Genomic DNA, 57,671 nt, shown 5'->3' on the forward strand with positions numbered 1-57,671 from the left:
TGGTGAATGAAATTGATACCGTGACACCACCATCAGATCTACCGAACTTGCCAGTGGCACACGCGCTTTGGGAACCTCAGCCTAACCTGGAAGTATCTGCGGCTTCATGGATTCATGCGGGTGGCGCGCACCACAGCGTATACACGCAAAACGTCACTTTGGATATGCTAGAAGACTTCGCTGAGTTTGCTGGTATCGAGCTGGTTGTGATTGACAAGAACACCACCATCCGTGACTTCAAAACAGAGCTGAAACACAACAGTCTGTTCTACCGTTTTAGCAGCGGTATCTAAAAACACGCATTCACCTATTCGGCTGAGGGGGTCAGTCGAGTAGGTGTTTCGCTATATTTTGAACATCCAACTTCCCGCACATCATGCCACCCTCCCTATTAGCTTGAACAATTCCCTACCTCTCGTTTTCGTTACCTATTTTTTTACTGCGCAAAGTAATCGAGTAGAATTTGTGGGTTATGCGTATGCCAAACGAACAAGGATAGCAGTGCGGTCTGTGACAACTATACTGATAAATCCATGCTTAGCATGACAGGTTGTGGCGTAGCGATGTGGCATGCCGAATTAGGTGTCTACCATCGCAACAACATAATGGCTGCAACCGATAATTATGGTGAAGCGTTAAAACAACGACTTAAACAACGCTTCCCACTCTGGTTTACTTTTTTGCCGCGCGATTTTGCGGCAAGTTTTAATGCTGTTATACGGAAAATAGAATGCAAAACGATCCCTTGAAACCTGGATATGACTTCAATGCTCATTTAGTTGCGGGTTTAACGCCAATCTCAAAAGGCAACGATCTAGACTTTGTTATTGACCGTCCTCATGGGATGAAGGGCTTTATCATCAATTTGACGGTAAAAGGTCAAGGTACCGTGTTCCACGGTGACGAATCCTTTACGGTTAATGAAGGCGATTTACTACTCTTTCCAACGGGTGTACCGCACTACTACCACCGCTCAGAAGAGGCAGAAGACTGGCATCATCGCTGGATCTATTTTCGCCCGCGCGCCTACTGGATAAACCGTCTTAAGTGGGAAAGCTGCATCAACGGTGTGTTTATCACTAAAGGTGTGCACATTGACGCTCAGGAAAAGCTCGAGCAGCTGTTTAAGCAGATTGAAGACCTGAGTAAGAAGGACGAGCCCTACAGCGATGAGTTGACGCTCAATTTGCTAGAGCAGCTATTGATACGCTGTAAAATGAACCAGCCGAACCTGATCAAGAAACTCGTTGATCCAAGAATCACCAACGTGTTGAATTACATGGCCAAACACCTCAATGAAGATTTCAGCAACGAAAAATTAGCCGATCTTGTGTGTTTGTCGCCCTCCAGATTGGGGCATTTATTCCGCGACGAAGTTGGGATGACGATTATCCAGTGGCGTGATGACCAACGAATTAGCCGAGCGAAACAGTTACTGGTGACATCGAACTATTCCATCAACCAAATTTCTCGCTTAATTGGCTATTCGGACCCACTCTATTTTTCGCGCGTATTTAAGAACAAAGCCGGGCTAAGCCCGAAACTCTATCGTGAGAAAGTGATGTAAGTAACCTTAAGACGCTGAGTATACATGTCGGGCAGGAATCTCTCCTGCCCGAATCATTTCTAATTATTGAAAGTTGAACTGGTAACTGGTTTGGTGCTGATAGAACGACTTTTGGGTAATAAAGCGTTTGTTCGCCTCTGGCCATTCTGGGTGGTTTGGGCAATCCGGTAAGAACTGAGTTTCAAGCGCTAGGCCTTGATAATCGCGATACTCCCCATTGCGAGAAGGCGTACCTGCCAAGAAGTTACCGCTGTAAAACTGAATCGCAGGTTTATCGGTAAACACTGACATCTCCACCAGCTTGTCTGAGCTAGTCAGGCGAGCGATAGTGCTAACGCCATCCGTTAACTCTTCAGGTAAGGTAAAAGCGTGGTCATAGCCTTTGGCTAGCTTCTGGTCTTCATCCTCTAACAATCGATCTCTGATTACCTGAGAGCGACCAAAGTCAAAACTGCTCCCTTGTACTGCTTTCAGCTCACCAGTCGGGATGAGCTGGTCATCTGTAGGTAGATAATCGTTCGCCAGTAGTTGCAGATCATGACCAAGAATGGTTTTGCCAGATTCCGCGCCGTCTAAATTAAAGTAGGCGTGGTTGGTCAGGTTTATTGGACAGTCTTGGTCACAAATCGCCGAGTATTCGATGCACAGCTGATTGTTTTCCGTCAGCGTATAAGCCACTTCAGCGGTCAGGTTACCCGGAAATCCTTGATCACCATCAGGAGACATCAAACAGTAAGTAATGTGTGAATCACTTTTGTCTTTCACTAGCCAGCGGCGTTTATCAAAACCTTCAATACCGCCATGTAGGCTATTACCATTATTGTTGCGAGTAATGGAATAGGTTTGTCCGTTTAAGTTGAACTGCCCCTTAGCAATGCGGTTGGCGAACCGGCCAATGGTCGCACCTAAAAAAGCAGAATGAGACTGATAATCGTGCAGCGAGGTCATGCCGAGCAGAACTTCTCTTGGCCCAGAAGAAGTCGGAAGCTGACAACTTAGCCATGTGGCACCAATATCCATAAAGGTGGCTGTCATGCCGTGATGATTACGTAATATATGAACCGTCGCAGGCTTACCATCGGTGAAAAGATCGTGCTCAATCGCAGCCTTGATCGAGTCGGGTGGGATAATGCTGTTGGGCATAGAGGCTCCTTTCAAAAACACAGTACCTGCAAATCGCAGGTACTGATATAACAGGATTAAATCGCTTCGCCAAAGAGTGGGAAACCATCTTTCCAAATGAGGCGTTTGATACGCGTATGGCGGTTAGGGTCCCAGAGTGGGTCGCCTTCAATTTCGGTGTAATCACGCGCATGATAAACCAATAGGTCGTGGCCTTCTTCATCAACGGTAAAGCTGTTGTGACCTGGCCCGTAAATCTTTTTCTCCCAGTTGGTTTTAAACACTGGTTGTTTGGCTTTCACCCAGCTTTTCGGGTCTAGCAGGTCACTATTTTCATCTGCATAGAGCAATCCCATGCAATAGTTTTCGTCGGTCGCACTGGCGGAGTAAGTCATCCAGAATTTACCATGGCGGTGAATTACCGATGGCCCTTCGTTAACCCAAAAGCCGATTTGCTCCCACTCAAACTCTGGAATTGTCAGGCACTGTGGCGCGGTACGCAGCTTAGTTGGCGTTTCCAACTCAGCAATGTACAAGTTTGAGTTACCACCGATGTTGTTGTCTTTTTGCGCCCACACGTAGTAGTTAACGCCATTGTGGCTGAACGAGGTCGCGTCTAAGCAGAAGGTATCCATACCAGTGTCGATTTGCCCTTCGAACGTCCATTCCGGTGTGATCGGATTCGGGTTCGAATTCGATATCGCGTACATACGGTGCTGGAACAAGCCATCGATGATTTCTCTAGACGGTGCGGCAGCAAAGTAGACATACCAAGCGTTATCGATAAAGTGCAGCTCTGGCGCCCAGATTAAATCACTGTATGGGCCTGTATCAGGCTTGTACCATGCGTTGATCAGTTCGCTGGTCGTGTCGAGCTCCGCGATGGTCTTTGCTCGACGAATCTCAATGCGATCGTATTCCGGTACCGAAGCGGTGAAATAGTAGTAGCCATCCGTGTGTTTGTAGATGTGCGGATCGGCACGTTGCTCGATAATAGGGTTTACGAAATCAGTCATACTGCTTACCTTAATTTGCGTAATTTGATTGTGGTTTTGAAGATTGAACATCGCTTAGGTTTTTCTCTTCTTCCAGGATGTTCGTTGCTGTCATCGACTGGTAATACTTATCGGTCACTTTGTATTTGAACATCAGCGAACCCATTAAGAAGTGGAAGAAACCAGGGATAACCGTCAGCATCAGTGCGATACCAGTCAGTGCGTAATCCGATTGCGCTTCATTTGGTACGTAGTTAAAGAATGTCAGTAGCCAACCAACCACTGCGCCGCCGATACCCATACCTAGCTTCTGGCTAAATGAGATGCCGCCAAACGCAAGGCCAGACACACGTTGACCGGTTTTGTAAGCGCCGTAGTCGACCGCTTCTGCAATGGCTGACCAGAACACTGGCGCATGTAAATCCACCACGAACGAAACTAAGAAATACAACACGAATGCCAACGCCAGATCATCACGACCAACGAAAACGTACAGCATCGCACTCAGTAACAGTACCGCGACCTGGCTGTAACGGAACAGTTTAATTTTGCAGTACTTTTTAGTAATCCAAGTTGATGCCACCATCGCCAGAATCGCCGCACCGACACCCGTCGCAAGGAAGGCTGAAATTGTGCCTGCGTCACCACCAAGGTAGTACTTAGCGTAATACGCAGCCACTGAACCACGAATTACGTAGCCGATAGTGCCCGTGACACATACCGCGCAAAGCACCAGCCATTGGTCGTTTTGCATCAACAACTTAACTTGGTCTTTAAATGATTTTTTGTCGACCACGTGTTCAATACGTTCTTTGGTGGTCGCGAAACAGAACAAGAACAGCAGTGTGCCCATCAGTCCCATAAGCCCCATCGAGTATTGGTAACCCAATTGAATGTTGTCTTGACCCCAAGCCGCTGATAGCTGCGGTACGATAATGGTGACCAGAAACGCCGCGATTTTAGCGAAGAATAAGCGATAGCCGTTCGCAGACAATCGCTCTTTCGGGTCATCGGTCATCACACTGATGAGGGAAATGTAAGGAATGGTCACCGCGGTAAACATGACTGTGACAAAGATGTACGTCGCGTAAGCGTAAACCAGCTTGGTGTTGTAATCGCCATCTGGCGTGCTGAAAGCGAGGTAAACCGAGATTCCGAAAGGAATGGCTAGAAAGAGCAGATACTGGCGGTAACGTCCCCAACGAGAGGTAAACTTATCAGTAATCATACCCATCACCGGGTCGGTCACTGCGTCGATTAATCGAACCACGATAAATAGCATCGCTAAGTCTTCGGGTTTAATACCAAAAATATCCGTATAGAAGAAGGTAATGATTAACATCATTGATGAAATCACCACGTTGACCGCCATGTCACCGGCTCCGAAACCGATTTTCTCAAGGACAGGTAATTTATATTTATACATAGGGACGAATCCATTGTTTTCACGATGACAGGGATACTACTTAGGAATCAGAGGTCTGGCTGTTAGGAATCTCATAGATACATGGTGATAGCGGTTTTGTGCATGCCTTCAGCCAATCTGTTTATGTGACAGGATGCGAATCAAGACGTCAGGACGAATAAATTACGATAACTACGGCAGTACAAACTTATAAAAGACAATCAGTCACAGGTTGGAGTAAGGTTATCTTGAACACGACGCGGACACTGACTACAATGGCGCACTTTCTTTACGGAATCCAGGTCATAAAATGAACGACACTACTAAACCAGCTCTACCAGATCGCCTTGCAGGTAACCCTCGTAGCCCATTCTTCGTGAAAGAGTGCTTCGACCACCAAATCGGTATTCGTTTCAACGGCAAAGAACGTACTGACGTTGAAGAATACTGCGTGAGCGAAGGCTGGGTAAAAATCGCGTCTCCAAAAGCAAAAGACCGTTTCGGTAACCCAATGCTGATCAAACTGAAAGGCGAAGTTGAAGCGTACTACGTGTAAGCCTTCCTTTCTGCTCATAAAGCCTGGTTTATCCAGGCTTTATTGTTTCTAGAACCACGTATCTGTTTTTCTATGTTATTTGGGAAATAGAAAAGTTTAGGACATAAAAAAGGCCAGCTTTGATAGCTGACCTCTTCGATAAAACTCATCCACTAAGCGGCGCTTAATACCCCTTCCAAGGCACCAGCTTTTTCTCCAGATAACGCATAAACAAATCAAATGCGTAAGCAATCACACCGATAATAATAATGCCTGCGATCACAACGTCTGTGACAAGGAATTCTGCGGCATTGAGCACCATAAAGCCAATCCCCGCTTCTGCTGCCACCATTTCACTCGCCACCAGCGTGGTCCAGCCAAAGCCAATACCGATACGCAGACCCGTCAGAATTTCAGGCATCGCACTTTTGATGATGACGTGATAAAGCACCTGAGTTTTGGAAGCCCCCATGGAATACGCCGCCTGAATCTGTTCACTACGCGCTGAATTCACACCCGCTCGGGCACTCAATGCGATTGGCGCGAACATCGCCAAATAAATCAACGTCACTTTACTGGTTTCATCGATGCCAAGCCAGATGATCACCAAAGGCAGGTAAGCAAGTGGAGGTAAAGGGCGGTAAAACTCAATCAAGGGATCGAAGAAGCCACGAATCCACACATTAGAGCCGATAAGGATACCAATTGGCACAGCGGTAACAACGGCGAGGATAAACGCCCCAAATACGCGCCCTAAACTTGCCGCCAGATGATCCGTGAGTGACACGCCAGAAAAACCATTGACCACCAAGTCACCAAAACGCTCTATCACTGCACTCGGAGCGGGCAAAAATAGCGGTTTTACCCAGCCCATTTCGGTGACCAGTGCCCATAGTGCGATAAAGAAAATACTCGCAATCACCGACACTAATCGAGAGTCGCCCTGCCCCGGCTCGCCATAATAGTTGCCCGGCACTAAAGTCTTCTTCTTTATTGCTTTGATAAGCGCATAAAAAGGGGGCGTTTTGTGAATCACACTATCTTGCTTGCGTTCTTCAACCGTCACTTGTTTGGTTTTGTCCTGTACGCGATCTTGTTTCACTTCCGTTTCTGCGGATGTTTCTGTAACCGCACCTGTTCCTGTAACCATAGCTGCTTGAGTCATTACGCCACCTCCGGTACTTCATCTTGGTGAATGATGGAAAGGATCTTTTCTCGCATCTCGATAAAATCAGGCATCGATTTAACGGCTCGTGCATCCCGACATTCCAAAAAGCGTTTGTTGAAGTCCAGGTCAAAGCTATGGGTAATACGCCCCGGTCTTGGCGACATCACGATGAGGCGAGATGCCATAAACAGAGCTTCTTCGACACTATGAGTGATAAAGAACATCATTTTGTTGGTGGTCTGCCACGCATCGAGAAGCAGCTCTTGTAAGGTCTCGCGGGTAAGCGCATCAAGTGCACCTAACGGCTCATCCAGCAACAGAATGCTCGGGTCGTTCGTCAGAGCTCGGGCTATCCCAACACGCTGCTGCATACCGCCAGAAAGTTGATACACCTTGTGCTGATGAAAATCTTCCAAACCAACTAATTTCAGGTATTTGGCTGCGCGTTCCAGGCGTTCTTCTTTGCTCACACCTCTAAGCTTTAAACCAAATGCTGTGTTTTCGATGACGTTAAGCCAAGGAAATAACGCATGTTTTTGAAACACCACGCCTCGGTCAGCGCTCGGGCCCACAATTTGGTCGCCAATATCACGCCCTAAGGCCACACGAGGTAAGCCTTCCACCGATGAGTTGCCCAAGGTTAAATACCCTTCTGTTGGAGTGATAAAGCCTGCCATTAAGTTCAATAGCGTCGTTTTGCCACAACCCGAAGCTCCGAGTGCAACGACCAGATCCCCTTGTTCTATCTCTAAATTAACCCCCGATAGAGCAAGGACGGGTTCTCCTCCCTGACGATCTTCATACACGACCGACACGTCTTCTATTTTCAGTGTTTTCTCTGTAGACATACGATACTTCCTTGTATTTGTAGATGTGATTACTGAGCTTTTGCTGCTTCGGCGTAACTTGGGTTAACAAATACGCTGTAATCTGGCATCAGTGCCGATATCTTCTTCTCTTTCAACAGAAAAGCAGACGTTGCTTCGAGCGCTTTGGTTGCACCGCCCTCTTTGCCACAACCCAGCCATTGACATGACAATTGAGTATCCACATCCAGGAATTCATATAAGCTCATCGCGTCAACCGCGCCTTCTGGTTCACCACCAGCCAGTTTCGCGACTGAAACCGCCATTGGGTCTTTAGCGCTGAAGGTTTCTTTTCCAGCGCGGTATTGCTGATCAACACTCGCAACCACAGTGATAAATTTAGAAACGAACTCACCGTTTTCAGCTGCAAACTGCTTGTTCGCAATCATTCCATCGAATGTCGGCTTGCCCCACGCGCTAAGTTGTTTTGAGCTAATAAGCACGCTGCCATCTTGCTTGATCTTGCCCAAAGCAGGATCCCAGATAAACGCGCCGTCAATATCACCACGCTGCCAGGCCGCCATGATCGCATTCGGCTGCATGTTGATGAGCTTGACGTCTTTCTCGCTCAATCCAAATTGTTCTAGAGCAAATAGCATGTGAAAGTGGGTAGTAGAAACAAATGGAACCGCGATGCGTTTACCTTTGAGATCGGCTGGCGAGTTAATACCACTTCCGTTTTTGACGACCAAGGCTTCTGCGTCTGCGATGTTTTCCATCACCCATACCAGTTCCATCTCAACGCCATTACTTGCCGCGCTCGCAATTGGGCTGGATCCAGCAACGGTCATATCGACAGCACCTGCCGCCATAGCCGTAATTGCTTTTGCGCCAGAATCAAACTTACGCCACTTGATGTCGTAACCCGTTTCTTTTTCAACCAGCTTTTGATCAATGGCATACTTCATCGGGTTGAACATTCCCTGGTAGCCGATCGTCACTTCTTTCGCTGCCCAAGTATTCATTGAACAAAGCAAAGTCCCCAGTAATACCGTTTTGCTCGCCAACTTGTTTTTCAGTGATTTATTCATCAGTGTCTTCATATCCACGTCCTTATGTGCTGTATGACATCTTCACATTACGAGTTGCTGTTGTGGTTAGGTAGTACCAGAGCATTTCTTTATTGGTCCAGTTACGCACCAATTCAGTGCGCCATCTTAGTGCATTTATTATCGGGTTTAACAACGAGAAAAAGCGCCTTGGCAATCCACGAAGGAGCACCAAGGCGCTGTTGATTTTTATTGGTTTTAAATAGACGTTAAATCACTGGCTCTGCGACTTTTTCGGCAATGGCCACGTCAATAACATTCACGATTTCGTCGGCTTGCTCTAGAGTGAGAGTCAACGGTGGACTCAAACACAAGGTATTATTTAACCGTTCAAAGGATCGATTGGTACGCCCGATAAGCACACCTCGCTTCATGCACTTAGCCACAATATCGGCAGCAACGGCCTCTTTGACAGGTTCTTTGCTCGTTTTGTCTTCTACCAATTCGATACCAAGAAATAACCCTTTTCCTCGCACATCACCGACCATTTCATATTTCGATTTCAAGCGCTGAAGCTGCGCCATTAAATATTCACCAACGTGAGCGGCGTTATTGATCAGGTTTTCTTCTTCAATGATTTTTAAGTTCTCTAATGCGGCGGCGGGTCCAATCGTGCAGCCGCCGAAAGTACTGATGTCTCGGAAGTAGCTGTATTTATCCGAAGGATCGTCTTTGAACTGTTGGAAAACTTCCTCTGTTGTCACGGTACAAGAGATAGCAGCGTAAGCCGATGCAACCCCTTTCGCCATCGTCACGATGTCTGGCTTGATACCATAATGTTGGTATCCGAACCATTTGCCAGTGCGACCAACACCACACACCACTTCGTCAACGTGAATCAAAATATCGTACTTTTTACAGATACGTTGGATCTCTTCGTAGTAGCCTTTCGGCGGGGTGATCACGCCACCACCCGCCGTGATCGGCTCAACGACAATCGCACCTACGGTTTCTGGCCCTTCACGTAAAATCACCTCTTCTAATTGTTGTGCTGCTTTGATGCCGTAGTCATCGACACTGCCAAACTGAGAGCGATACTCACAGCAATGCGGAAATTCAACAAAGCCTGGGGTAAACGGGCCGTACTGTGCTCTGCGTTCTTCTTGCCCGGTGGAACTCAAGCATGTGATGGTTGTACCGTGATAGTCTCGCTCTCGGTAAAGGATCTTATGCTTTTTACCACCATACTTTTTGTGCGCAATCTGGCGTACTATTTTGTACGCTTTTTCATTCGCTTCAGAACCCGAGTTAGAAAAATAAACACGGCTCATACCCGGCATTTTTTCGATGAGTTTACTGGCAAACTCCGCCATCACTGGAGATCCAGCGGAACCTGCAAAGTAGTTCAATTGCAACGCTTGGTTTTTTATCACCTCGGCAATTCGCTCGCGTCCATAGCCGACATTGACACACCACACACCACCTGAGCTCGCGTCCAAATAGCGATTGCCTTTAATATCCCAAACATACTCGTCTTTACCATGGGACATGATAAGCGGTGACTGGCTTTCAAATGCGGCATGTTGTGTTAAGTGATGCCAAACATGCGCTTTATCCCACGCTTCGACCTGTTCAACATCGCGCTGGGCTGGCTGCTGTGCCAAATGTGTTTGTCCGTAATCCATAAACGCTCTCCTTCGGTTTTCTTTCACCTTAGACAAGCTCCCTGTCTGGCATATAGATCCAGTTGTAGCTTTTTATGGGGTCAACACACATTGCAGTAACTATTAAGTAAAAGGGAAGTTGGTACGGTTGATGCTTAGCGATTGTTAGTAGAATAAAACAGCACCGTTATAGGCGAGTTATGAAAAGTGAATATTTGATGCACATACAATTCTCTCCAGAGAGAAGCTTGCAAGAACAAATTAGGGAACACTTACTCGACGCAATGCGTAATGGCGTCTTTGAAGATAAAGCGTTACCTTCGTGCCGCAAGCTGGCATCAATGCTCAGAGTTTCTCGAAATACCGTTGTTCTCGTCTATGACAAACTGGTTGATGAAGGGTATTTGAAGTCGCAGGAGCGCAGTGGCTACTACCCAAATACAGAAGCATTACACGAAGATTTAAATATCGACGACACATCAACATCGCGTGATGAAGTCATTCTTGGTGCAAAACCTGCCCATTTTTGGACCAACCGAATTAAGAAAGATCTGCGTAATCAACGCAATATATCCAAGGCCAAAAACTGGCAAGATTACCCTTATCCGTTTTTGTTCGGACAACCTGACCACTCGATATTCCCTCTAAACCATTGGCGCGAATGCTGCCGCTTATCACAGCGTTCCGGTGTAGTAAAAGACTGGATATCAGACTCAATCGACAGTGATGACCCGGCACTTATCAAACAGCTACAAAATAACGTGCTCACCAAACGCGGTATAAAAGCCCATCAGGAAGAAATTCTTATCACGATAGGTACACAAAATTCGTTGTATCTATTGGCAGAGCTGTTGGCAAATCAAGGAACGGCCATTGGTATTGAAGAGCCGGGCTACCCAGACGTGCGTAATATTTTTGCTTCTCGTGGCGCGCATATCGTACCTATTGGCATAGATTGCCAAGGGATTGAAATCAGCGACGAGTTAAAGCAGTGTGACTATGTCTACGTCACCCCGAGCCATCAAGTGCCCACCAATGTCACCATGTCGATGCAAAGGCGACAAGCACTGCTGGATGCCGCTGAAAAATATGACTTTGTGATCATAGAAGATGATTATGAGAGTGAAGTCAATGTGCTAAGTCAGGCGAGCCCATCACTCAAAAGTTTGGATACACATGGCCGAGTCATTTACATCGGTAGCTTATCCAAATCACTATCCCCGGGGCTGAGATTAGGCTATATGGTCACTGAAAGACCTTTGATTCAAGCAACACGTTCACTTCGACGCTTGATGTTCCGCCATCCACCAGCGAACAACCAACGCACCTGTGCACTGTTTATTTCGCTAGGTCATTACGACACCTATCTACGTAAGCTGAAAAATTGCTACCAAGAACGCTGGACTGAAATGCGTACTTCAATAGAAAAGCACCTGCCGCAATGTGTGACCACAGAAACGATGGGGGGCAGCTCATTCTGGCTGAAATTACCTGAACCTATCGACTGTGAAGCTTTCGCCAAAAAAGCTCAGGATGCCGGAGTGTTGGTAGAGCCTGGAACCATTCACTTCGCCCGCTTTCATTTAGATAGCCGTCGATACATAAGACTCGGCTTCTCCGCGATAGACAAAGGCAAGATAGACGCCGGGATCCAAAAACTCGCCTCACTATTGTAAACCCGCCCGAAAGCAAGAGATTTACCGAACCAATAACCATACATTACGAACTTAACTCGTGATGGTTTTTTTATTATTTTTCATGGCTTTACCTGCACCCATAAATAACCTCAACTGGTACTAAGGAATCCTTCCTAATCCAAGTAAATTAACATTAAGCATTACGGTTGGTTGATTAGAAAGGAAGGTCGCCGTGTCAGAATTTATCATTATTTCTACATTGATTGTTGCAGGTTTCATCAGAGGCTATACCGGCTTCGGTTTCTCAGCCTTGGTTATCCTAGTCCTTTCTTCTATGTACCCTGTTGCCGAAATGGTGCCTGCGGTACTGCTATTAGACTTGCTAGTTTGCTTGCCTTTGGTCGCTTCCGCGTGGAACAAAACCGATTTCAAAACACTGACCCCACTGCTGTGGGCTACGGGTCTTGGTGTACCTTTTGGTTACCTACTCTTGCTCTACCTGCCAGATAGTCAGCTTAAAGTGATCGTTCCGGGCGCGATACTAGCCCTTGCTGCACTCAGTCACAGCAAGCATGCCCTGACATTACAGCTATCACGGTCACCGTTGTTGTGTGGGTTTATGTCAGGCTGGACAACCAGTGCTGTGTCCGCAGGGGGCGCACCCGTTGTGATTTACATGCGCTATAGCAAGATGCCCATTGACGTGCAGCGCAATAGCTTAATCAGCTACTTCTTTCTTACTAGCTGTTTTGTTGTCGGCAGTAGCTATGTGATGACCAAACAGTGGTACTTCATGCCCGATCACCCATTAGGTTATGCACTAATTGCAATGACGGCATTGATGGCAGGAAAACAGGCTTTTAAATACAAGAACTTAAACATCATTCATCAAGCGGCATTCTATCTGATGTTAATACTATCAGCTCTGGCGCTGCTCCGAGCAATTTGGATGCTCTAACGGAAAAAGGACATTGGCTATGAATCTACCTACTGTGTTTATCACTGGCGCAACATCGGGCTTTGGCCAAGCGGCAGCAAGGTGTTTTGGTCACGAAGGCTACCAATTGGTGTTAACTGGCAGGCGTAAAGAACGTTTGAATGCGCTCGCGGATGAATTATCTCAAGACTGTGACATCCATATTGCGACAATGGATGTACGAGACGCTGAAGATGTGAAAGCGGTGATTGAACAATTACCAGAACAATTCAAGAACATCGAAATTTTGATTAACAACGCTGGCCTGGCATTAGGAGCAAGCCCCGCAAATGAAGCGTCACTCGATGATTGGCACACCATGATCGATACCAATGTCACAGGCCTGGTTAACGTCACGCACGCACTGTTGCCAATCCTGCTAGAGCAACCAAAAGCGACCATTATCAATTTAGCCAGTATTGCCTCCAACTGGTGTTATCCGGGCGCACACGTCTACGGTGCCAGCAAAGCATTTGTGGCTCAGTTTTCACGGAATTTGCGTTCAGATTTCGCGGGCACGGGGCTCCGTATCACCAGTTTAGAGCCGGGCTTGTCTGAAAGTGAGTTCAGTTTAGTGCGCTTTAATGGGGATCAGGACAAGTACAACCAAATATACGATGGCACTAACCCACTGCAGCCAGAGGACATCGCTGACATCATGCTGTGGATAGCAGAGCAGCCAAGCCACATCAACATTAACAGCTTAGAAGTGATGCCAACTAGCCAAGCTTGGGACAACTTCAAAATTGTGAAGGCCCCTACTTTTAAAGCCGGCTGAAGAATGAGGAAGAACGAAACGCTCTAAATAACAACCGCCTACTCAAGTAGGTGGTTGAGATCGTAAACCCAAACTACCATCTCCCCGAACCACTCATCCATTCCCTTCTATTTTGAGTACAAGTTGTCTGGAAGTCGACGTTAATCGCTATCGTTTTCAGTTTGTTGTCTAAAATCTTATAGATATACAACCGCCGAAAGAAACGGCTCAAGTTGTTGGATTACAGGGAGAGAAAATGGGAAATCCGCTTGTCACACTTAAAAGTGCCAGCAAAAGCTTTGTTGATGGCAACGAGAACCACCGTGTGCTGGAAGATGTCGACTTCGCTCTGGCAAACGGCGCAAGCGTGGCACTAACAGGGGCAAGTGGTAGCGGTAAAAGTACCCTACTCAATATCATTGCGGGCTTCGAACCTCTATCAAGTGGCGAACTATGGTTAGATGGAGAAAACACCACGGCTTGGAAAGACCCGCAATGGAGCCTTTTTCGACACCAAAAGCTTGGCGTCATCTTTCAACAATTCAACCTGTTAACGCCACTAAACGTTAAACAAAACATTGCCTTTCCACTAAATTTGAACCAGCTAAATTGGAACGAATGGTGTGACTATTTAGTGGAGACTCTGGCTATTAGTGATTTACTAAACAGGCATGTCTCTACCCTTTCTGGTGGTCAGCAACAACGTGTCGCCATAGCCAGAGCCTTAGCCCACAAACCCAAACTCTTACTCGCTGACGAACCTACTGGTAACCTTGACCAAAAAGCCGGTTTAGAGGTCATGAAGCTGCTGAGTGACATTACCACGCAAGGTAAAACCGCAGTGATATTGGTGACGCATAGCACTGAATGTGCCGAATTCATGCAAGCTCAACTGCGCTTGAAAAACGGTCACCTTGTCCGTGAGCTGGACAACCTCCGAGCCGCGCTATGAAAAAAACCAGGTTTGCGCACACCAAACTCGCACTTTACCTGTTTACCACTCATTATCGGCAAGCACCGCTGCAAGCCGCAGCAATTCTAGTTGGCATCGTACTCGCCGTTACGTTGTTTGTCGCCGTGCAAGCCATCAATCTCAATGCCAAGCGCAGCTACGCAGAATCTACAGAGCAGCTGAGCGCTCAAGCACAAAACCTGATTATCCCACCAACTGGTCAACGCTATTTGCCCGAATCGCTCTACTTTTCACTTAGGCAAAAGGGGTTAAGCGCCTCACTGCCGGTGATCGAAGGTCGGGTCAGGGATGAACAAGGTCGTCGGTGGTCAGTGCAGGGAAGCGACCTTATTGAGGCAATCACCTCTGGAACACGTTATTCCTCGGACTCTAGTAACGAACAAGATGTTTCCCTATTTGACAGCGCACTCCCCCTGACTCAGCTATTGGCTGGAGAACCGATTGTGATGATGAGTCAATCCCAACATCACAATCTAGGTGGCGCAGATTTCATGATTCTGGATGAGGTCAAAACGAAAGTCGTTGTTCTGCCGGATGGCTGGCAACTGGGAAGCCGGATGTTGATGGATATTGGCTTCGCTCAGCAGTTACTCAATAAACCCGGACAACTGAGCTATATCGCGGTTTTCAATACTGAAGGCAATAACCTCGAGAAATGGCAAAGCTTAGTCGGAAAACAAGGACAATGGGTCGCCAACACCCAAAGCACCGATCTTGGCTCACTAACGGACAGCTTCCATCTTAATCTTACAGCGATGAGTTTGTTGGCGTTTTTAGTCGGCCTGTTTATCGCCTATAACGGCGTGAAGTACAGTTTACTCAAACGTAATCGCCTGTTGGTACAAATTCAGCAGGCTGGCATCGCACCGATAAATGTGTTCTCTGCGCTATTAGTTGAATTGATGATTTTGGTGGCGTTCGGCGCGTCACTTGGCTTTGTCCTCGGTATGCAATTAAGTCATTGGTTACATCCAACGGTTGCCCTTACGCTTGAACAACTGTACGGCGCTACTTTGCTTCCCGGCACGTGGCAATGGCAATGGTGGGCACAGGCGCTATTGCTGACGTTAGTGGCGGCTTTGCTCGCTTGTTGGCAGCACTTTAAACAGCGAGTCCATCAGCCGCTTTCTTCACATAGTGGTCTTTATCAAGCACCAGAAACATCCAACCAGAATCAACTGTTCCTTGTCGGCTTGGTGCTCACCACGCTATCTCTGACAGGTTTATGGTTGAGTGACCATCATCGCCTGACCATGGCATGGCTTGGTGTGTTAGTGGTTTCAATTCCTTTATATCTACCGAAAACGCTCAGCGTATTAGCGTATTGGAGCGAGCAGCAAAACACACCTGGCTTAGTGCAGTATCTGTTTGCTGAACTGCGTGAGTTGGTTTCTCCACTTTCTCTTGCGATGATGGCGCTGCTTCTTGCCGTGACCGCCAATATCGGTATGAACAATTTGGTCGGAAGCTTTGAATCCACCTTAAAGCAATGGCTCGAACAAAGGCTACATGCGGATATTTACGTCAGTCCATCGCAGGGTGAAATGGCGAATGTTGAGCATGCTCTGGAACACTTCGACAACGTAGAAAAAGTCTATAAACAGTATTATGTCGATGCAAACTTGCAGGGCTTACCTATCCGGCTTGGCACCAAAGGTAAAGACACTTTAGAACAAACCATGGTATTTAAGTCTCGTGTTGATGAGTTCTGGCCGCACTTTTATCAAGGAGAGGTCGTTGCGATTAGTGAACCTACCGCAGTGAAACTTGGCTTATCGCTTGGTAGTGAATTGAAGCTCGATGCGTTGAAAGGCGAGACTCTGACTGTAGGAGCCATTTTTCACGACTACGGTGCACCCAATGGCGAAGTATTACTTGCCCCTCAATTGTGGCAAGAGCGCGGTTTTACAGACTTGCCGATTAGCCTTGGGATCAAAATCTCTGGCGACAAAAAATCCATGTATGACCAATTACAACAACAGTTGGCTCTGAGTCCGAGTCAGCTCTACGATCAGGCTCACGTCAAATCAGTCGCGTTAGATATCTTTTCACAAACCTTTGCCATCACACGCACACTAAATGGCGTGACTTTAATGGTGGCTGTGATCGGTTTGTTCAGCGCTTGCTTTATGTTACTCGATGCGCGCAAAGCCGCCATTGCAAGGTTGTATGCGCTTGGCGTGAGTCGTCGAAAATTGATGGCGATGGTGGTTGGGCAAATCGTCGCTTTGGTTAGCTTTACGTTGGTTGTCGCCATACCACTTGGCGCAATGGTCGGCTATATACTGACTGACGTAGTAACCTTACGCGCTTTCGGCTGGAGCTTGAACTACCTATGGAGCTGGAGTGATGCACTCAGTATCTCCGTCATTACCATTTTAGTCGCGGTGATGGCTACCCTGATCCCAATGTGGCGCTTGGTGAGCAAACCTGTGGTATCCAGCTTACAAAGTGAGGTACTGTGATGAGTAAAATCGTAAAGCATGTTGCGCTAGTACTTGGTTGTTTAGCTCTTATCGGCTGTGAAGAATCCAAGCGACAAAATGTAGGGATGCTATTAGGAGGAAGTGAAGTACCAGCCGAGGCCGAGTCGTTCACTCCAGTGATGAAAGGTGTTGAGATCACCTTCCCTGCAGATCATCAAGCGCACCTCGATTTTCGTCATGAATGGTGGTACTTAACGGCAACCTTAACCGATGAAAAGGGCAACCCTCTCGGTGTGCAATGGACACAATTTCGCTTCGCTGCGGTACCACAGAAAGACAAACCAGAAGAAACAAAGGCCGTTTGGCAAAGCCATCAAATTTACATGGCGCATAGCGCGATTACCACCAAAGACAAACATTACGCCGATGAAAAATGGTCACGGGATCACAGCGAGCTTGCCGGAGTGGACACCTCACCATTTCGTGTTTATCTGGATGATTGGCAGTGGATCTCATCCACCGATGAGTTGTTTCCCGCTGCGCTCAATACCAACTCCAAGCAATTTGGTTACTCACTCAAACTAACCAGCAATGCGCCCTATCAAAAGCAAGGCGAGCAAGGATACAGCACCAAAAGTGCCGATGGTCAGGCCGCTTCGCATTACTACAGTCAGCCGTTTATTGATGTAGAGGGAGAAGTCACCATCGATGGCGAAACTCATCAGGTCTCAGGTAAAGGTTGGATCGACAGAGAGTGGAGCTCACAGTACTTACACGAGTCACAGCAAGGTTGGGATTGGTTTGCGCTAAGGCTGGGTGAGGAAACAAGCCTGATGGTGTTCCAACTTCGCGATGCAAAAACCGGAAAAGCCAGTTACTCGCATGCTAAGTTGATGAACCAAGATGGCAGCGGAACCGCGATTCAACAAAACGAGCTCCGCTTAAAAGCTTCCCGAAAAACGACTATTCAAGGTCGTGACTATCCAACTGAGTGGCAGCTTTCGATCCCCAATCAGCAAATTGAAATCACGATTACTGCACTCAATCCTAAGGCACAAATGCCCCTGTCGGTAACCTATTGGGAGGGTCCGGTGACCATCGACGGGTCTCATTCAGGCACTGGCTATATGGAGCTGACAGGGTATTGAGCACTTTATTGTGTGCTTCGCTTACCAGTGTGAGGTTTAACCTATTGTTGAACAACAATATCTTTATTTAAAACAACCGACCGCGACGCATTTATCCAATAGCAGCCTTGAAAGCTTGCCTTGTTACGATACGCTTTGAGCAAATCAAACAAGGATGAACCAATAATACGCGTCGATTATCAAAAACGACTCGTTCCTGTTATTCGCTATCTGGAACAGCACTTTAACGAACCACTCAATCTACTCGAAGTTGCGGCGTTAGCGAACTTATCCCCCTATCACTTTCATCGTACTTTCAAAGCCGTGCAGGGCGAGACCTTAGCCGATTTCATCCGACGTTTAAGACTAGAAGCCGCAGCGGATGACCTGTTCAAATCCAAACAACCGGTGCTCAACATTGCTTTAGAGTACAGTTTTTCTAGCTCACAAAGCTTAGCCAAAGCGTTCAAACAACATTATGGGGTGACGCCAACGGCCTTTCGCGATTGTGAAAACTACCAACAGTTTTCTGAATTAGCGCGAAACAGCAAGATTGGACACACATTGCGCAAGAACGGAAACGAAGAAAATCCCAGCGATTCATATACTGGCTCTGAACTCACAACATGGAGCATTATTATGGAAACGCAACACTTTGACGCAACCAAACTGGCGTACATTCGCGTGAATGGTCCTTACGGCGAAGGCTATGAAGAGCCAGCAGGTCATCTATACCAATGGGCTGGCATGAAAGGTCTGGCGGGCAACACCTGCATCTTTATTTACCACGACAACCCAGAAATCACGCCGAACGAGAAATGTCGAACTGACATCTGTTTGATGGTGCCTGAAGACACCGAAGTTCCAAGTGGCATTGAGCTGCAAGACTTTCCTGGTGGTCAATACGCAGTCATGCGTCAACGCATCACGGAAAACGGCCAATACTCAAAAGCATGGGATGATTTGATGAGTAAAGTGATTAAGTCTGGCATTGAAAGCGATGATCGTCCTTGCTTCGAGCTTTACCATAGCTTTGACCCACAAACTCACCATGCAGACGTCAGTTTCTGTACTGCCATCAAATAGCCGAAAAGCCTGCGATTATGCAGGCTTTTTTATCTGATTAAGCAATCCAACTCAATTAAATCGCTTCGCCATTTACGGTGACTGCAACATCGATATTACCGCGCACCGCATTTGAGTATGGGCAAACCTGATGTGAAGTACGAGTCAGTTCAAGCGCTTGCTCTTGTGGTAAATCCAGCTCAACCGCCAGACTGACGGTAAGAGCAAAACCGCCGTTGCCGTTCTGACCAATGCCCACTTCTGCGGTTACTGGCGCATGTTTGAGATTCACTTTAGCTTCACGCGCTACGTGTAAAATCGCGTTAGAAAAACACGCCGAGTATCCAGCAGCAAACAGTTGCTCTGGGTTTGTTGCTGCACCTGTGCCTCCCATTTCTTTCGGGTATGCTAAGTCGAGAGACAATAGACCATCGTCAGTTTTCACTTGGCCATTACGACCGGCAAGAGCAGTTGCTTGAGTTTTGTATAACGTCGTCATACGAAAATCCTCTTCCAATTTAAGTTGTGTACAATTTAATTGCTTGCAATCTTATATCGAAACAAACTTCACTTGCAACTATATTGTGCACAATTTATTTTTATAACCTCCATAGTGAACAGATAGGCCAAGCCCATGAGTCAGTGCTACACAGAAAACCCATTGAACGACGATGAGAAAATTTTGCTGGAAAATCAAGTGTGTTTCCCGCTCTATAGTGCAGCTAACGCCGTCATTCGCGCTTATCGTCCTCTACTGGATGAGCTGGAACTTACCTACTCTCAGTATCTGGTCATGATGGTTCTTTGGGAAAAAGACGGGGCAAGTGTCAAAGAATTAGGCTCACGTCTTCACTTGGACTCAGGCACACTGACGCCTCTGTTGAAACGACTAGAAGCAAAAGGGTTCGTTACTAGGGGGAGAAGCGAAAGCGATGAGCGTGTGAGAGTTTTGAACCTGACCAGCGAAGGAAAACAGTTAAAAACACGCGCTAAATCCGTTCCTAATGCCATAGCCTGCAAAATAACATTAGAACTGGATGAACTGATTACTTTAAAGAATTTGTGCAACAAGCTGTTGGATACACTTGCGTAATTTACATTTATTTAACACTATAATAACAATAAATAAACCTAAAACTATTGGCTTGTGAAGCTTCTATCCAGGCGCAACATGGTCATCGCAGAGTGAAAAACAAAAACCTATTAATAGTCAGTACAAATTAGGCGTAATAGGTTTTTTCTATTTAGGAAAATAGGAATCAGCTATCAATAAGATAGTTAAAAGCAATTTTATTTAACCTAACTCAGATGCGAATATACTTTCCGACAGCAAGATTTGCTAATCCAAAATAACCGAAAGGAAAGTAAAGTAATGATCAATACTAAAATCAAACCATTTACAGCTACAGCGTTTAAAGAAGGCGAATTCGTACAAGTAACAGAACAAGATGTTCTAGGTAAGTGGGCGGTATTCTTCTTCTACCCAGCTGACTTTACGTTCGTTTGTCCGACCGAGCTAGGTGACTTAGCAGACCACTACGCAGAGCTACAAAGCCGTGGCGTTGAAGTTTACTCAGTATCAACTGACACTCACTTCACTCACAAAGCATGGCACGACAGCTCTGAGACTATCGGCAAAATCAACTACTACATGCTTGGCGACCAAACTGGCAACATCACAAACAACTTCGGCGTGATGCGTGAAGGTCAAGGTCTTGCAGACCGTGCAACGTTCCTAATCGACCCAGAAGGTACTATCCAGGCAATGGAAATCACTGCAGAAGGCATCGGCCGTGACGCAGAAGACCTACTACGCAAAGTTAAAGCGGCTCAGTACGTAGCTGCACACCCAGGCGAAGTTTGCCCAGCTAAATGGAAAGAAGGCGAAGAAACGCTAGCACCTTCTCTAGACCTAGTAGGCAAAATCTAATTCTAGATTAGCCAACGCTGGTTCAATCTAAGAATCAAAACCTAATTAAAGAGAGCAATCCGGGTTAGATACCTTGACGACCTTCTTCCCGGTTTGCTCTCTCCTCATGTTTTTATCCAGAGTAACCACTCTTCTGTTTATTAAAAGGTAATAACAACTATGTTAGACCAAGCGATCCAACAACAACTCAAACAATATCTGGCTAATGTAAAAGAAGACGTACGTCTAGTGGTTAGCCTAGATGAAAGCAAAGCGGCAAATGATATTTTGTCTCTCGCTAATCAAATCGCAGAAATGAGCGAGCATATTTCTGTTGTTCGTGACGACGCAGCCAGTGACCGTAAACCAGTAATGGCGGTAACCAACCCGACTAAAGGAACAGCACTTAGCTTTGCTGGCCTGCCTATGGGCCATGAATTTACGTCACTAGTCCTTGCTCTGCTTCACTCTGGCGGTCACCCAATCAAGCTAGAGCCAGAAGTGATTGAACAAATCGCTGCGCTAGATAAAGAACTGGATGTAGAAATCTTTATTTCTCTGTCTTGTCAGAACTGTCCTGATGTTGTTCAGGCGTTTAACATGATGGCAGCGATTAACCCGAAAGTGAAAGCAACCATGATCGACGGTGCTTTGTTCCAAGACGAAGTGAAACAGCGCGATATCATGGCAGTACCAAGTGTATTCGTTAACGGTGAGCTGTTCGGCCAAGGCCGCATGTCACTTACAGAAATTCTGAACAAAGTCGACGACAGCGCAAGCGAGAAAGCAGCAAAAGCGCTGGATGAAAAAGAACCTTACGACGTTCTTGTTGTAGGTGGCGGCCCAGGTGGTAGTGCAGCAGCGCTTTACGCAGCACGTAAAGGCATCCGCACTGGTGTTGTGGCTAAACGTTTTGGTGGTCAGGTTATGGACACAATGGCGATCGAAAACTTTGTCTCAGTCAAACGCACTGAAGGCCCTAAGCTGGCTGCCGATCTTGGCGAGCATTTGAAAGAGTACGACGTTGACGTTGTGACAGAACAACAAGCTAAAAAGCTAATGGGCGCAGCACATACTGAAGATGGTCTAATCCACATTCAGTTAGAAAGTGGCGCAACGCTTAAGAGTCAGAGTGTCATTCTGAGCCCAGGTGCTCGCTGGCGTGAAATGAATGTTCCTGGTGAGCAAGAGTACCGTAATAAAGGCGTTGCATACTGCCCACACTGTGATGGACCGCTATTCAAAGGTAAGAAAACTGCCGTTATCGGTGGCGGTAACTCAGGTATCGAAGCGGCAATCGACCTTGCAGGTATTGTGGAGCATGTAACGGTTCTTGAATTTGCTGATGTTTTACGTGCTGACCAAGTACTGATCAACAAAGCGAACTCGCTACCAAACGTCGACATCATTACCATGGCACAAACAACGGAAGTTGTGGGTGACGGCAAGCGCGTGACTGGCCTGAAATACAAAGACCGCAACACAGATGAAATCAAAGAACTTGAGCTATCGGGTATCTTCGTTCAAATCGGTCTTGTTCCTAACACAGAGTGGCTGAAAGATTCAGATGTGAACTTGTCTCCTCGCGGTGAAATTGAAGTAGGCAGTCACGGTGAAACCAGCCTAGAAGGTGTATTTGCTGCGGGTGACGCAACAACGGTTCCTTACAAACAGATCATCATTGCGATGGGTGAAGGTGCAAAAGCAAGCTTAGGCGCGTTTGACTACCTGATTCGTAAGCAAGGTTAATCTCCAGAACTTCTGGAACAATAAAAAGAAAAGAAGCCCAAAGACTTTGCCAGCAGACCTCTATCTGCTGGCTTTTTTATGCCTAAAGAAATAGTAAGTACTTACATCATAAGATAATCAGATTCTTCAAAATATCTAAAATCGTCATGCTGCCTTCGCGTTCCCTCTGTCTTAAAAACACGACTCGTTGAAAATATTTGCGACTCTAACGTGCCTCGCCTGCAAAAATCCCAAAAAGATATTCAAACTGAAACCGAATAAAATCCTTGCACTATACTGACTTAGACAGTCAGTAGCATATGGAAATTTATCTATGAAAATCAAAACAGTTGCAGCAATGATAGGGGCTGCATTACCTGTGACGGCTCTAGCGGCAGACAAGCCAAACATTGTGGTCATTTTTGGTGATGATATTGGTTGGCAAAACGTCAGTGCGTATGGCATGGGTACGATGGGATACAAAACACCGAACATCGACAGTATCGCCAACGAAGGCATCATGTTTACCGATCACTACGCCCAACCGAGTTCTACCGCGGGTCGAGCGGCATTTATTACCGGTCAATACCCAATTCGTTCGGGGATGACTACCGTACAGTTTCCCGGTGGTGAATTAGGCCTCAAAAAAGAGTCCCCTTCTTTAGCCGAAGTTTTAAAACAAGCGGGTTACGCGACAGGACAGTTTGGTAAGAACCACCTTGGTGACCATAATTTTGCCTTGCCAACCGTCCACGGCTTTGATGAGTTCTTTGGCAATTTGTATCACTTAAATACTCAAGAAGAACACGAACAAAGGGACTACCAAAATTTTGCTAAAGAATACTCTGGCTCGGTTGAAGAGTATGCGAAAAAATTTGGAACTCGTGGCGTCCTTCATTGCTATGCAACGGAGAAAGAAGACAAAACCGTTGAACCTAGATTCGGAGAGATCGGCAAACAAAAATGCACCGATACTGGCCCTCTGGGTAATGAACGGATGAAGAATTTTGACCGCGAGGAAATGCTCCCGGCGGCGATCAAGTTTATCGACAAGTCCATGGAAGACGAAAAGCCATTCTTTACTTGGATCAACACCAGTCGTATGCACTTGTATACACGCTTAGATGACAAGTGGCGCTACGCAGCTGAGAAGTACACCAGTGAATATGACTATTATGGCAGCGGCATGTTGCAACACGATGCCGACATTGGATATTTACTGGCCGAGTTAGACAAAAGGGGCTTAACCGAGAACACCATTATTATCTACTCAACAGATAACGGCCCTGAACATTCATCGTGGCCACACGGCGGTACAACACCATTCCGCGGTGAAAAAATGACCACCTATGAAGGTGGGGTAAGAGTACCGACAATGGTTAAATGGCCTGCAGCGATTCCTGCGGGACAAGTTTTGAACGGTATTCAAGGACATCAGGATCTCTTTACCACGTTAGCGTCGGCCGCTGGGGTCAAGGATGTTAACGAAAAAATGATCAAAGAGAAGAAACAGTACATCGACGGTGTTGATAACTTAGCGTATTGGAAAGGAGAATCTGATCACTCTGCTCGTAAATCCATTTTTTACTACTTCGAAGGTCAGCTGTCAGCTGTGCGTGTCGGGCCTTGGAAGTTCCACTTCGCCGTTGCAGAACATTACTACGACAACCTAGTCACACTTAACAAACCTAAAGTGTACAACTTACGCGCCGATCCATTCGAAAGCTATGATTCAATCGATGCAAACGGTCACTTAGCTCAGAAAATCTCATGGCTGCTTGCGCCTGTGAGTGAGATGGTACAAGAGCATGTGAAGAGCCTCGTTGAATACCCTCCAACGCAAGGTGGCTCGACGTTTGATATGACGAAAACGATCGAGGATGCGATGAGTTCAACGCAGCAATAACATTCTCTGAATATCAATGCAAAGGGCGAACTATTTTCTGTTCGCCCTTTTTTATTACCAAATTAACCTGTACACCAAAGAATATGTGGCAGATAGAAACAGTTTCGCCAACCCTTCAAAAGGATTGGCGAAACGTTTAGAGATAAATTAGTTAGTAAGTACTTACAGCATAGCTTGACGGCTTGGCAAAAAGACTTCACCCAGCATACAGCGAACAGAACCACCACCGATAGATTCGATTGTCGTCACATCAAACGGTAGTAATTTACCGTGCGTCGCTAACTGGTTTCTTTGTGCTGGTGAAAACGCATCGTATGCCGATTGAGACATCGCAATCACCTTGTCACCATTCACGGTTTCCAGTTGAAGGATGTTGCCGCAGAACTGATTCATCTGCTCAATCGAAATCGAGATCACTTGCTTGTCTTTCGCCAGTGATTTCAGCACAAAGCGACGCTCGAACTCAGGGATTACTTCGTCACAGATAACACAGAACTGTTCACCTACCGCCATCATTACATTGGTATGGTAAATCGGTGAGCCAGAAGGCAAGCGTGTTTGGAAAGAAATCACGCGATCGTAGCCAATACGATTTGCATAATCTTCCAGAACCAAGCGATCACAGCGCTGAGAAAGTGCCGCATAAACTGTCTTGTTAAAATGATCAAAAATCATCACACCAGTACTTTCCAGATACGCCTGATCGTTAACGTATTCGGTTAAGCTAGCTTGCTGTGACACCTCTCGTCCCGCTTTCGCTAACGCGGCGACAAGAGCGTCTGGACGAACTTCTTTCTGACGGTTTTCACACGCCATCGGGAACGTATATAAGGTCCCATCACACGTTGTACTGAACCAGTTATTCGGGAATACCGCATCTGGCGTCGCAACATCTGACAGAGGATAATCAAACTCCACCACCTGAACACCTTCCTGACGCAAGGTTGCTACCATCGCAGCAAATTCAGCCATGGTTTTTTGAGAAACTTCTTTCTGGCTGAGTGACACCTGATTCTGAAACTCGTTGTCTCTCGCAGTTTCTTCGTTAAAGCGAAATTCTTTAGGTGGCACCATCACTACGCAGTTTGCGGTATGGCGCAGAGCACTTTGTGTGCTTTCTTCGTTCCCATTTGCAAATTGGGGTACTGATTCGTGTAATAGCATCCGATACATTCCTTCTCACTAGAATGAGGAGATTGTAAATACATTGTTACGTAAGGTTTTACTGTTTTCACGATTATTTCATCCTCCCAAAAGGAAAATTTACTGCTAAACCCCATAAACTCAGAAAAAATAATTACCACCTTACAGGCTTAATTTTTTGTGTTACACGGGTTACAAATCGAAAAAATCAGTGTTACGAACTCAAATTATAGCCAATTACACAGAGTTAGCTTAAAGATATGCAAGATTCATTATCAAAATTGCTTTAAACATCAGAAATCACAAACAGACAGCGCAAAATAAAAAACCTTAAAATGTGAATATAAATTCAGCAAATAAAATGGCGAAACAAGATATTTTCAAAGAAAAGACCGATCACCACAAATTGAAGATATGGAGACAGGACTGATGACAAAAGAGCCAAAGGCAGCTGTGCTTTTCGCATTATCTAGAGTAAGGATAACCATAGAGAGCATATAGATTCTCGGATATGAAACAACATGACACGATAAAAGCCGTACTATTCTGCTACTATCTTGGCTCATTGCGTATCCACAGCGATGAACACCTTACAGAGTGTCTGACTGGATCATTTATCAAGCTACGTTTTGATAACCAGCTATACTCAACAGACGGCTGGTTCTACCCAAACCACGATAAGTGGTCGCAGGTGATTAAACTGATAATAAGGTAATTGGCTTATGTGTAAATGTGGTTCAATGCAGATCGTACAACTTAAACCGAGTTGGACTGACAAGCTATTTGGCTACTCAGAAAGATGGAAATGCCAACTTTGTTGTAAGATCTACCGCATCTAAAAATACAAAAATGACACTTAGATTTTCGGCTCTTCTCCGCTTTCATGAGTCAAACAACATCAATGAACCTATCATAATCACATGATTTATAATGCTTATTTTTATTATAAGTTTGTAGTGTATTTTGTCGTCTTTGTATTCCTCGTTGTTTTGCTTTAAAGGTCAGTGTGTCGAATCTTGTTCAATAGAAGAAGTGTCCCAATCAGTTTTCGTTCGTTGCCGTCGAGACCGAAGATATAAGGTCAAAGATCCAATCACAGGTGCAACCTGCACCGTAGACCACTATGTCAAAAGACGACTTCAGGATCTGCCTGTTAGCGGACGGCCATGCACGATAGAAGTTGAACTGGCTAAAACCAGAGATAAAGACGGAAGACGGCTAATTGAAGATACTGACTATGTCTCTAAAGGAGGTCGCTATACCGCTCGCTTTTGCAAGTTTATCAGTGGATTATGCCGCCACATGAGCATACATGCCGTGTCTCAGCATTTAGGTATTCGGTGGGAAACAGTCAAAAACATCGATAGAGAATACTTGCGTTCAAGCCTGCCAGCTTTAGAACCCGAGAAACTAAAGAACTTACTCCACATTGGCGTTGATGAAGTAGCTAGAGCTAAACGACACGATTATATGACCGTCGTTTACGACCTTGTTTCTGGTCATTTAATTTGGGTAGAACATGGACGAAAAGCAGAAGTCCTTATCTCATTTTTCGAGCAACTATCAGAGGAAACAAAGGCTGGAATTAAAGCGGTATCAATGGATATGGGGCAAGCTTACCAATCAGCGGTAAGAAAAATGTTACCTCATGCAGACATCGTTTTTGACCGATTCCATGTGATGCAAAACTACTGCATTTTAATCAGAAAAGAGAGAGCGAAAGCTTTTAGGATTGGCTCGCACGATGAGAAAAGGATGCTTAAAGGCACACTCTTCCTCCTACTGAAAAATGCACAGAAATTGGATGACAAGCAGTCTGACAGACTCGACGATTTACTTGAGAGTAACAAGACGTTGTGCGTGATTTATATGCTAAAAGAGCAGCTACAAGCGATATGGGATGAGCCTTGTTACGAGACCATGACAGCCGCTCTTGAAGCTTGGTGCCGTCTAGCAAAGTCAACTCGGATAATGTCACTAAGCAGCTTTGCAGACTCAATATTAGAAAGAAAAGTAGGTATCTGTAACTACGCAAAATACAAGCTGACCAACGCTCGGGTTGAGGCTGGCAATGTATCTATAGGGTTACTCAGACGAAGAGCCAGAGGAGTAAGAGATACAGATTATTTTAAGTTGAAGATCAGACAAACATCGGTTCCTGATACCCACTCAACTTTTTACCCAAATATCAAGCTCACCTAAGCGGAGAAGAACCGATTTTCTAAGAAAAAGCAGTGACCCGACAATGATTGTCGGGTTTTATTTTTCTATCTCTCTAATAAATCTTCAAATCATTTCCACATCCTAGAACCAAGTCCTCCCCGCTGAATCTAGCATCTCGAGGTTATTTAGGTATAAAATCACGCCACTTAATTCACTGCTAATTTCTTACATAACTGGTCACTATGAACAAAAGTTTGTTAACGAATGTCCTCGCAATCATATTGATGGGTGCTGGCCATCAACTTCAAAACAACTATCTTTGGTATGCAGGTTTATTTGCCTTTTCTGGAGCTATCACCAACTGGTTAGCCATCCATATGCTGTTTGAAAAAGTACCCGGGTTATACGGTTCTGGTGTTATTCCGGCACGATTTGAAGAATTCAAACTCGCCATCAAGAACCTGATGATGGAGCAGTTCTTTACTGAAGCTAATATTGACCGATTCTTGAATAAAGAGATGGCGGGCGGTGCGAGCATCAACCTTCAACCTGTGATTAATAAGGTGGATTTCAATCCTGCTTTTGATTCTTTGGTGGAGGTGATCGAAGGCTCTCAGTTTGGTGGAATGCTGGCGATGTTTGGCGGTTCAGAAGCGCTTCAGCCAATGAAACAACCCTTTGTAGAGAAGATGCAAGAATCCTTAGTTGAGCTAAGCCAAAGCGACTCAGTAAAAGAGGCGCTGAAAGAACAGTTTGAATCACCTGCTATGATGGATGAGATCAAACAAAACATCGAAAGCATTATCGATCAGCGCCTCAGCGAACTGACACCAGCCTTAGTGAAAGAGATGGTGCAGAAAATGATTAAAGAGCACTTGGGCTGGCTTGTCGTTTGGGGTGGTGTTTTTGGCGGCGTAATTGGTGTGATTACAACCTTCATCAGCTTCTGATCAGCTAATATTCTGAGCACAATTGACAAAGGAGCCAAATGGCTCCTTTTTTGATTGCATCAGATTAAGCTTAACCCAACAGCTCAGGGTTCACACCAAATCCGGTTTTATGTTCTTCTATGACCACTTCACTGCGTGTCTGAATTACTCCCGGCAGGGTACCAAGTTTGCTCGACATAAATTCCTGATACGCTTTCATGCTTTTGACGCGAACTTTAATCATGGTATCGAAATCCCCGGAGAGCGAATAACACTCCTCGATTTCAGGCATCAACTCAACCGCCTTGGCAAATTTCTCAAATATCGAGAAGCTGGTTTGATCTAAACGAATGTGAATGAACACTTGCACGTCCAGACCCAATTTTTCTGCATTCAGCTCCGCATGATAGCCATTGATATAGCCTTCTTTTTCTAGTCTTTTAACCCGATCAGAACAAGGCGACGTCGTTAGATTTATCTGCTTTGCTAGTTCAACAACTGGAATTCGGCCTCGTGAATGAAGCACTCTCAAAATATGCAGGTCAATCCTGTCCAATTGATAACTCATCAACCACACCCTAGTCATATCATATGGAGGCTCACCATAATCGTTAGTAAGGCATTTGCAAACTGGCAAATGACTAACGTGTGAAACCAGCTTTGTTTTTGTATTGGATACGCATAAAAAGCAGACGCCAATGCCCACCAGCTCACCGTCATTGATACCAATCACGGTGAATCTCTCATTTTAGCTCAGGTTAACTAAAAAGTAGCGTAGGGGAAAAAGCCGAAGAAAAAGCCTGAAGATGGATGAGAGACATTGTGTTCATGCTTGGGAGAGCAACACGGATTGCGCACGATTTGTCGATGCATAAAACAAAGGAACATGACTTTGAAACACACGTATTGAGCCAGATTCAAAGAAACAACAGAGAGATAGAGGCTGCAACTTATTTAAACCGTTTGAGCGAGCCAAGAGCTCTACATCACCGTTTAACAAAGTCACAAAACTCTAGCACCTAAATGTACTCGCTATTACTGTTCGACTCGCATTTAGGGTCAGCGCACTTTAACGAAAAACCATCGACTCAACTACATGATTGCAGACGTTTGTCTTGTCGGATGTGACACCACTTCGCCAATCGCGCGGTGATTACAACGACGACAAAAATACTGAGGTTCCATCTCATAATAATGTTCACCCGAAACGAACTTCGCCATCAACTGTGTAAAGCTCAGAACTTTGCCAGTCAAGGTTTCAACTGGCTGCGACTCACAACGTCTCATGATGACCTTATGTTGAGTCGACTTTCTACAAGCTGAGCAATAAATATCCGGCATTTCTTTTTCTCCCAATTTTTTCTGTGCTACTGATAATTGACATATTTTGTTCAAAATAATTCCACATTAAAAAATACCCTTTTGAGTTTTGTGTCCTACCTCCAAAAAACAGGGTAATGTATTTATAAAATTGAGACATTGCTCAGATGTCAATTTTTGTTGTTATTTTGTGAAATTTAATGCCAATTACTGTCAGAACTTGATGAAACACACATAACCAATTGTTGAATATCACTATTTTTAAAACCATTCCTAAAGCTAACTGTTAGAAATCCCCCAATTAACGCTACTTTAAGTGGAAAATTCACGCGGTTAACTACATATTTAGTACTAACTTTCACTTTTTATTCAATGATATAGAGCCTTTATGCTGCGTCCTAAATTACTATCAAGATGTCAGCGAATGCCCTAGAAAAGGAAAAATACGGTTGCCGTTTGAGGAGGAGTTCTCAAAGCATAAAAGGAAGGAAGAGTAAAAGTACGGTGAGAATGTCTGGGTGTACATTTGCAAAATTCAGGCAAAAATAAAGCCCGCTTTGAAGCGAGCTTTATTGGTTTTATCTGTGACTAGAAATTAGTCCAAATCAATCAATTTCTGTTTGTATGACTTGTGTTGCTCCAATACGTCGTGCGCAGCACCACCAGTCATTTTACTTACTACAACGATAGCCAGTGTAGAGAAGATGATTCCCGGTACGATTTCGTAAACATCGAACCAACCGCCTGATAGCTGTTTCCATAGAACGATAGTCACACCACCAACCAGAATACCTGCAAGCGCGCCGTTACGGTTCATACCACTCCAGTAAAGGCTAAGTACTACTGCTGGGCCAAATGCGGCACCAAAGCCTGCCCAAGCGTAAGATACAAGTCCTAGTACTGAGCTGTCTGGTGTCATTGCCAAGAATAGAGCAAGCAAAGAAATCACGATCACGCCTACACGGCCAACCATTACGATTTCTTCTGAAGATGCGCCTGGTTTAAATACTTGCTTGTAGAAATCTTCTGCTAGTGCTGAAGAAGAAACAAGAAGCTGAGAGTCTGCTGTACTCATTACCGCTGCAAGAATCGCTGCAAGCAGGATACCTGCGATAACTGGGTGGAATACCGTGTTAACCAGTAGCATGAAGATTTTCTCTCCATCTTCTAGTTGAACACCAGAGTGATCGCCAACCCATACAAGGCCAACAAGACCTACAAGCATTGCACCCGCCATTGAAAGCGCTGTCCAACCAACTGCGATACGGCGTGCAGTCGTCAAATCTTTGTTTGAACGAGTCGCTTTAAAACGCGCCAGGATGTGAGGCTGACCGAAGTAACCCAGACCCCAAGCTGCCAGAGAGATGATCGCGATAGCCGATAGTGGCTCACCTTTCACATCACGCCAAAGCGTCAGTAGTTCAGGGTTGATGTTATGCATATCTGATGAAAGCTGGCCTAATCCACCGTCCATCACTGCAACAGGCACGATCATCAGTGCTGCAGCCATTAGCAGGCCTTGCACCAAGTCTGTCCAAGATACCGCCAGGAAGCCACCGAATAGTGTGTAAGAAACCACACACACCGTGCCAATAATAACCGCATAGGTGTAATCTAGACCAAATACTGTTTCAAACAGTTTGCCCCCTGCTACCAAGCCAGAGCTGGTGTAGAAAAGGAAAAATAGAAGAATGAAAAACGCAGAGATTGTCTGGATCAGTTTTGATTTGTCGTTGAAACGACGTGACAGGAACTCTGGCAATGTCAGCGCGTCAGTCTGGATACTGTAAGTACGTAGACGTTTTGCACTGATTAACCAGTTCGCCCATGTACCAACCAGCAGACCACCTGCTAGCCAAAATGCCTCGATACCCGCAGCATAAGCGTAACCTGGTAGACCAAGTAGCAGCCAGCCACTCATGTCTGAAGCACCTGCAGATAACGCAGCAGGCCACGGACCTAGGCTACGGCCACCTAGGAAGTAATCAGATGAGTTGGCAGTCCTCTTATACGCAATAACGCCAATGGCAACCATGATTAATAAATACGCCACAAAAGTGGACGTGATAGCAATGCTATTTTCTATCATTAGATAGTCCTCGTTATAATTATTTCCTTCCTTGTCTTCTTTGATATTTTGCCATCTCAGCAATACAGCAAAGCAAGAGACACCAACCTGAAACGGTTCTCAGGGGAGCTATTCCAAATTGGTGTCACAAGTCAGGTTAGTGAGTTTCGTTCCCCAGCTCGAGTAGAGTTGCGTTACCACCCACCGCGGTAATATTTATCGTTCGAGTACGCTCAGTAATAAAGCGTAACGACAGATGAGGATCATGAGCCAATTTCGGTGACTCTAAATCCGTTTCAGAAACTAAGCCGACGATGGCACCATCGCGCTTAGCCAGTTGAAGATTGAGCGCGTGCTCAACCTTAGAATGCCCAACATAACCCACACTACGTACATCACTCTCTAGCAACGGTGCTGAGGCGTCGTACGCAACTACCTGGACTAAGTTAGATGGGAGGTTCGTCGACGATACCGCTTTTGTCACCAGTTGGTTTAGCTCGATATTGTCGCTGCAAATCACAACACTGTTACCAGCAATTAAGGCACAGGTGATCATTGCAAATGCACTGTATAACGCGTTAGTCGTATTTTCGGTGTTGTTTTCACAAATCACCAAAGCTACGCCACGACCTGCAGCATACAGCTCGTTAGTTTCACCAGTAGGCCCTACTAACTGATGAGTTTCTGCAAGAAGTGCTGACGCCTGTTGCAAATGGTATGAAACCACTTTTGCTACTGTGGCATTGTGCCCTTCTAGTGCAGATTTAAATGCCAGCGCGTGCTCGCATTTGTAATCAAAATCGGTCAGATTCCACTGTTCCCACGCAGAAAATGCATCTTTAAAATATGTGATCTGATGAACCATAATGCGACTCCTTATGCGTTCTCTGCTTGAGCAACTATTTGTTGAGCAAGAACAGGTTGAGTAAAGCGGTACAAGTAGTGAGGACCACCAGCTTTAGGGCCAGTACCAGACAAGCCTTGACCACCAAAAGGTTGAACACCTACTACGGCACCAACTTGATCTCGGTTGATGTAGCAGTTACCAACACGAGCGTGTTTTTCAATCCAACGGTAAGTGGTTTCGTTACGACTATGGATACCCATGGTCAGACCAAAACCCGTTTGGTTGATTTGCTCAACAACGTTTGGTAATTCAGACGCTTTAAAGCGAACAATGTGTAGAATTGGGCCAAATTGCTCTTCTTTCAGCACATCAATGCCTGAGATTTCAAACGCACTTGGTGATACAAAATCACCGTACTGACACGCTTCGTTAAGGTTCAACTCAGCCACTTTCTTCTGAGTTTTGCTCATTTGCTCAATGTGAGCCTGAAGTTTCTGCTTCGCATTTTGGTCGATAACCGGACCAACATCGGTTTCATGCAGATACGGTAAGCCAACTTTTAGCTCATTCATCGCACCTTGGATAAGCGTGATGATTCGATCCGCAACGTCTTCCTGCACAAACAGTACACGTAGTGCAGAACAACGTTGACCAGCTGATGCAAACGCAGAACGAATAACATCACGTACAACCTGTTCTGGCAGCGCCGTACTGTCGACGATCATCGCGTTCTGACCGCCTGTTTCTGCGATAAACGGAACAGGTTTCGCTGTGCGCTCTGCCAATGTCACGTTGATACGCTGTGCAGTTGCTGTCGAACCGGTAAATGCCACACCAGCAATCGCATCGTGAGAAGTCAGTGCATGACCGATTTCACCACCGCGACCAGGAAGCAACTGAATAACACCTGCTGGGAAGCCTGCTTCCAGCATCAGTTCAATTGCACGCGCTGCAATCAAGCTGGTTTGTTCAGCCGGTTTCGCTACCACTGTGTTACCAGCAACAAGTGCTGCTGTGACCTGACCAAGGAAAATCGCCAGAGGGAAGTTCCATGGGCTGATACAAACAAACACACCCAAACCTTCACGGCTCGAAATACGTTTAACGCCGTCAAAGCCTTCTAGCTCGAATGGTTTTAGATTTTGAGCTTGCTTCGCGTAGTAACGACAGAAATCCACCGCTTCGCGAACTTCGTCGATGCTATCGTGAATCGTCTTACCTGCTTCCTTGTGACAAATCGCCACCAACTCAGCAAGATTCTCTTCCATCAAATCAGCAAGTGAGTCTAAGCACTGAGCTTTCTGCTCAATCGCCGTATCTTTCCACGCAGGGAAAGCACTTTGAGCCGCTTGAATTGCAGAGGACACATGATCAAGCGTAGCAAAAGCGACTTTACCTGCTTCGATACGACGATCGTATGGCGCAGTAACGATCTCTGCAGCGTTATCCTTGATCATGCTTTCAGCGAAAGACTCACCATTGATCACAGGACCAGCTGTCCATGTGTTGTTCAGGAAGCTTTCAACTTGGGTCTCAAATGGTTTAGCTTCACTTTCGATATCCACGTTTACGCCATAAGAGTTCTTGCGCTCTGGGAAAATACCCGATGGCAATGGAATCTTGTCGTTGTTCAACGTATCAAAACCAGTCAGCACATCCACAGGGTGATGCGTTAACTCGTAGATAGGGCAACGAGCGTCGACCAAACGGTGTACAAACGAGCTGTTTGCACCATTTTCTAACAGACGGCGAACCAGATAAGGAAGCAGGTCAGCATGGCTACCAACTGGCGCGTAGATACGCACTGGCTGGCCGTATTTAGCCATCACATGGTTGTAAAGTGAGTCACCCATGCCGTGCAGGCGCTGGAACTCATAATCTTTGTGCTGCGCCATGACTGCAATTGCCGTCACAGTGTGCGCGTTGTGACTCGCAAACTGCGGGAAGATATTGCCACGTACGCCGTCACTCAATAGGAATCGAGCACAAGCTAGGTAGGCAACGTCTGTCGCTTCTTTACGAGTGTAAACTGGGTAATTATCGTAGCCAGCTTGCTGTGACCATTTAATTTCGCTGTCCCAGTAAGCGCCTTTAACCAAACGTAGTGGGATAAGATCGCCCTGCTCTTTCGCTAGCGCATTTATCCATACCAATACAGGAAGAGCACGCTTCGAGTACGCCTGAATTACCAGACCAAACTTGCCCCAGCCTTTCACTAGGTCGCTGCGGTAGACTTTCTCAAATAGTTTTAAAGAAAGCTCAAGACGATCGGCTTCTTCTGCATCAATCGTAATCGCTACATCCACTTCAATCGCACGTTTTAGCAATTGCATTAACGAGTCGTACAACTCGGTCATGACACGCTCTTCATTTGCAACTTCATAGCGTGGGTGCAATGCAGAAAGCTTAATAGAAATAGAAGGTGCTGGGCTGGTATCGCTGCCGTAAGTCTCTCGACCAACCGCTTCGATAGCCATTAGGTAATCTTTGAAGTATTTATTCGCGTCAGCTGTAGTCAGCGCCGCTTCACCCAACATATCAAATGAGTAAGTGAAACCTTTGTCGCGCATCGGGCGACCATTTTTTTGCGCTTCTTCAATTGTGCGGCCACGAACAAACTGATGACCCATGATCTTCATCGCCTGATACATGGCTTTACGAATCACAGGTTCAGAGAATTTGTTCACCAGACGGTTTACAGCCTGACTTGGGCTCTGGCTGCCTTTTTCACCAAGACCAACCACTTTACCCGTCAGCATAAGACCCCATGTTGACGCGTTAACGAAAACAGAGTCTGAATTTTTCAGGTGAGATTTCCAGTCCGCAACACTTAGCTTGTCTTTGATCAACGCATCAGCAGTCGCAGAATCAGGGATACGCATTAATGCTTCTGCAAGACACATCAACAAGATACCTTCTTGTGTATCTAAGCTGTATTCCAGCAGCAGGGCATCAATCATCTGGATTGACTTCTTATCGGCACGAATCGCTTCGATAAGTTGGGTCGTTTGGATAGTGATCGCCGATTTTTCTTCCTCTGTCGGCGTCGCTAGCGGCAATAATTGCTCTAGCCATTGAGACTCGTCCACCATATACAATGGCGAGATCAGTGACCACAACTTATCAAGCGGCTGCTCGATAAACTCCGGTGTCAACACGTTTGTAGCTGTAAACATGTGTGTTCCTCAATCTCACTCCTCGAAAACCGCTTCGAGGATCATCAATGGCTGGCAGTGTATTTTGAGGCCGACAAGAATACTTGTCAAAAACTACGGTATTTTTGCTAAAAACTCGCTTTTATAACAAAACATCCACACAATCACGCTCAAATAGGTAATATTTTGTATCGGAAATTTTAATTTTTCTGGCTTATTAACAACAAAAAACCAACGATATCAATAATATTGTTCGTAAGCCCGCGGTCCTAGCGGAATAACTCAGGACAGAATGCTGCTTTAACGTACAACCTGATGAAAAATGAAGAGAAAAGAGATCTAAATCACACTAATAAAAAACAAAAAACCATGCTAAAAGCATGGTCTTGAGTAAAAAATCTTTGGAATTTATCCAATCTGTTTCTTATATTGTGAAGGCGATAATCCCTGAAGACGAGTGAAAGTATGGGTGAACGTACTTTGGTTAGAGAAACCTGTGAACTCTGCAATTTGCCCCAGCGATAGCTGTCCTTGATTGATTAACTCTCGCGCCATATCAATGCGTTTACCCAAAACATACTGATGCGGTGTAATTCCCATTTGCTCTTTGAATAAGCAGTGGAACTGACTTTCACCTAAAAACACTCGACCAGCGAGTTGAGCAACACTGATCTTATGGCTTAAATGCTGCTCGATGTAGCGGTCGATCGCTTCCAGATCAAAACGGGACTCTTTGCGGCTGGTTTCAAAAGCGGAGATATGGCGCTGCATCAGTGCGATGACCGTATCATTACAAGCACGGCTCAATAACAGATCTTCTGGGTGACTGCGCATCTCCTGAACCAGCATCTGTATCAGCTTCTGAATTTGACTATCTAGCTTGAAGTACAGGTGCGAACGCTCCAAATTGTTGAGTTTATCCAACATTTCCGGATCGTCATTGGTCGGTTTTGGCATATTGAGTACCAAAATATCTGACTGATTTATCACCCCTCCGAAAGCATGATCAGAGCAGGCGGTTACCACGCATCCCTGACCCGGCCCGACGAGATTTCCCTGCCCGCGCACTTCAAACTCAGCTTGTCCTTTCAACCCAATGACAATCTGAGTATAAGAATGATCATGGCATTCCATATAAGATGGAAGCGTGATCAGTTCTGCAGGGCGAGGCAGCATAATATCTTTATATAGCGGGGCTTTCGGGTTATCTGAATCAGTCATTTCACACAGTCATCTTAAGCGTGAGGCTTACAATCACGCATGATATACCTTCTAGGGAAGCTTGCAAATCTTCCACACATTAATCGGACAAGATCAAAACACGATGATCAACATGAATTACATGATCATCGTTCCGGAACGATGATCATGCTGGTTCAAACTACGGTTAACGACAAACCAATTTTGATAGTAAAAACGGATAGATAGCGAGCACTGTTGAATGTAACCACCATTATTAGTAAAGATCCTCACTTGCGATCGGACGCTTACGTAGACTCAATCTACTGAGCGAATAATCAATGATGAAGATTCTCTTAAATCATTGCTCATAGAGGGAATTCCCCCCTTACTTATATTCTACCGATTCAATACATTAGTCCGAGAACTTTAGGGAACATCCCCCTTAAGATCTAGGTATCTCGTTGATACCTCTAATTTACCTAGCAGGCCCTCGCTACGTAAATTAGAACCTCTTCTACAAGTCAATAAGATTAATATCTTGTGTTGCCAGCCCGTCTTCAGGCTGGCTTTTTTTATATGAATGAAAACAATAGCATAAGCTGATATCATATTGACCACCTAACTGTATCCTCGCGTTAACTATCATTTTGAGAAATCTTAATCACGCCCGTCCCAGCGCCAACCAGTTTTAGCGACACGACGAAAGCATGATCAAGGGACACTCTTTATGTAAATCGGTAAAAACCGAGACACGAGCTTATTAACCTGAAATTACTCAGTCAGAGAGTAGTGAGTCCTGTTGTGAATATCCCAGTCAATAGCATAGAACAGTCACTCCTTCGACAACTTCCCGGTTGTTGGGGGTGCAAAGATAAAGATTCCGTGTTCCGTTACGTTAATCAGGAGTATGCCGAGCTAATAGGCCATACCAGCCCAGAACATTGTATTGGTAAGACTGACTTCGACATGCTAAGCCCAACCACTGAGTGTGCAGAAGAGTTTCAACGTCAGGATAAATACGTTATGGAGACTGGTGAGTCGCTGAAAATTCTTGATATTCATCCCTACCCAGACGGACACTGGCGCGCCCACATTTTTACTAAAACGCCTTGGCGTGATGAACAGGGAAATACTCTGGGTACCATCTTTTATGGAAGAGAACTGACCGACACGGCAGTTATCGAAGTGGGCTATTGGGTTTGCCGAGCGGTCGAAACCGATCCGAATCAGCAATCCATATTCCGTTTCTCGAATCTAGACTCCAAGGCCGTGACGCTCACCAAGCGTGAGCAAGAAACGCTTTTCTTGTTACTTTACGGCAAGAAGCCGCAGTTCATTTCCCAAGTAATGGGGATTTCGACCAAAACGGTTGAAGGTCACGTCGCTCGCCTGCGCAACAAATTTGATGCGAACAGCAAAAATGAGTTGATTGATAAAGCGATGGAAGCTGGATACGGCTCTGTGGTACCGAAGACCTTACTGAAGCATCAACTTTCTGTTGTTCTCAATGGTGACAGATAAAAGTAACAGATAACAAAACACCGCCGAGGTGGCGGTGTCTTTCAGTCAAATGGCCTGATGTCGATGGACTATGGCGCTAAGCGATCGATGTCCCATTTACCGTCATGCTGCGAAAACAAGAAACGGTCATGCAGTCGATGCTCCCCACCTTGCCAAAACTCAATGCTTTGCGGTTTCACTCGGAAGCCACCCCAAAATGACGGCACTGGAATTTCTCCTTTAGCAAACTTTTGTTTTAGTTCAAGGAACTTACCTTCGAGTACGCCACGAGCCGAAATACGACTGCTCTGCTTACTGGCAATGGCAGCAAGTTGACTTTCTTTAGGGCGAGACGTGAAGTATTTCATGTTTTCCATCGCGGTGAGCTTTTCGGCAACACCAGTGATGTGAACTTGTCGTTCAAGAGGGTGCCAAGGAAAATGCAGACTGATGTTGCTGTTATGCTCTAGTTGTTGAGCCTTACGGCTACCCAGGTTGGTGTAAAACACAAAGCCATTTTGATCGACATTTTTCAGCAGCACAATACGCTGAAACGGCATGCCATTCTCATCAACCGTTGCCACCGTCATTGCGGTAGGATCAGTTAACCCCGCTTCAACCGCTTGCTGCAGCCACAGGTTAAATTGATCAATAGGATCCGCCGCCAAATCTTTACGACGCAGACCACCTTTCGTGTATTCACGACGAATATCAGCAAGTTCCATCTTTACTCCTTCACTATTTTTTGTCGATTGTGCTCTCGATAATAAGGAAATACAAGGACATCAATGGTTATGTCTCGTAATCGCTGCGCCTCACAGCATCATCAGATACCTTCTGATAAACTAGGCCTCAAGTGACTTATTTACCTTAATAACTTTAAGATGCAGGGAATATATCGAGACTATCAGAATCAATTCTGATTGATTCATTAATCCCGCGTCTGAACCCAAAAACTCTCGCCGCCCCAATTAGGGATAGCGTTATAACTGGTGAGCCAAACGTGAACTTACTTAATCCCAAAGCACTTCGCCACTTTTTATTACTCCTGTTTGCTGTTGGTCTCACAGGGCTTGCTCTTACTCATCATTACGCAACTCAGTATCAACATGATCAATGGCAGCATAAACTCGAAAACCAAGCCTCTCTGGTATCGCAAGAAGTCGACTACGAGCTGGCTAAATTTGAGCAAATTCCTAATCTGTTAAGCCACGACCCAAGATTGCTCAAAGCGGTACAGCAAGGCACCGCATCTGATGAGCTCAATGTCTTACTGGAAAACTGGTTAAAACAAAGCTTAGCGGACACGATTTATGTGCACGACAGCACAGGGTTGGTCATTGCATCAAGCAACTATCAGCAATCGGATTCGTTTGTCGGTTCCAGTTTCAGTTATCGCCCCTATTTTCAAAATGCGCGACGCGGACAAACGGCTCAATATGTCGGTTTGGGCGTTCGCTCGAATAAACGCGGTTACTTTTTCTCGTCACCACTTTGGGTCGATGACCACGTCGCTGGCGTAATTACCGTTAAAGTGAATCTGGAACAGTTGGAAAAGCGACTCGCTCAAAACGGCACCGATGTTTTGATTGCAGATAAACATAATGTTGTCTTCATGAGTAACTTGCCCGAGTGGCACTACAAAGCACTGTTCCCTTTGACCCGAGAAGCGATTGATGCGCTGACTCAAACCCGACAGTATGGTGATACCTTGCCGGAATACAACGGTTCACTTACTGCGCAAAGCAATGCCGACAACTTCTCAGGCAACCAGCTTTTGTTGTCACCAAATTATCTCGCTTATGCGACCGAGCTGTTAGACAAAGGTTTTCGAGTTATCGCACTGATAAATCAAGATACCGTTCTTGCTGCTGTTCTACAGGCGGATGCCGTTTATCTGATCCTTTACGCTCTCATCGCTTTGATTGCACTTGCCTGGTTTCAAATGCTGGTCAACAAAGCCCATCTGGCCAATCTCAATGTCAGTTTGGAAGAAAAAGTCGTTCAACGAACGGTTGTGTTAAGCGAAGCGAATCAAAAACTGCAACAAACTATCCGCCAATATGAACAGAGCCAGCAAGAGCTTAAACAAACACAGCAGGAGTTGACCCAAGCGGCGAAACTGGCGTTATTGGGAGAGCTTTCTGCCAGCATTAATCATGAAATAAACCAGCCTTTAGCCGCATTGAGAACTTACACTGAGAACTCGCAACGTCTGCTGGCAATGGAACGCTATCCGATGGTCGCAGACAACTTGGAGAAGATGCTGACTTTGAATGACACCATTTCCGAAGTCATTGCTCGCCTTAAAGTCTTTACCCGTAAAACCGATCAAAACTCTTTCAGTGAAGTATCGATACTGCATGATGCTGTACACAACGCCACCAGCATCTTAAGTAACAAACTGATTAAACAGGGCGTCACGCTGAAAGTACCCGAGATCGATAGCAGTTTGCGTTTAGCCATTCACAGTGTTGAATTGGAGCAAGTCTTGATCAATATCTTTCACAACGCAGCGCAGGCAATGGATGGCTATTGTATCGACCCGCAAATATCCATTGCCGTTCAATGCGATGACTCGAGCTGTGACATTCTGATTTCTGATAATGGTCCTGGTATGTCCGACGAGGCATTAGCGAAAGTCTTCGACCCATTTTTTACCACCAAACCTGAGGGGCTAGGACTAGGTTTGACCATTTCTAAACGTATTTTAGAGAGCTATCAGGGTTCGCTCAGCGCCTTTAATCATAACAGCGCTACATCAGAGCAGCGCGGCGGCATGACCTTTGTGGTCAACATTCCGATGACCAAGCCATACACAACCACTCAATTAATGGAAAACGATCATGCATAACCCTGTTTTCTTCGTAGACGATGAACCTCATATTCGAGATGCGGTTTCTCAGGCCCTACTTATCGAAGGTATAGACGTCACTTGTCTGCCAAATGCCGTCGAAGCGTTACGCGTGATCGATCCAAACTCCCCTGCCGTCATCATTACCGACATTCACATGCCAGTGATGGATGGTCTGGAGTTCATGCGAACCTTGCTGAGCAAAAACAAACACTTTCAGTTTATCGTGTTAACCGGTCACGGAGATGTCAAAACTGCAGTTGAAGCGATGAAAAGTGGCGCGTACGACTTTCTGGAAAAACCCTTTTCAACTGATCAGTTAATGAAATCGCTCAATAATGCCGACGATAAACTCAATCTATTGCAAGAAAACATCTGGCTGAAGAAAGAGCTCGACATGCAAACGCATGTGGGTCCTAAAATGATCGGACACAGTAAAGCCATGGTTAATATTCGCCGGTTACTGATTAGCGTACCGACGAACCAACCATTGATATTCATTGGTGAAGATGGCACAGGACGCAGGCTTGCCACACAGTTTGCTCATGATATACACGCTACCGCCGACAGCGAATTAATCGCCGTCTCCGGAGAAGATCTACCAGAGCTTTCTATCGATTCGTTAGATAAAACCATTCAACATTTAACCGAAGGGAAAAGCCATTGCAGCTTATATCTATATAATGCAGAAAACCTTTCTTTGGAGCAGTGGCAAAGCCTGTTTAACCATCCCAAACTCGAACGTGTCTTTGGTGCTGCGACACACGTAGAAAAAGACATCAAAAACATCGCAACACTGATTCACTTACCAACCCTGGATGAACGGAAAGAAGATATCGGCCCGCTGTACAAACACTTCGTACGCCATGCTGCCAGCCGTTATCAACTGCAACCACCACACATCAGCCTTGATGAAGTCAAATACATTACGGAATTGTCATGGCCTGAAAACATCAAACAACTGCGTCGATTTGCAGAACTGCGTGCACTCAAGCCTGATACCTTTCGTATCGAAGATTGGAATAGCGACAAAAGCATCGAAATTCAGAGTATGACCCAACGCACAGAACACTTTGAATATTGTCTATTAATTGATGCTTTACAGCGGCACAGAGGCAGACTTAAAGAGGTTCAACTAGAATTACAGGTATCACGCAAGACCTTGTACGACAAACTAAAAAAACATCAGTTGGACAAAACGAAGTTCAAGGCACTGTAAAGGCGGAAGCAGCGCCCGTGCCAAACGGAGAACGGTATAACGTTGGGTGATTAACGGGGGGGAGGCAATCCCTACACATTGATTCAGTCGAAGCAAAACGAGAACAAACGCATAAGACTGAACAGTAATTAGATCAAAAATATAATGAGCCATTGTGATCAGGGAATGTGATGGGCCAAAACAACTACAGCAAACTCAGCACTGATGAACTGGATTTTGTCGACGATAAAACCGCAGCTTTGCTTCTTAATACCCCCAGTAGCGCACGCTTGATGCTTTGGGTGATGATGTTTTTTTTCATTGCCGCTATTGGATGGGCCTCTTGGGCAAAAATAGATAAAGTGACCGTTGGCCAGGGCAAGGTCATCCCTTCTTCTCAAATTCAGGTCGTCCAAAACCTAGAGGGCGGCTTGGTCAAAGAAATTTTGGTGAAAGAAGGTCAGCTGGTCGAAAAAGGTCAACAACTCCTGTTAATTGACGACACCCGATTTCGCTCTGATTTTCGTGAACGAGAACAGCAGGTCGCGAACTTAACGGCTTCCGTTCTTCAGCTTTCAGCCTCGATCAGCAGTGTGGAAGTCAATCGAGATTTCGATACAGACAACTGGAAACAGAGTGTCGTGCTGGATTATGGTAAACTCACCTTTCCCCCCCTATTAGAAGAAAAACAACCACAATTGGCGCAGCGTCAAAAAGCGGAATACCGTGAAAACTTAGATAACCTGCGCAACCAACTGTCCGTTATCGATCAACAAGTCCAGCAAAAGCAGCAAGATCTCGTCGAGATAGAAGCCCGCGTGAGAAACTTACGTCAAAGCTATCAATATGTGCGTAAAGAACTGGACATCACCAAACCTTTAGCAGACGAAGGCGTGGTACCGCGTATTGAACTACTTAAACTACAGCGTCAGGTTAATGATACTCGCCGTGAAATGACGTCTAGCGAACTGAAAATTCCGGTACTCAAGTCCGCGTTGAGAGAAGCCATGCTCAAGCGTATTGATGTCGCATTGCAGTTCCGATCAGAACAACAAGAAAAACTCAATAATGCACAAGACCAACTTTCAGAGTTAGTTGAATCAGCCGTTGGCTTGGAAGACCGAGTCAATCGCACCGTCGTCAACTCGCCAGTGACTGGCAAAATAAAAACCCTTTACGTTAATACCGTTGGCGGTGTTATTCAGCCAGGAATGGATATCGTCGAGATTGTTCCAACTGAAGATACCCTTTTGGTTGAAGCCAAAATCGCCCCGAAAGACATCGCATTTCTGCGCCCGGACCTGCATGCCATTGTAAAATTTACCGCTTATGACTTTACCAAGTACGGTGGTTTGGAAGGCGAGCTCGAGCATATCAGCGCGGATACTACCCAGGATGACGAAGGCAACAGCTTTTATATTGTCCGGGTACGCACAGACAAAACTAACTTTGGCCAGGGTGCCGATTTACCGATTATTCCCGGCATGACCGCATCCGTCGATATCATTACCGGCAAGAGAACCGTTTTGGAATATTTGCTTGAGCCTATTTTGAAAGCCAAAACCAATGCGTTAAAGGAGTAGACGACACGTGGCACTCTGACTTCATACTGAATTTGCAACGATGAGTTTGTAAGTTGTTAAATAAAAAGTAATTATTTCTCACAGACGAACTCATTATAAGAGTACACTTGTGACGTAAATCTAATATGCAACCCATTTTTACACGTAAAGTCACATTACTATTTAGCTTAAGTTGTCTTTCGCTCCAAACAGGTGCGTTAAACAAAGAAGAGCAACAATGGGTCGATAGAGTCACGGCAGTGTACGGCCAACGAGCCGGAGTACGTGTCAGTACGTGGAGAAACACACTGACCGAACTGAGCCATGTGGATACCCGAGAGAAACTCGCAGGTGTTAACCGCTTTTTTAATCAATTGTATTTCGTTGATGACAAAAAGCTTTGGGGTACGTCGGATTACTGGGCAACGCCCCTCGAGTTCTTAGGAAGTAATGCTGGAGACTGTGAAGATTTTACCATTGCGAAGTATTTCTCATTACTTGAACTGGGTGTGCCTGACTCTAAGATGCGTTTGGTGTACGTTAAAGCCATAGAACTAAATCAGTTTCATATGGTGTTGGCCTATTACCCGACGGCCAGTGCAGAGCCGCTTATTCTCGACAACCTAAATGCAGAAATTGTCAGAGCCTCTAAGCGCCGCGACTTGCTACCGATTTACAGCTTTAATGGTACAAACCTGTGGTTAATAAAATCTTCTGCTGGAAACGGAGAACTGGCAGGGAAAGCCTCACGTTTGAGCCTTTGGAATGACTTACGCTCGCGCGAACGTAAGTTGCAGTTAAAAAAACCTAAAATTAAATATGACGAGTGAAAAACATGACCCTATATAAGAAGCTAGTAGTGGGAATGGTTACGGTCTTTGTGCTCTTGATGGCATCAGTACTCGTAATCGAATTCAATACTACTCGAACCAGCCTGGAGCAACAGCAGCGTTCGGAGGTCAACAACACCATCAATACTGTCGGTTTGGCGTTAGCTCCTTACTTAAAAGATAAAGATAAGGTTGCCGTTGAGTCGGTCATTAATGCGCTGTTTGATGGCAGCACCTATTCCGTTGTTCGTCTGACATCGCTTGACTCAGATTACCAGATCGTACGTTCTTACCCAATCAAACCAAGCTCAGTGCCACAATGGTTTATCAACTTAAATCTCTTTAAAGCGATTCATGATAAACGTGTGGTGACCAGCGGTTGGATGCAGCTTGCCGAAGTTGAGATTATCAGCCACCCTGGCGCTGCCTATGAACAGCTATGGAAAGGATTCATTGGTCTGTTATCTGCGTTCAGTCTTCTCTTTCTGGCAGGCTTGATTGCTATCTCCTACATTTTACGACGTTCACTCAGACCGTTGGCGGCAATCGTACAGAAAATGCATGACATCGCGAATAATCAGTTTGGAGAACCGCTTACCCGCCCTAAAACCAAAGACCTGATTGCTGTCGTCGATGGTATTAACACCATGTCGGCTCAAATTGAGTTGTCTTTTAAAGAACAGGCGAAAGAAGCACAGCGTTTGCGCGCTCAGGCTTACCTCGATCCAATATCCAAGCTGGGTAACCGCTCGTTTTATATGAACCAGGTTGATCAATGGCTAGCAGAAGAAACGCAAGGTGGTATCGCGCTACTCCATGCCGAATATATTGGCGATATTTACGAGACGAAAGATTACCAACGTGCTGATGCACACGTAAAAGAGCTTTCTCAACGCCTGAAAAATACCATCGATGTTTCGGGAGCGACGATTGCTCGCCTATCGAGTGACGAATTCGGTCTTCTCTTCCCTCATATGGATGAAAGTGAACTTCGTCTTATGGCCGACAGCATCGTTAACTGTGTGAATGGGTTAAACACCGACCCAACGGGTCTTGCTAAACCGAAAGCAGCACTTGGTGTTGCTCATAGTAAAGAGCATAAAACCCACTCTGAAATTCTATCAATGGTCGATAATGCCCTGTCCAAGGCAAAAGCTCAGCCAGATAAGCCTTACGGATTTATCGGCAGCGATTCCCCATCTAACCTGATGGGTAAACAGCAGTGGAAAGCTTTGGTTGAAGAAGCGATTCACAGTGACTGGATCCAATTCCGTTTTCAGGCTGCTAAAAATACCTGGGGTAAAGTATTCCACAGTGAAGTCTTTTCAAGCATTGAAAAAGATGGCGAAACGTTCCGTGCGAACCAATACTTATTCGCGCTTGAGCAGCTAGAAGCGACCAACATTTTCGATCAGTACGTGATCGAATCAATGATCAACATGCTAGAGCGTGGAGACATCACCGATCCTGTCGCGATCAACATTGCGCAAAGTAGTTTATCTCAGCCTTCGTTTATTCGCTGGACAACGAGCATGCTGGAAAAACACCCTGAAGTCGCGCCTAAGCTACACTTTGAGATTCCAGAAGAGTGCTTTATTGAGAATCCTCACCATACCGCCCTGTTGTGTAATGCTATTCGTCAGGCGGGGGCAATATTCGGTGTGGATAATTACGGTCGAAATTTCCAGTCGCTGGAGTACATTCAGGAGTTCCGTCCAAATTACGTGAAACTCGATTACTTGTTTACGCATAATCTGCACGATGAAAAACAGAAATTTACGCTGACTTCGATCTCTCGTACCGCGCACAACTTAGGCATCACGACCATTGCGTCGCGTATCGAGACTCAAATCCAGTTGGATTTCCTTGCTGAACATTTTGTTGAAGTATTCCAAGGATTTATTGTCGACAAAGAATAGAAGGTTCAACCACGATGAAAGACCCTTTGCTGAATTCGCTGATCTACGTTAGCCGTTACTATGGATTAGCTAACTCGCCGGAAGCACTTGTTAACGGATTGCCGCTCTCAGAAGGCAGGCTGACTCCGTTTCTGCTTCCCAGAGCAGCAGAGAGAGCCGGGTTGGTCGCCAAAGAAAACCGTGGAGAGCTGGAGAATATCTCCAGCTTGATACTGCCAGCAATATTAGTTCTGAAAGGTGGTGATTCTTGTGTTTTAAACAGTCTGAACCCAGAGACACAAGAAGCGGAAATCACCACCTTAGAAAGTGGAATGGTGCCTATCTCCATTTCATTACCAGACTTACTTCAACAATACGCCGGGCGCTACTTCCTGGTCAAAAAACAGTTCCGTTTTGATGAACGCTCGCCAGAGGTACTCAAAACCAATCAAGGACACTGGTTTTGGTCGACTTTATGGCAATCAAAACGCATTTACCGTGATGTATTTATTGCCTCGCTACTGATCAATATTTTTGCCATCGCTGCACCAATGTTTACGCGCTTGGTGTATGACAAAGTGATCCCTAACCTTGCCTTTGAAACCCTATGGGTACTGGCAAGTGGTGTATTTGTTGTCTTCTTATTTGATTTTATTCTCAAGACATTACGTAACTACTTCATCGATGTCGCGGGTAAAAAATCTGACATTCTGATTTCCTCGAAACTGTTTAGCAAAGTGATGGGGATTCGAATGGAATCCAAACCTCCTTCGGTTGGCGCTTTTGCTCGCCATCTACAGGAATTTGAATCTATTCGTGAATTCTTCACATCAGCAACCGTTAGCGCCCTCATCGACTTACCTTTCGCAATTCTGTTCTTAGTCATCATTTGGTTAATGACAGGTAACCTCGTATTCGTCCCTTTGGTCGGTGTCATTATTTTAGTTATTCACTCGCTGATAATTCAAAAGCCGTTGAGACGCTCGATAGAAGAAGGGTCGCGACTCGCTTCGCAAAAATACGCCAACTTAATTGAAAGCCTCTCCGGTATCGAAACCGTAAAAATGCTCAGTGCGCAAAGCCAATTCCAATATCGTTGGGAAGAAGCCGTAGCACACATGGCAAACTGGAATATTAAAAGCCGCCGTATCACGGACAGTATTCAAAACTCAGCAAGCTTTGTGCAGCAAAGTAGTAATGTCGGTATGGTCATTCTCGGCGTTTACCTGATTGCAGAAGGAGAGTTAACCATGGGGGGCTTAATCGCAGCGACGATGCTGAGTGGACGCGCCATCAGCCCGATGATTCAGCTTTCTTTGCTATCAACACGCTACAATCAAGCGAAGTCTTCAATGACCATCATTAATCAGGTCATGGAGATGCCGGATGAGCAAGAAGAAGGAAAGCGTTACATTCACCGCCCTATTGTTCAGGGTAAAATTGAACTTGAACGTGTCACCTTCTACTACCCTAACTCGCCTGTCGCATCGATTCGTGATTTGAGCCTGACCATCAACCCTGGTGAGAAAGTCGCGATTATCGGGCGTATAGGCTCAGGTAAAACAACATTAGAACGTCTTATCATGGGGCTATATCAGCCTACAGAGGGGCATGTGCGCATTGATGACACCGATATTGCTCAGCTTCATCACGTCGATATAAGGCGCAATATCGGCTGCGTACCACAAGATCCAACTCTATTCTTTGGTTCAATACGCGATAACATTACGCTAGGACGCCCTCTCACCGATGACCGTGATGTTATGGATGCCGCTAATCGTGCTGGAGTGACAGCATTTACTCAGTCGGATCCGGCCGGTCTGGAGCGTCAGGTAGGTGAAGGTGGTGCAATGCTATCAGGTGGGCAACGTCAGGCCGTTACCATCGCCAGAGCTCTGTTAGGGCATCCTCCGGTCTTACTGATGGATGAACCGACCAGCGCCATGGATAACCGCTCTGAAATGCACATAAAGCATCAGTTAGCCCAGTTGAAAGAGAATGAGACGTTGATTTTTATCACTCACAAGACCGCAATGCTTGATATCGTTGATAGGGTTATCGTTTTAGAAAAAGGCAGCATTATTGCGGATGGTCCAAAAGCTCAGGTACTGAGCGATTTGAAACAAGGTAAAGTGCGTGCAGTAAGTTAACGTGCCAATATCGCCCCTTAAACACCGACTGTTTACGGGGCTCGCTCTATCTGAACCCGAAATAGTTCACCTCTTCCAAGAATACCCAGATAAGCACGAAACCAACAATAACAGCCAACATCATAATCGCTTTTTCATCTTCTTCCATATGCCTCATCTTATTCCACCTCGCAGATCTAAGCACCCTCGCTTCGTTAATCAAGTGAGATAACTTGCTGTCATAACTAGGGTCTGTTGACCTTATTAGATTAGCAGTAGAAAAGCGCGAATTCCGGTTCTCAGTGTGCGCAATAGGCACATCAATTTGAGATATGCGAGATAAATCAAGTCATATTCAAGTACGAGACAAAGTTGACCAGCTAAGATAAAAATTGTGATTACTTACAGTAAAAAATCAGCTATAACAGCCGTTTGTTAGTACCATCGAGTTGAAGAAAGGCGAGTTGAAGAAATGAATGATTGGATCCAATTAGATCAAGTGAACCAGTATTTCAACGAAGGCTCTCTTGGATATAAAGTGTTAATGGGCATCATTGTCTTGATCACTTATCGGATCCTGAAAAGAGTTGCCAACCGAGCCATCATAAACCTAGCCTCATCGAAAGGGGTAAAGAAGGCACGCTTAAGCTTTATTCAGCGTTGCTTTAACGTGGCACTGTTGTTTCTGACCGCATCCACTTTTGCGATTGTCACTGGCATCGGATACGGTGATGTATCGCTGTTCTTATCCTCCATATTTGCAGTCCTGGGGGTCGCGTTTATTGCCCAATGGTCGATACTGAGTAATATCACCGCAAGCTTTTTGATCTTCTTCGTATTTCCATATCGCGTCGGGGATCGGATCAAAGTCGTCGATAAAGATGAAGACATCAGCGGTGAGATTCAAGAGATCAGCATGTTTCATGTGTTGATCAAGCACGAAAACGGCAACCTTATCACTTATCCAAACAACCAAATATTACAGAAAGCGGTGTTAAAACTGGCCAAAAACAAGCCTGTTGCGACTAAAGCCAAGTCCCGAATTTACACCCGAAGAAAGTAACCCGGAGCTCGAGTAAGTTGGTTTTAGACGTGGGAAGCAGATAGTCAGTCTGCGACAAAAATAGTGTGATAAAAATTAAAGCCCCGAGAGTTCGCTCTACGGGGCTTTATTTTTTACTTCTTAATGTACAGGTCTTTAGAGTAAATTCGACCTTCTACGTTGTTTTTAGCAAAGCCACCAACGTTAGGACGCACTAATCTCGCCTGCATGTAATAGTAAATTGGGGCGATAGGAACATCTGCCGCAATCAGTTTTTCGGCTTCGTCGTAGTACGCCTGACGTTTTTTATCGTCTGTGGTCGCGAGTGCGTTGTCCATCGCCTGGTCGTATTCGGTGCTTTGGTAACGCGCAAAGTTCCCTGAGGAATCCGATCTTAACAAACTCAGGAATGTCGACGCTTCATTGTAATCTCCACACCATGAGGCACGCATTACATCAAAATTACCTTGCTTACGCGCCACTAAATAAGATTTCCATTCTTGGTTTTCCAACTCTACCTTCGCGTCTAAGTTATCACTGAGCATAGAAGCAATAGCCACAGCAATGGCTTTATTCGACTCACTGGTATTGTAAAGAAGTTTAAAGTCGAGTGGCTTATCTTTTCCATAACCCGCTTCTTCTAATAACTGACGAGCCTTTTCGTCACGTTGTTGCTGTGTCCAGTTGCTGTAGTCCGGTTGAGTCGCATCAAAACCAGCCGTATATTGGTGAGCAAACGTGTATGCGGGTAAGTTACCAACCTGGGTAACGCCATTGGTAATGACGTCGCGCATGATTGAATAAGACACAGCCTGACGGACTCTTACATCATCAAACGGCGGACGGGTTGTATTGAACGCGTAATAATACGTACACAATAATGGCACTACTGTATACGCGTCCTGATATTCTTGTTCCAGCTTCTGTGCCATATGTGTTGGAACATCAGAAGTGATGTCTACGTCGCCAACCACATAGCGATTAATCGAGGCATTTTGATTCTCGAACGGGATGTAAGTTACGTTGGTGAGGTGCGTATTGTCTGCATCCCAATAATTAGGGTTTTTCTTCAGTTCAATGCGTTCATTGACTACCCATTTATCAAGGACAAATGCGCCATTACCGACAAACTGTTTCGGATCGCTCCATGGTTTCCCACCCTGCTCCACTGTCGATTTATGAACAGGCATCATTGATGTGTGACCTGTCATTGCCACAAAGTACGGAACTTTACTTTCTAGCTCGAAGCGAAGTGTGTATTTATCTAGAGCCTTAATACCTAACTCTTCAACTGGCAGTTTACCTTCAGCGACATCCACAATGTTCTTGATGCTTGTCATTTCAAGATACCAAACATTTGGTGACGCCAATTGAGGATCAACAGCCCTTCTTAACGCATACACAAAATCGTCTGCCGTTACTGGATCACCATTGGACCATTTTGCGTCTTTGCGTAAATGGAAGACAAACGTTTGGTTGTCTTTCGTTTCCCACGACTGGGCGACACCAGGAACAATATTGCCATCACGATCTTGAATCACCAACCCTTCAAATAAGTCTCGCAATATATGCATTTCTGGCATCCCTTCGGCCTTTGCCGGATCGAGAGTGGCCGCTTCAGCATCATTCGCTCGCACTAAAACTTGCTCAGCGGCAAGTTGAACATCTTCAGGTATGACATCTGCAAACGCAGAAATCGTTACGACAGGGGTAAAAAGAGAGGAAATAAGCAATGTCTTTGAGAATTTTTTAATATCCATATCGTTTTTAGTTCTCCTAACTCGTCTTTTGAAGCCAACGCCACAATTAACAATACAACCATTGACGAAATTTAACAGTTCGGTTTATCTAAGTAATTAAAATTAATATTACTTCATCTGGTTGGAGATTATGGTGAATCTAATTCCAAGAACGGAAAGAGCTGCATTTTTAATTAAGCCCAAAACCTACGGAAAGTCCGTTTTAGGTGCGCCTTTGCTTTACTTCCCTGCTCAGGTAGAAAGCACATCACGTGGTTTGATATTAGCTGGAACACACGGAGATGAGACAGCTTCTATAACAGGTTTATCATGCGCGCTAAGAAGTTTGCCAGTAAACGGCTTACATCATGATGTGGTGTTATCGATGAACCCGGATGGCAACCAACTCGGTACCAGAGCAAACGCCAATCAAGTTGATCTTAATCGTGCCTTTCCAACTCAAAACTGGACTGAGCATGGCACTGTGTATCGTTGGAGTTCTCATACTCCGGTACGCGATGTAAAAGTAAAAACGGGTAATGCAAATCAACTTGAGCCTGAGGTGGCCGCGCTAATCAATCTTATCGAAGAAAGACGACCAACATTTGTGGTCTCATTCCATGAACCGCTGGCCTTTGTGGATGACCCAAAATTTTCTGCCTTAGCAAAATGGCTCGGTGGCCAATTCGATCTCCCATTGGTCGAAGACGTGGATTACGAAACTCCCGGGTCATTTGGCACTTGGTGTAGTGAAAGAGAACTGCCGTGTGTCACTCTGGAATTACCAGCCGTGTCCTCTGATTTAACAATAGAGCAGTACCTACCCGCGATTATTGCACTGCTTCAGTATGAGCCTGTTAATTAAGGTTTTACGATAAAAAAGGCATTTCATATATGCTTTGAAAAAGAGAGACATAGGTATGCGATTTACAGTGTAAAACGCCGTTATGTAGGTCGAGTCAAAAAAGTCTCGTATTTCAAGAGGTCTATTTTTGTAGATAGAGAATCACCCTACCCAACGATTGAAGACTCAGTTTAGTACAAGCGTCGATAAAGCCTGATTGTGATTCCTATACGCTAAAGGATTTAGAAACAAAAATTAGCCGTCTACGCGATGATGGATTCTTGCTCGAGATTTGCCGACACATTGATTTCGTATTGATTAAATCGAAATGTGCAACCGCCGTGGGTGCGTTTGGTTGTCACTTGCTCGTTACCAAACTGAACGGTTACCCGAGAAAAAACGTGTTCTTTCGCTACCACCGTATTTTCTTTTAGCGCAAGTTCAAAGGCGATTTCGGTCTGATCAAGTTTCAGCTTTAACTCTTCCACTAGGCGGTTATTTTGGGATTTTAACGTTTCTATTTCCACACCTTCTGCTTGATTACGTTCTGCTTTGGGACGCTTTTTGAATTCTAACTCTTTGCGGATGATATCCATCGTTTCAGCTTGTGCGTTTTTATACTGTTCCTTTAAGTTGCCAATATGCTCCTTATACAAAGAATAGCCTGTGAACGCTTCTACCCTGGTTGCTGTATCTCCTTCTACGCCCAGTTGCAAACACAACACATTTTTGGCGACTTTAGCGTGGCCACCACTCAATGTGCCATTTTTACCACTCGCATCCAGAACTGTCAGGGTCTTACCGCAAGTGATTTCGTTATTCATGCTATGGACTGCGAGCTCAATGTCTTTACCTGCAGATAGTTCACTATACTGCGCGTAACTAGCCCGAATCGAACCTTTGGTTTTCACACGACAACTTCTAGGTTGGCCATCACTAACGGTATGACCAATAATTCCTTTACCGACCAGAATGTCATCGCGCGCTTGAACATCAGCGGACTCAATAAATCCACCTACCGTAATCGAGCCTGTCGCCTGAACAATCATGCCAGATTCAATGTTTCCGCCAATAATCACGTTTCCTTTAAATTTAACGTGGCCAGTATTAACGCCAACATTGTTGAGGCACAGTGCGTTGTCGACTTCAATCGTATTGTTCTTTATTAGTGGCGTACCTGAAATTGAAGCAATGAGAAGATTTGGATCACTTGGACAAACTTCACTACCTTTGCCCGCTTTGAGAGCGGTATCTTTGCCCGCATGCGCGGGTATAATTCGACCTTGGACAGTGAAACCGGAGATTTCTTTAGTAGCAGGAGTGCGGCGCATGACTTCATCACCAACATTGACAGAGATTGTTTCGCCAAGATTTCTCAAGTCTATTTTGTCGCAACTCGATTGCCCCTGTTTTGGCTTGAGTATACGTTTGGTGATGTCTTTTACCAGAGGCGTAAAAATAGAGTCTTTACCTTTGATTGGCGGTTTACCAACAGCAACAGGTTGTGTGAACGTTTCTCCAGGCCTAAGTTGACTGCTGACCAGCATTACTTTCTTTAAGGCGAGTTTGTTGATTCCCTTGGTAACCTTTGCTTGTGCAAGTGCCCTAACAATTTCTTCTCCACGTAATCCTCGTCCGCCATAAGCGCCGGTTACGGTGATACTTGCAAGCATATCGTTATTGGACAACTCCACAGTAATCTCTGCGTCTTTCTTCTGAGCGACCACGAGGCCTTTATAAGCTAGCGCGTCTCGAACTCTCACGCATTCAATAAATCGGCTGACCGCGTCATCTTCAACAAATAACGAATCGGCATTCATTAACGTAAGTTGCGCAAGTAACTCTTTTCTATCGAACTCACTTTCCAAATCCACATCTGGTGACAGACGAGCGATTATCCTTGTTCTGTCCTCAGACCACTCAAGACACAGCTTCCACATAGCGATACCACTTTGCTGAACATCAACACCATCAGTCTAACTAAAAATATTTTCTCGACAAACTGTGCAGTCTTAATAATCAAGCTTATATCACTAATAGTGAGATAAATGTCAATTCCGCCAAGTCAGTGAATAGTATCGTGAATATAATCTAAACCAGCTCAAATAGGACAAATAAAAAAAGAGGCGATTTACAGTGTAAATCTACTTGATGCCTGCTTTACAGTGTAAATTCTTTCAGAAGCAACTGCACTTCCCACCGAATTTCTTGTTCAACTTGCTTACGTCCAGTCAGTTTGAACTGTTTCGCACAGCTCTCCCAATCATGGTTAAGGAATAACTTGCAGATCATTAAATCGGAAACAGATACTAAGCCATTTTTCAATAGCCACTGTTTTAACCACACAAACACAGATTCATAACTACCTCCACCTAGAGCGTAATTGCGAATAAGCGTAAGTTGGCAAGGATGGAGAGCGATCTTCATTCTTGGCGCACTGAGTAAACTTCGATATAAACTAGGCTCTAACTTCGAGTAAACCAGATTGGCGCTCATCGACATAAACTCACATAAAAGTAGCTCAGCGTCATCAATCCATTTCTGCGGTTTATTAGCCAACTGTCTGACCATCAATAAAGAGTAACAACCACTTGCGGCATCGCGCATTGTTCCAAGTCGAATCGGTTGATAACCGACACTATTCCAAAAGCGAAACAGCTCATCTGTCAAACCAAAGCTGGTGGAAAGATAATTGACATGAGAAGGTAGAGACTGCTCAAGTTGAGTAAGCATCCGCTTCCCGAGCCCTCTGTTTTGTAACTCAGGATGCACCGCGATACGCATAATACGGAGCGTTGAAAGTCGACCGACATCAGGCATGCCGAGTTGATTGATAATAGTAACAGGGGCTAGATGACCAGGTGGACGACGTCTACCGAGTTGAATATCAGAAATAATCGAATCATCTAAACTGCCCTCTTCAACCGTCATGACAACGCCGACTATTTTCTTTTCACTCGTTGCTACATAAATAGAACTACATTCATCTTGAAGTAAGTGCAGCAAATCATTCGGAGAAGTTTGATAGTGCGCATTCACCAAAAGAGCAAAACAGTCACGTAATAAACTAGGATTAGAAACCAATTCATGCTTTGCAATTTTTTTAAGTAGGAATTCTTGCGCAGCCACGGATGGAGGGGCCGTCAATTCAGCATCCAATACAAATGCTTGATATAGCCAGGACTCGAGAATATCGCCTTCGCTCCAGCGGATTGGTTGTTTAAGATGACAGGTTTTCATTCCGGCTCTTTGCTTTCTCAGCCAGTCAACAAACTTAAGCGTAAACCCTCGTCCACAACCCTCGTAACCGTGAATGGTGCTAGAAAATACAAGGCGATGGAAATGAGCCGTCATCTGCTGCAACATAGGAACTGGAATTGCAGCGGCTTCGTCGACAAGTAGTAAGTCACATTCGGGTAGCGACGCGAGTAACTCGTCCGGCGCGATAAATTGTATGCTCCCCTGCCCGGCTTCAAATCTGTCTTTTCTGATACGCTGGCCGCTTGGCAATATTCGTTCTGCGTGTAAGAAAACCGGTTCTACCGCTTTAATAGATGGTGCTGTCACTAACACTCGCAGCGGCTTAGTTTGTAATAAGTTCGCACACGCGATCCCAAGGGCACTGCTTTTCCCACGGCCACGGTCTGCGGTTAACACTAAAGGGCGTTTTCGATGGCCTGTTACCACTTTTTCAATCGCAGCAACAGCCTGCTCTTGTTGCGTATATCTTTGAGCTTTACTAGAGGGTTCAAAACTTGGTAACTCAGGCACAGTTTGATATTGCTCTAAGACAAGTAACTTCTGCCACTGAAACGCCATCCACTGTTGAGCGCAGTTTGATGGCTCAACATTATCGGTAGCAACAATCAGAATTCCACCACCAACTAGTGAGCCCAATGCTGCAGAGAAGCTGTTCGCATCAAAGTTTTTACGCGCATCATAAACGAGCACATCACATTCTCTTCCTAGCAACATATGCCCTTGTTTGCTAGATACTGAAAAGGCGTCGCCTAACGACCATTCACCGACACAAAACCAACGTAATTCTTGATGAGCTTGATAGAACGAAGTGATAAGTTCATTTTGCCAGTCGCCATCACCCTGGATAGCCACGCCTACGCGTTGGAAAGACTGAAATGCCTTTTGTTGAAGTAAAGCGAGAGACTGTGTTTGTGTATGCATGCTCTATACCCAAGGTTTAATCAACGCCATATTACCACAACTTAAACAGGCAACTGATCGGCAAGCAAAAACAACAGGCATAAAAAAACCGCCCGAAGGCGGTTGAAGTTTTGATTAACGTTATTGCAATTTGCTGTGAACAAAAGCAAGAATTTCTTCCATCAAACTGTCATCTACTTTTTTAAGGTTCAGTGCCAGATTACTGCCTTTGCGGCTGTAACTCGCGCGACCTTTTATCAAATCGACTTTGTCTACCTTTGGCGATGGTTTG

Annotated in this window: 45 protein-coding genes and 1 pseudogene (1 of these 46 running past the window's edge); 26 read left to right on the forward strand and 20 right to left on the reverse strand. The window is 45.3% G+C overall.

Annotated elements, in window-relative coordinates; all coding sequences use genetic code 11:
* Both L9Q40_RS13730 and araC read left to right on the forward strand, forming a co-directional pair.
* A pseudogene (locus L9Q40_RS13730) lies at positions 1–293 on the forward strand (L-arabinose isomerase); the annotation flags it as partial.
* A 437-nt stretch (positions 294–730) separates the two neighbouring features.
* A complete protein-coding gene (gene araC / locus L9Q40_RS13735) occupies positions 731–1,567 on the forward strand; it encodes an arabinose operon transcriptional regulator AraC (protein ID WP_014235075.1) in 837 nt (278 codons plus the stop codon).
* Between the two features lie 63 nt (positions 1,568–1,630).
* Here araC and galM read toward each other — a convergent pair whose 3' ends face one another.
* From galM to L9Q40_RS13750, 3 genes are read right to left on the reverse strand one after another with little or no spacing between them, the layout of a single operon-like run.
* Positions 1,631–2,710: a galactose-1-epimerase gene (galM, locus tag L9Q40_RS13740; protein ID WP_498793614.1), complete on the reverse strand. Its 1,080-nt coding sequence runs from the start codon at positions 2,708–2,710 to the stop codon at positions 1,631–1,633.
* Positions 2,711–2,766: 56 nt separating this feature from the next.
* Complete coding sequence (locus L9Q40_RS13745) at positions 2,767–3,705, reverse strand: glycoside hydrolase family 43 protein (protein WP_014235077.1); 939 nt, start codon at positions 3,703–3,705, stop codon at positions 2,767–2,769.
* A 10-nt stretch (positions 3,706–3,715) separates the two neighbouring features.
* Positions 3,716–5,110, reverse strand: a complete 1,395-nt coding sequence (locus tag L9Q40_RS13750) for an MFS transporter (protein ID WP_020335004.1) — start codon at positions 5,108–5,110, stop codon at positions 3,716–3,718.
* Between the two features lie 289 nt (positions 5,111–5,399).
* Here L9Q40_RS13750 and L9Q40_RS13755 point away from each other — a divergent pair, with 289 nt between their 5' ends.
* Positions 5,400–5,645 carry a DUF3297 family protein gene (locus L9Q40_RS13755; RefSeq protein ID WP_014235079.1) on the forward strand — a complete coding sequence of 82 codons (246 nt, stop codon included), beginning with the start codon at positions 5,400–5,402 and terminating at the stop codon, positions 5,643–5,645.
* Between the two features lie 163 nt (positions 5,646–5,808).
* On the opposite strand, the gene L9Q40_RS13760 is transcribed toward L9Q40_RS13755, so the two are convergent.
* The 4 genes from L9Q40_RS13760 to L9Q40_RS13775 all read right to left on the reverse strand — a co-directional run bounded on the left by L9Q40_RS13760 (position 5,809) and on the right by L9Q40_RS13775 (position 10,332).
* Positions 5,809–6,789, reverse strand: coding sequence for an ABC transporter permease subunit (locus tag L9Q40_RS13760; RefSeq protein ID WP_498793617.1), 981 nt, complete (start codon positions 6,787–6,789; stop codon positions 5,809–5,811).
* A complete protein-coding gene (locus L9Q40_RS13765; RefSeq protein WP_014235081.1) occupies positions 6,789–7,640 on the reverse strand; it encodes a taurine ABC transporter ATP-binding protein in 852 nt (283 codons plus the stop codon). The genes L9Q40_RS13760 and L9Q40_RS13765 overlap by 1 nt, the downstream gene beginning before the upstream one ends.
* A gap of 29 nt (positions 7,641–7,669) precedes the next feature.
* On the reverse strand, positions 7,670–8,701 hold the full coding sequence (gene tauA / locus L9Q40_RS13770) for a taurine ABC transporter substrate-binding protein (RefSeq protein ID WP_065300592.1): 1,032 nt from the start codon (positions 8,699–8,701) through the stop codon (positions 7,670–7,672).
* Between the two features lie 215 nt (positions 8,702–8,916).
* Entirely contained in the window at positions 8,917–10,332 is a 1,416-nt protein-coding gene (locus L9Q40_RS13775; protein ID WP_498793620.1) for an aminotransferase family protein, read from the reverse strand.
* A 179-nt stretch (positions 10,333–10,511) separates the two neighbouring features.
* On the opposite strand from L9Q40_RS13775, the gene pdxR reads away from it, so the two are divergent.
* From pdxR to L9Q40_RS13810, 7 genes are all read left to right on the forward strand, one after another.
* Positions 10,512–11,987: a MocR-like pyridoxine biosynthesis transcription factor PdxR gene (pdxR, locus tag L9Q40_RS13780; protein ID WP_498793622.1), complete on the forward strand. Its 1,476-nt coding sequence runs from the start codon at positions 10,512–10,514 to the stop codon at positions 11,985–11,987.
* Between the two features lie 193 nt (positions 11,988–12,180).
* On the forward strand, positions 12,181–12,906 hold the full coding sequence (locus tag L9Q40_RS13785) for a TSUP family transporter (RefSeq protein WP_498793624.1): 726 nt from the start codon (positions 12,181–12,183) through the stop codon (positions 12,904–12,906).
* Positions 12,907–12,925: 19 nt separating this feature from the next.
* The gene (locus tag L9Q40_RS13790) at positions 12,926–13,702 is read left to right on the forward strand and encodes an SDR family NAD(P)-dependent oxidoreductase (protein ID WP_498793626.1); all 777 of its coding nucleotides are present in this window, start codon (positions 12,926–12,928) and stop codon (positions 13,700–13,702) included.
* A gap of 235 nt (positions 13,703–13,937) precedes the next feature.
* On the forward strand, positions 13,938–14,633 hold the full coding sequence (locus tag L9Q40_RS13795) for an ABC transporter ATP-binding protein (protein WP_498793627.1): 696 nt from the start codon (positions 13,938–13,940) through the stop codon (positions 14,631–14,633).
* A complete protein-coding gene (locus L9Q40_RS13800; protein ID WP_498793629.1) occupies positions 14,630–17,119 on the forward strand; it encodes an ABC transporter permease in 2,490 nt (829 codons plus the stop codon). Before L9Q40_RS13795 ends, L9Q40_RS13800 begins: the two co-directional genes overlap by 4 nt.
* The gene (locus tag L9Q40_RS13805) at positions 17,119–18,228 is read left to right on the forward strand and encodes a lipocalin-like domain-containing protein (RefSeq protein ID WP_498793630.1); all 1,110 of its coding nucleotides are present in this window, start codon (positions 17,119–17,121) and stop codon (positions 18,226–18,228) included. Before L9Q40_RS13800 ends, L9Q40_RS13805 begins: the two co-directional genes overlap by 1 nt.
* Before the next feature lie 165 nt (positions 18,229–18,393).
* Positions 18,394–19,293 carry an AraC family transcriptional regulator gene (locus tag L9Q40_RS13810; protein WP_498793658.1) on the forward strand — a complete coding sequence of 300 codons (900 nt, stop codon included), beginning with the start codon at positions 18,394–18,396 and terminating at the stop codon, positions 19,291–19,293.
* 55 nt (positions 19,294–19,348) lie between these two features.
* Here L9Q40_RS13810 and ohr read toward each other — a convergent pair whose 3' ends face one another.
* Entirely contained in the window at positions 19,349–19,771 is a 423-nt protein-coding gene (gene ohr, locus L9Q40_RS13815; protein WP_014235091.1) for an organic hydroperoxide reductase Ohr, read from the reverse strand.
* Positions 19,772–19,906: 135 nt separating this feature from the next.
* Here ohr and ohrR point away from each other — a divergent pair, with 135 nt between their 5' ends.
* The 4 genes from ohrR (at position 19,907) to L9Q40_RS13835 (ending at position 24,815) form a co-directional block, all read left to right on the forward strand.
* Positions 19,907–20,365 (forward strand): transcriptional regulator OhrR, encoded by a 459-nt coding sequence (gene ohrR, locus L9Q40_RS13820; protein ID WP_498793632.1) that lies wholly within the window; start codon positions 19,907–19,909, stop codon positions 20,363–20,365.
* A gap of 279 nt (positions 20,366–20,644) precedes the next feature.
* Entirely contained in the window at positions 20,645–21,202 is a 558-nt protein-coding gene (gene ahpC / locus L9Q40_RS13825) for an alkyl hydroperoxide reductase subunit C (protein ID WP_014235093.1), read from the forward strand.
* Between the two features lie 159 nt (positions 21,203–21,361).
* The gene (ahpF, locus tag L9Q40_RS13830) at positions 21,362–22,930 is read left to right on the forward strand and encodes an alkyl hydroperoxide reductase subunit F (protein WP_065300601.1); all 1,569 of its coding nucleotides are present in this window, start codon (positions 21,362–21,364) and stop codon (positions 22,928–22,930) included.
* 313 nt (positions 22,931–23,243) lie between these two features.
* On the forward strand, positions 23,244–24,815 hold the full coding sequence (locus L9Q40_RS13835; protein WP_498793634.1) for an arylsulfatase: 1,572 nt from the start codon (positions 23,244–23,246) through the stop codon (positions 24,813–24,815).
* A gap of 162 nt (positions 24,816–24,977) precedes the next feature.
* Here L9Q40_RS13835 and L9Q40_RS13840 read toward each other — a convergent pair whose 3' ends face one another.
* Positions 24,978–25,979, reverse strand: a complete 1,002-nt coding sequence (locus L9Q40_RS13840) for an arginine deiminase-related protein (protein WP_014235096.1) — start codon at positions 25,977–25,979, stop codon at positions 24,978–24,980.
* Between the two features lie 490 nt (positions 25,980–26,469).
* Between L9Q40_RS13840 and L9Q40_RS13845 the strand changes: the two genes are divergently transcribed.
* The 3 genes from L9Q40_RS13845 to L9Q40_RS13855 all read left to right on the forward strand — a co-directional run bounded on the left by L9Q40_RS13845 (position 26,470) and on the right by L9Q40_RS13855 (position 29,071).
* Positions 26,470–26,673 carry a hypothetical protein gene (locus L9Q40_RS13845; RefSeq protein WP_155760037.1) on the forward strand — a complete coding sequence of 68 codons (204 nt, stop codon included), beginning with the start codon at positions 26,470–26,472 and terminating at the stop codon, positions 26,671–26,673.
* A 248-nt stretch (positions 26,674–26,921) separates the two neighbouring features.
* On the forward strand, positions 26,922–28,160 hold the full coding sequence (locus L9Q40_RS13850) for an ISL3 family transposase (RefSeq protein WP_498791601.1): 1,239 nt from the start codon (positions 26,922–26,924) through the stop codon (positions 28,158–28,160).
* Between the two features lie 203 nt (positions 28,161–28,363).
* On the forward strand, positions 28,364–29,071 hold the full coding sequence (locus L9Q40_RS13855; protein ID WP_065300603.1) for a DUF445 domain-containing protein: 708 nt from the start codon (positions 28,364–28,366) through the stop codon (positions 29,069–29,071).
* A 70-nt stretch (positions 29,072–29,141) separates the two neighbouring features.
* Here L9Q40_RS13855 and L9Q40_RS13860 read toward each other — a convergent pair whose 3' ends face one another.
* From L9Q40_RS13860 to L9Q40_RS13885, 6 genes are all read right to left on the reverse strand, one after another.
* Positions 29,142–29,618 (reverse strand): Lrp/AsnC family transcriptional regulator, encoded by a 477-nt coding sequence (locus L9Q40_RS13860; protein WP_006740877.1) that lies wholly within the window; start codon positions 29,616–29,618, stop codon positions 29,142–29,144.
* A gap of 524 nt (positions 29,619–30,142) precedes the next feature.
* A complete protein-coding gene (locus L9Q40_RS13865) occupies positions 30,143–30,391 on the reverse strand; it encodes a hypothetical protein (protein ID WP_014235099.1) in 249 nt (82 codons plus the stop codon).
* 574 nt (positions 30,392–30,965) lie between these two features.
* On the reverse strand, positions 30,966–32,459 hold the full coding sequence (putP, locus tag L9Q40_RS13870; protein ID WP_498793636.1) for a sodium/proline symporter PutP: 1,494 nt from the start codon (positions 32,457–32,459) through the stop codon (positions 30,966–30,968).
* A 136-nt stretch (positions 32,460–32,595) separates the two neighbouring features.
* On the reverse strand, positions 32,596–33,303 hold the full coding sequence (locus tag L9Q40_RS13875) for a 1-pyrroline-5-carboxylate dehydrogenase (protein ID WP_020335026.1): 708 nt from the start codon (positions 33,301–33,303) through the stop codon (positions 32,596–32,598).
* Between the two features lie 11 nt (positions 33,304–33,314).
* Positions 33,315–36,461, reverse strand: coding sequence for a bifunctional proline dehydrogenase/L-glutamate gamma-semialdehyde dehydrogenase PutA (gene putA / locus L9Q40_RS13880; protein ID WP_020335027.1), 3,147 nt, complete (start codon positions 36,459–36,461; stop codon positions 33,315–33,317).
* A gap of 387 nt (positions 36,462–36,848) precedes the next feature.
* Positions 36,849–37,661, reverse strand: a complete 813-nt coding sequence (locus tag L9Q40_RS13885; protein WP_268668557.1) for an AraC family transcriptional regulator — start codon at positions 37,659–37,661, stop codon at positions 36,849–36,851.
* Between the two features lie 762 nt (positions 37,662–38,423).
* Between L9Q40_RS13885 and L9Q40_RS13890 the strand changes: the two genes are divergently transcribed.
* Positions 38,424–39,143, forward strand: a complete 720-nt coding sequence (locus L9Q40_RS13890) for a helix-turn-helix transcriptional regulator (RefSeq protein WP_024372625.1) — start codon at positions 38,424–38,426, stop codon at positions 39,141–39,143.
* Positions 39,144–39,211: 68 nt separating this feature from the next.
* Here L9Q40_RS13890 and pdxH read toward each other — a convergent pair whose 3' ends face one another.
* Positions 39,212–39,847 carry a pyridoxamine 5'-phosphate oxidase gene (pdxH, locus tag L9Q40_RS13895; protein WP_014235106.1) on the reverse strand — a complete coding sequence of 212 codons (636 nt, stop codon included), beginning with the start codon at positions 39,845–39,847 and terminating at the stop codon, positions 39,212–39,214.
* Between the two features lie 278 nt (positions 39,848–40,125).
* On the opposite strand from pdxH, the gene L9Q40_RS13900 reads away from it, so the two are divergent.
* From L9Q40_RS13900 to L9Q40_RS13930, 7 genes are all read left to right on the forward strand, one after another.
* On the forward strand, positions 40,126–41,976 hold the full coding sequence (locus L9Q40_RS13900) for a sensor histidine kinase (protein WP_498793637.1): 1,851 nt from the start codon (positions 40,126–40,128) through the stop codon (positions 41,974–41,976).
* Complete coding sequence (locus L9Q40_RS13905) at positions 41,969–43,195, forward strand: sigma-54-dependent transcriptional regulator (RefSeq protein ID WP_498793638.1); 1,227 nt, start codon at positions 41,969–41,971, stop codon at positions 43,193–43,195. The genes L9Q40_RS13900 and L9Q40_RS13905 overlap by 8 nt, the downstream gene beginning before the upstream one ends.
* Positions 43,196–43,365: 170 nt before the next feature.
* A complete protein-coding gene (locus L9Q40_RS13910) occupies positions 43,366–44,757 on the forward strand; it encodes an HlyD family type I secretion periplasmic adaptor subunit (protein ID WP_014235109.1) in 1,392 nt (463 codons plus the stop codon).
* A gap of 125 nt (positions 44,758–44,882) precedes the next feature.
* Complete coding sequence (locus L9Q40_RS13915) at positions 44,883–45,566, forward strand: transglutaminase-like cysteine peptidase (protein WP_020335032.1); 684 nt, start codon at positions 44,883–44,885, stop codon at positions 45,564–45,566.
* Between the two features lie 5 nt (positions 45,567–45,571).
* Positions 45,572–47,485, forward strand: a complete 1,914-nt coding sequence (locus L9Q40_RS13920) for a bifunctional diguanylate cyclase/phosphodiesterase (protein ID WP_014235111.1) — start codon at positions 45,572–45,574, stop codon at positions 47,483–47,485.
* 14 nt (positions 47,486–47,499) lie between these two features.
* A complete protein-coding gene (locus L9Q40_RS13925; protein WP_020335034.1) occupies positions 47,500–49,614 on the forward strand; it encodes a type I secretion system permease/ATPase in 2,115 nt (704 codons plus the stop codon).
* 451 nt (positions 49,615–50,065) lie between these two features.
* A complete protein-coding gene (locus L9Q40_RS13930) occupies positions 50,066–50,656 on the forward strand; it encodes a mechanosensitive ion channel family protein (RefSeq protein WP_014235114.1) in 591 nt (196 codons plus the stop codon).
* A gap of 113 nt (positions 50,657–50,769) precedes the next feature.
* On the opposite strand, the gene L9Q40_RS13935 is transcribed toward L9Q40_RS13930, so the two are convergent.
* The gene (locus L9Q40_RS13935; protein WP_498793640.1) at positions 50,770–52,395 is read right to left on the reverse strand and encodes an ABC transporter substrate-binding protein; all 1,626 of its coding nucleotides are present in this window, start codon (positions 52,393–52,395) and stop codon (positions 50,770–50,772) included.
* 133 nt (positions 52,396–52,528) lie between these two features.
* Here L9Q40_RS13935 and mpaA point away from each other — a divergent pair, with 133 nt between their 5' ends.
* Positions 52,529–53,239, forward strand: a complete 711-nt coding sequence (gene mpaA, locus L9Q40_RS13940; protein ID WP_434170518.1) for a murein tripeptide amidase MpaA — start codon at positions 52,529–52,531, stop codon at positions 53,237–53,239.
* Between the two features lie 242 nt (positions 53,240–53,481).
* Here mpaA and L9Q40_RS13945 read toward each other — a convergent pair whose 3' ends face one another.
* The 3 genes from L9Q40_RS13945 to L9Q40_RS13955 all read right to left on the reverse strand — a co-directional run.
* Entirely contained in the window at positions 53,482–55,158 is a 1,677-nt protein-coding gene (locus L9Q40_RS13945) for a flagellar assembly protein A (protein ID WP_498793641.1), read from the reverse strand.
* Between the two features lie 220 nt (positions 55,159–55,378).
* A complete protein-coding gene (locus L9Q40_RS13950; protein WP_498793642.1) occupies positions 55,379–57,400 on the reverse strand; it encodes a tRNA(Met) cytidine acetyltransferase TmcA in 2,022 nt (673 codons plus the stop codon).
* A gap of 120 nt (positions 57,401–57,520) precedes the next feature.
* Positions 57,521–57,671, reverse strand: the 3' end of a protein-coding gene (locus L9Q40_RS13955; RefSeq protein WP_498793643.1) for a ParB/RepB/Spo0J family partition protein. 824 nt of this gene lie beyond the right edge of the window; only the last 151 of its 975 coding nucleotides appear in the window; its start codon lies beyond the right edge, outside the window; it ends in the stop codon at positions 57,521–57,523.

Source organism: Allocatenococcus thiocycli, assembly GCF_921292965.1.
Lineage (GTDB): Bacteria > Pseudomonadota > Gammaproteobacteria > Enterobacterales > Vibrionaceae > Vibrio > Vibrio natriegens.

Bases quoted from the DNA above. Each gene is read 5' to 3' on its own strand.
- araC (WP_014235075.1), top strand. From the start codon at position 731: ATGCAAAACGATCCCTTGAAACCTGGATATGACTTCAATGCTCATTTA.
- galM (WP_498793614.1), bottom strand. From the start codon at position 2,710: ATGCCCAACAGCATTATCCCACCCGACTCGATCAAGGCTGCGATTGAG.
- L9Q40_RS13745 (WP_014235077.1), bottom strand. From the start codon at position 3,705: ATGACTGATTTCGTAAACCCTATTATCGAGCAACGTGCCGATCCGCAC.
- L9Q40_RS13750 (WP_020335004.1), bottom strand. From the start codon at position 5,110: ATGTATAAATATAAATTACCTGTCCTTGAGAAAATCGGTTTCGGAGCC.
- L9Q40_RS13755 (WP_014235079.1), top strand. From the start codon at position 5,400: ATGAACGACACTACTAAACCAGCTCTACCAGATCGCCTTGCAGGTAAC.
- L9Q40_RS13760 (WP_498793617.1), bottom strand. From the start codon at position 6,789: ATGACTCAAGCAGCTATGGTTACAGGAACAGGTGCGGTTACAGAAACA.
- L9Q40_RS13765 (WP_014235081.1), bottom strand. From the start codon at position 7,640: ATGTCTACAGAGAAAACACTGAAAATAGAAGACGTGTCGGTCGTGTAT.
- tauA (WP_065300592.1), bottom strand. From the start codon at position 8,701: ATGAAGACACTGATGAATAAATCACTGAAAAACAAGTTGGCGAGCAAA.
- L9Q40_RS13775 (WP_498793620.1), bottom strand. From the start codon at position 10,332: ATGGATTACGGACAAACACATTTGGCACAGCAGCCAGCCCAGCGCGAT.
- pdxR (WP_498793622.1), top strand. From the start codon at position 10,512: ATGAAAAGTGAATATTTGATGCACATACAATTCTCTCCAGAGAGAAGC.
- L9Q40_RS13790 (WP_498793626.1), top strand. From the start codon at position 12,926: ATGAATCTACCTACTGTGTTTATCACTGGCGCAACATCGGGCTTTGGC.
- L9Q40_RS13795 (WP_498793627.1), top strand. From the start codon at position 13,938: ATGGGAAATCCGCTTGTCACACTTAAAAGTGCCAGCAAAAGCTTTGTT.
- L9Q40_RS13800 (WP_498793629.1), top strand. From the start codon at position 14,630: ATGAAAAAAACCAGGTTTGCGCACACCAAACTCGCACTTTACCTGTTT.
- L9Q40_RS13805 (WP_498793630.1), top strand. From the start codon at position 17,119: ATGAGTAAAATCGTAAAGCATGTTGCGCTAGTACTTGGTTGTTTAGCT.
- ohr (WP_014235091.1), bottom strand. From the start codon at position 19,771: ATGACGACGTTATACAAAACTCAAGCAACTGCTCTTGCCGGTCGTAAT.
- ohrR (WP_498793632.1), top strand. From the start codon at position 19,907: ATGAGTCAGTGCTACACAGAAAACCCATTGAACGACGATGAGAAAATT.
- ahpC (WP_014235093.1), top strand. From the start codon at position 20,645: ATGATCAATACTAAAATCAAACCATTTACAGCTACAGCGTTTAAAGAA.
- ahpF (WP_065300601.1), top strand. From the start codon at position 21,362: ATGTTAGACCAAGCGATCCAACAACAACTCAAACAATATCTGGCTAAT.
- L9Q40_RS13835 (WP_498793634.1), top strand. From the start codon at position 23,244: ATGAAAATCAAAACAGTTGCAGCAATGATAGGGGCTGCATTACCTGTG.
- L9Q40_RS13840 (WP_014235096.1), bottom strand. From the start codon at position 25,979: ATGCTATTACACGAATCAGTACCCCAATTTGCAAATGGGAACGAAGAA.
- L9Q40_RS13845 (WP_155760037.1), top strand. From the start codon at position 26,470: ATGAAACAACATGACACGATAAAAGCCGTACTATTCTGCTACTATCTT.
- L9Q40_RS13855 (WP_065300603.1), top strand. From the start codon at position 28,364: ATGAACAAAAGTTTGTTAACGAATGTCCTCGCAATCATATTGATGGGT.
- L9Q40_RS13860 (WP_006740877.1), bottom strand. From the start codon at position 29,618: ATGAGTTATCAATTGGACAGGATTGACCTGCATATTTTGAGAGTGCTT.
- L9Q40_RS13865 (WP_014235099.1), bottom strand. From the start codon at position 30,391: ATGCCGGATATTTATTGCTCAGCTTGTAGAAAGTCGACTCAACATAAG.
- putP (WP_498793636.1), bottom strand. From the start codon at position 32,459: ATGATAGAAAATAGCATTGCTATCACGTCCACTTTTGTGGCGTATTTA.
- L9Q40_RS13875 (WP_020335026.1), bottom strand. From the start codon at position 33,303: ATGGTTCATCAGATCACATATTTTAAAGATGCATTTTCTGCGTGGGAA.
- putA (WP_020335027.1), bottom strand. From the start codon at position 36,461: ATGTTTACAGCTACAAACGTGTTGACACCGGAGTTTATCGAGCAGCCG.
- L9Q40_RS13885 (WP_268668557.1), bottom strand. From the start codon at position 37,661: ATGACTGATTCAGATAACCCGAAAGCCCCGCTATATAAAGATATTATG.
- pdxH (WP_014235106.1), bottom strand. From the start codon at position 39,847: ATGGAACTTGCTGATATTCGTCGTGAATACACGAAAGGTGGTCTGCGT.
- L9Q40_RS13905 (WP_498793638.1), top strand. From the start codon at position 41,969: ATGCATAACCCTGTTTTCTTCGTAGACGATGAACCTCATATTCGAGAT.
- L9Q40_RS13910 (WP_014235109.1), top strand. From the start codon at position 43,366: ATGGGCCAAAACAACTACAGCAAACTCAGCACTGATGAACTGGATTTT.
- L9Q40_RS13915 (WP_020335032.1), top strand. From the start codon at position 44,883: ATGCAACCCATTTTTACACGTAAAGTCACATTACTATTTAGCTTAAGT.
- L9Q40_RS13920 (WP_014235111.1), top strand. From the start codon at position 45,572: ATGACCCTATATAAGAAGCTAGTAGTGGGAATGGTTACGGTCTTTGTG.
- L9Q40_RS13925 (WP_020335034.1), top strand. From the start codon at position 47,500: ATGAAAGACCCTTTGCTGAATTCGCTGATCTACGTTAGCCGTTACTAT.
- L9Q40_RS13930 (WP_014235114.1), top strand. From the start codon at position 50,066: ATGAATGATTGGATCCAATTAGATCAAGTGAACCAGTATTTCAACGAA.
- L9Q40_RS13935 (WP_498793640.1), bottom strand. From the start codon at position 52,395: ATGGATATTAAAAAATTCTCAAAGACATTGCTTATTTCCTCTCTTTTT.
- L9Q40_RS13945 (WP_498793641.1), bottom strand. From the start codon at position 55,158: ATGTGGAAGCTGTGTCTTGAGTGGTCTGAGGACAGAACAAGGATAATC.
- L9Q40_RS13950 (WP_498793642.1), bottom strand. From the start codon at position 57,400: ATGCATACACAAACACAGTCTCTCGCTTTACTTCAACAAAAGGCATTT.